Annotated in this window: 47 protein-coding genes and 1 pseudogene (2 of these 48 running past the window's edge); 28 read left to right on the top strand and 20 right to left on the bottom strand. The window is 44.3% G+C overall.

The window, feature by feature from the left end:
* Positions 1-1,085, bottom strand: the 5' end (the start) of a protein-coding gene (locus tag GFB47_RS00770) for a putative bifunctional diguanylate cyclase/phosphodiesterase (protein WP_153445764.1). 1,204 nt of this gene lie to the left of the window's left edge; 1,085 of the gene's 2,289 nt are visible here — the first part of the coding sequence; the start codon lies at positions 1,083-1,085; its stop codon lies off the left edge, out of view.
* 217 nt (positions 1,086-1,302) lie between these two features.
* On the opposite strand from GFB47_RS00770, the gene asnC reads away from it, so the two are divergent.
* Together asnC and GFB47_RS00760 are read left to right on the top strand one after the other, a co-directional pair.
* A complete protein-coding gene (gene asnC / locus GFB47_RS00765) occupies positions 1,303-1,767 on the top strand; it encodes a transcriptional regulator AsnC (protein WP_153445762.1) in 465 nt (154 codons plus the stop codon).
* Positions 1,768-1,900: 133 nt separating this feature from the next.
* Entirely contained in the window at positions 1,901-3,790 is a 1,890-nt protein-coding gene (locus GFB47_RS00760; protein ID WP_153445761.1) for a PhoX family protein, read from the top strand.
* 86 nt (positions 3,791-3,876) lie between these two features.
* On the opposite strand, the gene GFB47_RS00755 is transcribed toward GFB47_RS00760, so the two are convergent.
* Positions 3,877-5,439: a DUF3612 domain-containing protein gene (locus GFB47_RS00755; protein WP_153445759.1), complete on the bottom strand. Its 1,563-nt coding sequence runs from the start codon at positions 5,437-5,439 to the stop codon at positions 3,877-3,879.
* 199 nt (positions 5,440-5,638) lie between these two features.
* Between GFB47_RS00755 and GFB47_RS00750 the strand changes: the two genes are divergently transcribed.
* The 6 genes from GFB47_RS00750 to GFB47_RS00725 all read left to right on the top strand — a co-directional run bounded on the left by GFB47_RS00750 (position 5,639) and on the right by GFB47_RS00725 (position 15,018).
* A complete protein-coding gene (locus tag GFB47_RS00750) occupies positions 5,639-7,843 on the top strand; it encodes a malate synthase G (RefSeq protein ID WP_153445757.1) in 2,205 nt (734 codons plus the stop codon).
* Between the two features lie 129 nt (positions 7,844-7,972).
* Positions 7,973-9,589 (top strand): isocitrate lyase, encoded by a 1,617-nt coding sequence (locus tag GFB47_RS00745; protein WP_153445755.1) that lies wholly within the window; start codon positions 7,973-7,975, stop codon positions 9,587-9,589.
* 433 nt (positions 9,590-10,022) lie between these two features.
* Positions 10,023-11,915 (top strand): protein-disulfide reductase DsbD, encoded by a 1,893-nt coding sequence (locus GFB47_RS00740; RefSeq protein ID WP_153445753.1) that lies wholly within the window; start codon positions 10,023-10,025, stop codon positions 11,913-11,915.
* A 185-nt stretch (positions 11,916-12,100) separates the two neighbouring features.
* A complete protein-coding gene (locus GFB47_RS00735; RefSeq protein ID WP_153445751.1) occupies positions 12,101-12,736 on the top strand; it encodes a response regulator transcription factor in 636 nt (211 codons plus the stop codon).
* Positions 12,737-13,034: 298 nt separating this feature from the next.
* On the top strand, positions 13,035-13,301 hold the full coding sequence (locus GFB47_RS00730; RefSeq protein WP_153445749.1) for a DUF4212 domain-containing protein: 267 nt from the start codon (positions 13,035-13,037) through the stop codon (positions 13,299-13,301).
* A gap of 13 nt (positions 13,302-13,314) precedes the next feature.
* Positions 13,315-15,018, top strand: a complete 1,704-nt coding sequence (locus GFB47_RS00725; protein WP_153445748.1) for a sodium:solute symporter family protein — start codon at positions 13,315-13,317, stop codon at positions 15,016-15,018.
* Positions 15,019-15,231: 213 nt separating this feature from the next.
* On the opposite strand, the gene GFB47_RS00720 is transcribed toward GFB47_RS00725, so the two are convergent.
* The 3 genes and pseudogenes from GFB47_RS00720 to GFB47_RS00710 all read right to left on the bottom strand — a co-directional run bounded on the left by GFB47_RS00720 (position 15,232) and on the right by GFB47_RS00710 (position 19,872).
* On the bottom strand, positions 15,232-15,483 hold the full coding sequence (locus GFB47_RS00720; RefSeq protein ID WP_153445746.1) for a hypothetical protein: 252 nt from the start codon (positions 15,481-15,483) through the stop codon (positions 15,232-15,234).
* Positions 15,484-15,497: 14 nt separating this feature from the next.
* Positions 15,498-18,953 (bottom strand): hybrid sensor histidine kinase/response regulator, encoded by a 3,456-nt coding sequence (locus tag GFB47_RS00715; RefSeq protein ID WP_153445744.1) that lies wholly within the window; start codon positions 18,951-18,953, stop codon positions 15,498-15,500.
* A 114-nt stretch (positions 18,954-19,067) separates the two neighbouring features.
* A pseudogene (locus GFB47_RS00710) lies at positions 19,068-19,872 on the bottom strand (MFS transporter).
* 200 nt (positions 19,873-20,072) lie between these two features.
* On the opposite strand from GFB47_RS00710, the gene GFB47_RS00705 reads away from it, so the two are divergent.
* From GFB47_RS00705 to accC, 8 genes are all read left to right on the top strand, one after another.
* Complete coding sequence (locus GFB47_RS00705) at positions 20,073-21,257, top strand: efflux RND transporter periplasmic adaptor subunit (RefSeq protein ID WP_218619093.1); 1,185 nt, start codon at positions 20,073-20,075, stop codon at positions 21,255-21,257.
* 3 nt (positions 21,258-21,260) lie between these two features.
* On the top strand, positions 21,261-23,213 hold the full coding sequence (locus tag GFB47_RS00700) for a MacB family efflux pump subunit (RefSeq protein ID WP_153445740.1): 1,953 nt from the start codon (positions 21,261-21,263) through the stop codon (positions 23,211-23,213).
* A gap of 224 nt (positions 23,214-23,437) precedes the next feature.
* Positions 23,438-25,231 (top strand): DUF294 nucleotidyltransferase-like domain-containing protein, encoded by a 1,794-nt coding sequence (locus GFB47_RS00695; protein ID WP_153445739.1) that lies wholly within the window; start codon positions 23,438-23,440, stop codon positions 25,229-25,231.
* 9 nt (positions 25,232-25,240) lie between these two features.
* A complete protein-coding gene (locus GFB47_RS00690; protein ID WP_153445737.1) occupies positions 25,241-25,882 on the top strand; it encodes a 3'-5' exonuclease in 642 nt (213 codons plus the stop codon).
* 182 nt (positions 25,883-26,064) lie between these two features.
* Positions 26,065-28,011 (top strand): acetate--CoA ligase, encoded by a 1,947-nt coding sequence (gene acs / locus GFB47_RS00685; protein WP_153445735.1) that lies wholly within the window; start codon positions 26,065-26,067, stop codon positions 28,009-28,011.
* Between the two features lie 373 nt (positions 28,012-28,384).
* A complete protein-coding gene (gene aroQ, locus GFB47_RS00680) occupies positions 28,385-28,834 on the top strand; it encodes a type II 3-dehydroquinate dehydratase (protein WP_153448093.1) in 450 nt (149 codons plus the stop codon).
* A gap of 133 nt (positions 28,835-28,967) precedes the next feature.
* Positions 28,968-29,429: an acetyl-CoA carboxylase biotin carboxyl carrier protein gene (gene accB / locus GFB47_RS00675; RefSeq protein ID WP_153445734.1), complete on the top strand. Its 462-nt coding sequence runs from the start codon at positions 28,968-28,970 to the stop codon at positions 29,427-29,429.
* A 26-nt stretch (positions 29,430-29,455) separates the two neighbouring features.
* The gene (gene accC / locus GFB47_RS00670; protein WP_153445732.1) at positions 29,456-30,799 is read left to right on the top strand and encodes an acetyl-CoA carboxylase biotin carboxylase subunit; all 1,344 of its coding nucleotides are present in this window, start codon (positions 29,456-29,458) and stop codon (positions 30,797-30,799) included.
* Positions 30,800-30,812: 13 nt separating this feature from the next.
* Here accC and GFB47_RS00665 read toward each other — a convergent pair whose 3' ends face one another.
* Complete coding sequence (locus tag GFB47_RS00665; RefSeq protein WP_153445730.1) at positions 30,813-31,061, bottom strand: hypothetical protein; 249 nt, start codon at positions 31,059-31,061, stop codon at positions 30,813-30,815.
* Between GFB47_RS00665 and GFB47_RS00660 the strand changes: the two genes are divergently transcribed.
* The 5 genes from GFB47_RS00660 (at position 31,052) to fis (ending at position 35,645) form a co-directional block, all read left to right on the top strand.
* Positions 31,052-31,366 carry a YhdT family protein gene (locus GFB47_RS00660; RefSeq protein WP_153445728.1) on the top strand — a complete coding sequence of 105 codons (315 nt, stop codon included), beginning with the start codon at positions 31,052-31,054 and terminating at the stop codon, positions 31,364-31,366. The two genes, GFB47_RS00665 and GFB47_RS00660, sit on opposite strands and share 10 nt — an antisense overlap.
* The gene (gene panF / locus GFB47_RS00655; protein ID WP_153445727.1) at positions 31,359-32,840 is read left to right on the top strand and encodes a sodium/pantothenate symporter; all 1,482 of its coding nucleotides are present in this window, start codon (positions 31,359-31,361) and stop codon (positions 32,838-32,840) included. Before GFB47_RS00660 ends, panF begins: the two co-directional genes overlap by 8 nt.
* Positions 32,841-33,118: 278 nt before the next feature.
* On the top strand, positions 33,119-34,009 hold the full coding sequence (gene prmA / locus GFB47_RS00650) for a 50S ribosomal protein L11 methyltransferase (protein WP_153445725.1): 891 nt from the start codon (positions 33,119-33,121) through the stop codon (positions 34,007-34,009).
* 219 nt (positions 34,010-34,228) lie between these two features.
* Positions 34,229-35,197, top strand: coding sequence for a tRNA dihydrouridine synthase DusB (dusB, locus tag GFB47_RS00645; protein WP_153445723.1), 969 nt, complete (start codon positions 34,229-34,231; stop codon positions 35,195-35,197).
* A gap of 151 nt (positions 35,198-35,348) precedes the next feature.
* Positions 35,349-35,645: a DNA-binding transcriptional regulator Fis gene (gene fis, locus GFB47_RS00640; RefSeq protein ID WP_017026575.1), complete on the top strand. Its 297-nt coding sequence runs from the start codon at positions 35,349-35,351 to the stop codon at positions 35,643-35,645.
* 76 nt (positions 35,646-35,721) lie between these two features.
* Here the strand turns inward: fis and GFB47_RS00635 are convergent, their stop codons facing one another.
* The 3 genes from GFB47_RS00635 to malX all read right to left on the bottom strand — a co-directional run bounded on the left by GFB47_RS00635 (position 35,722) and on the right by malX (position 38,904).
* Entirely contained in the window at positions 35,722-35,904 is a 183-nt protein-coding gene (locus tag GFB47_RS00635; protein ID WP_153445721.1) for a hypothetical protein, read from the bottom strand.
* A 40-nt stretch (positions 35,905-35,944) separates the two neighbouring features.
* Entirely contained in the window at positions 35,945-37,117 is a 1,173-nt protein-coding gene (locus GFB47_RS00630) for a MalY/PatB family protein (RefSeq protein WP_153445719.1), read from the bottom strand.
* Positions 37,118-37,329: 212 nt separating this feature from the next.
* Positions 37,330-38,904 carry a maltose/glucose-specific PTS transporter subunit IIBC gene (gene malX, locus GFB47_RS00625; protein ID WP_153445717.1) on the bottom strand — a complete coding sequence of 525 codons (1,575 nt, stop codon included), beginning with the start codon at positions 38,902-38,904 and terminating at the stop codon, positions 37,330-37,332.
* Positions 38,905-39,185: 281 nt separating this feature from the next.
* On the opposite strand from malX, the gene malI reads away from it, so the two are divergent.
* The 4 genes from malI (at position 39,186) to purD (ending at position 44,050) form a co-directional block, all read left to right on the top strand.
* Positions 39,186-40,208 carry a Mal regulon transcriptional regulator MalI gene (gene malI, locus GFB47_RS00620; RefSeq protein WP_153445716.1) on the top strand — a complete coding sequence of 341 codons (1,023 nt, stop codon included), beginning with the start codon at positions 39,186-39,188 and terminating at the stop codon, positions 40,206-40,208.
* A gap of 68 nt (positions 40,209-40,276) precedes the next feature.
* Positions 40,277-40,459, top strand: a complete 183-nt coding sequence (locus GFB47_RS00615) for a hypothetical protein (protein WP_153445715.1) — start codon at positions 40,277-40,279, stop codon at positions 40,457-40,459.
* A gap of 277 nt (positions 40,460-40,736) precedes the next feature.
* Positions 40,737-42,329 carry a bifunctional phosphoribosylaminoimidazolecarboxamide formyltransferase/IMP cyclohydrolase gene (gene purH, locus GFB47_RS00610; protein ID WP_153445714.1) on the top strand — a complete coding sequence of 531 codons (1,593 nt, stop codon included), beginning with the start codon at positions 40,737-40,739 and terminating at the stop codon, positions 42,327-42,329.
* A 425-nt stretch (positions 42,330-42,754) separates the two neighbouring features.
* On the top strand, positions 42,755-44,050 hold the full coding sequence (gene purD / locus GFB47_RS00605) for a phosphoribosylamine--glycine ligase (RefSeq protein ID WP_153445712.1): 1,296 nt from the start codon (positions 42,755-42,757) through the stop codon (positions 44,048-44,050).
* A 201-nt stretch (positions 44,051-44,251) separates the two neighbouring features.
* Here the strand turns inward: purD and GFB47_RS00600 are convergent, their stop codons facing one another.
* The 3 genes from GFB47_RS00600 to GFB47_RS00590 form a co-directional block, all read right to left on the bottom strand.
* Entirely contained in the window at positions 44,252-44,971 is a 720-nt protein-coding gene (locus tag GFB47_RS00600) for a DUF1481 domain-containing protein (RefSeq protein ID WP_153445710.1), read from the bottom strand.
* 86 nt (positions 44,972-45,057) lie between these two features.
* Complete coding sequence (locus tag GFB47_RS00595) at positions 45,058-45,330, bottom strand: HU family DNA-binding protein (RefSeq protein ID WP_153445693.1); 273 nt, start codon at positions 45,328-45,330, stop codon at positions 45,058-45,060.
* A gap of 287 nt (positions 45,331-45,617) precedes the next feature.
* Positions 45,618-46,208 (bottom strand): YjaG family protein, encoded by a 591-nt coding sequence (locus GFB47_RS00590; RefSeq protein ID WP_153445678.1) that lies wholly within the window; start codon positions 46,206-46,208, stop codon positions 45,618-45,620.
* 92 nt (positions 46,209-46,300) lie between these two features.
* Here GFB47_RS00590 and GFB47_RS00585 point away from each other — a divergent pair, with 92 nt between their 5' ends.
* Together GFB47_RS00585 and GFB47_RS00580 are read left to right on the top strand one after the other, a co-directional pair.
* Positions 46,301-47,248, top strand: a complete 948-nt coding sequence (locus tag GFB47_RS00585) for a D-2-hydroxyacid dehydrogenase (protein ID WP_153445676.1) — start codon at positions 46,301-46,303, stop codon at positions 47,246-47,248.
* Complete coding sequence (locus tag GFB47_RS00580; RefSeq protein WP_153445675.1) at positions 47,248-47,850, top strand: uracil-DNA glycosylase family protein; 603 nt, start codon at positions 47,248-47,250, stop codon at positions 47,848-47,850. The genes GFB47_RS00585 and GFB47_RS00580 overlap by 1 nt, the downstream gene beginning before the upstream one ends.
* Here the strand turns inward: GFB47_RS00580 and GFB47_RS00575 are convergent.
* From GFB47_RS00575 to nudC, 6 genes are all read right to left on the bottom strand, one after another.
* Positions 47,837-49,006 (bottom strand): ABC transporter permease, encoded by a 1,170-nt coding sequence (locus tag GFB47_RS00575; RefSeq protein ID WP_153448092.1) that lies wholly within the window; start codon positions 49,004-49,006, stop codon positions 47,837-47,839. The two genes, GFB47_RS00580 and GFB47_RS00575, sit on opposite strands and share 14 nt — an antisense overlap.
* Positions 49,006-50,184, bottom strand: coding sequence for an ABC transporter permease (locus GFB47_RS00570; protein WP_153445673.1), 1,179 nt, complete (start codon positions 50,182-50,184; stop codon positions 49,006-49,008). The genes GFB47_RS00575 and GFB47_RS00570 overlap by 1 nt, the downstream gene beginning before the upstream one ends.
* Positions 50,185-50,198: 14 nt before the next feature.
* Positions 50,199-51,197 (bottom strand): HlyD family secretion protein, encoded by a 999-nt coding sequence (locus tag GFB47_RS00565; RefSeq protein WP_153445671.1) that lies wholly within the window; start codon positions 51,195-51,197, stop codon positions 50,199-50,201.
* On the bottom strand, positions 51,197-52,579 hold the full coding sequence (locus tag GFB47_RS00560) for a TolC family protein (protein ID WP_153445669.1): 1,383 nt from the start codon (positions 52,577-52,579) through the stop codon (positions 51,197-51,199). Before GFB47_RS00560 ends, GFB47_RS00565 begins: the two co-directional genes overlap by 1 nt.
* Positions 52,580-52,956: 377 nt before the next feature.
* A complete protein-coding gene (gene hemE, locus GFB47_RS00555; protein ID WP_153445667.1) occupies positions 52,957-54,024 on the bottom strand; it encodes a uroporphyrinogen decarboxylase in 1,068 nt (355 codons plus the stop codon).
* A gap of 271 nt (positions 54,025-54,295) precedes the next feature.
* Positions 54,296-55,069 carry an NAD(+) diphosphatase gene (gene nudC, locus GFB47_RS00550; RefSeq protein ID WP_153445665.1) on the bottom strand — a complete coding sequence of 258 codons (774 nt, stop codon included), beginning with the start codon at positions 55,067-55,069 and terminating at the stop codon, positions 54,296-54,298.
* A gap of 181 nt (positions 55,070-55,250) precedes the next feature.
* On the opposite strand from nudC, the gene rsd reads away from it, so the two are divergent.
* Entirely contained in the window at positions 55,251-55,739 is a 489-nt protein-coding gene (gene rsd / locus GFB47_RS00545) for a sigma D regulator (RefSeq protein WP_153445664.1), read from the top strand.
* 80 nt (positions 55,740-55,819) lie between these two features.
* Here the strand turns inward: rsd and GFB47_RS00540 are convergent, their stop codons facing one another.
* Positions 55,820-56,149: a DMT family transporter gene (locus tag GFB47_RS00540; RefSeq protein WP_153445662.1), complete on the bottom strand. Its 330-nt coding sequence runs from the start codon at positions 56,147-56,149 to the stop codon at positions 55,820-55,822.
* Positions 56,150-56,202: 53 nt separating this feature from the next.
* A protein-coding gene (rpoC, locus tag GFB47_RS00535) for a DNA-directed RNA polymerase subunit beta' (protein ID WP_153445660.1) crosses the window boundary here: on the bottom strand, positions 56,203-57,671 show its end. 2,731 nt of this gene lie beyond the right edge of the window; the window shows 1,469 of its 4,200 coding nt (coding positions 2,732-4,200); its start codon lies off the right edge, out of view; it ends in the stop codon at positions 56,203-56,205.

Here is a 57,671-nt window from a genome sequence, read left to right as displayed (position 1 = left end):
ATGGCATGCGAGCGAATTTTTCCTTTTACTTCTTGTAGCGCAATCAGCAACTCTTGTTCGAAGTGATTACGATTATACAATCCTGTTAATCCATCGTGATGAGCTTGATATTCTAATTTCTCAGCTAATAAGTGCGCATCTGAAATATCTTCACCTACGATTAATAATTGACCGGTCTCCAATACTTGGCGAATATTTTCACGGATCCAAATAATGCGCTTATCCGGCGTGACATATTTAACTTCTCGGCGCCAAACTAATGCCTTGCTATGTCGTGGTTGGGAGAGCATTTGACGCGGGGTAAATTCGTTTTTATCGGCATAATAAAGCTCAAGTTTCTGACCTAGCATGTCACTAATGTCATAATCGAGCAGTTGTTTGGTAAAGGCATTGACCGCTTGAATGCGGTTATGCTCATCAAGAGTGACCATCATTACCGGTTGCAGCTCGTAATAATTTCTTAATTTACTTTCATTTTCGATAAGGCGACGCTCGGTAGTATTACGCGCGGTCACATCTTGGGCTTCAAATAAGTATTGCGCTTTACCATCAAGTAAACTTGGTAGCCGTTTTAAAGTAATATCCAACACACAAGGTCCAATATTACTGTGCATAATCTCCGCTTCAAAACGCACTAAACCTTTATCTTGAACGGTAGAGAAAGCGCGTTCAACTTCTAAACGAGTCGCATCTGACCAACCACTATACATCCAAATCGGACGACTATGATCAAAAGTAGGTGCATAGATAAGCTCCAACAGCGTTTGGTTACTTGAAGCTAAAGCACCACTGGCATTCAATAACCCCATAAATTGGTGACTTTGGTCGTAAATAGTTTCCAATAGGTATTGATTTTGACGTGACAGAGCATCACTTAAACGAATTCGTTTTAAGTGCTTGAGTAAAAATAAAATAATACTGCCAAATATTAGGCTTAAAGTAATAAATACCAATATTTCACTTTCATAATCTTGTACAGTTAAAACATTATATTGAGACGCTATTGCCTCTTTCGCTTGACTCGCTAGAGAAAAAGGCAAGATAAACAAGATGATAAAGTAACGTAGCTTAGACAAAATCGACAAAGGTAATCAATCCAAAGTAGTGGTCATGTTAATATTATGACCAGAGCTGAAAGCATGAGTAATTTGAAAGTGTTTAATGCAGTAAAAAGGGACCAGATTACTACAACGGTCGACTATTTTAGATAAACAAATTAACACTTATGTCATTTTATTGATAAATTTTTAAGCGATACAATGAAGCCATCGATTACATGGCATTTAAGCCAAGGAGAACAGCGTGCAAAACCCCATTTCTAAATTAGATCAGCTTGATCGTGACATACTTAAAACCTTGATGGCCGATGCGCGCACTCCGTATGCAGAAATGGCCAAAATGTTTTCTGTTAGCCCTGCCACGGTGCATGTTCGAGTCGAAAAAATGCGCGCCGCCAATATTATCGAGCGCACTGAAGTGGTGATCAACGCCAAGAAGTTGGGTTATGACGTGTGTTGCTTTATTGGCATCAATCTAAATGCAGCACGTGACTATCATTCTGCTATCGCCAAACTCAACGCATTAGATGAAGTGGTTGAAGCCTATTACACCACTGGCGCTTATAATATTTTCGTCAAACTGATGTGTAAAAACATCGAAGAACTGCAATATGTGCTTATAGACAAGTTGCAAGCGATCGATGAAGTGCAATCGACCGAAACACTGATTTCACTGCAAAACCCAATTAATCGTAATGTGAACCCGTAAAGGAAAGAGAAATAACTTAAAGAAGAAAACCACGCACTTTAATTGCAACATTAACTTAAATAAATGATCACATTTCATTCACATTAATAATTTATCCTTTGGTCAAACTAAAAAAGACTAAGGAAAGCATATTATGAGCCATGTTGAGCAAGATGATTATTCAAACCATTTAGATTCAGCGCCATCCGATTTTTCTCAAATTGTAGAAAAAGGCTTAAATCGTCGTCGTTTTTTACAAGCAGCGACGGCAACCAGTTCAGTGGCTTTTTTTGCCGCCTCACCACTTGCCAATGCCATGGCGCGTCCTCCAAAAAACCAGTCTTTACTTGGGTTTGACGCCATTGCAACCTCAACACAAGATACTGTGGTAGTTCCTGCCGGATATAAAGCTGAATCTTTAATTGCATGGGGGGATCCAATTCACCCAAATGCCGCCCCTTTTTCTCAGCTAAATACCGCACTCGATCAAGAACTTCAATTTGGCGATAACAATGATGGCATGACATTTTTACCTTTAAGCCGCCAGCGCGCGGTGCTTGCCGTTAATAATGAAAGTACTAATTATGCTGATTTATTTGAAGATAAAGGTGCAACACTGACCGCAAGTAAAGTGCATCGCGCCCAAGCAGCTGTCGGAGTTACCATTGTCGAGCTGCAACGCAGTCATCGTGGTGATTGGCAAGTGAATGTTAATGGGCGCTTAAACCGTCGCATTACCGCCTACACTGAAATGGAACTGACAGGCCCCGCCGCGGGTGATGGCAATCTTAAAACCCACGCGGATCCAACCGGCACTCAAGTATTTGGCACTTTTAATAACTGTGCCAATGGTGCAACACCTTGGGGTACTTACCTCACTTGCGAAGAAAACTTCAACGGTTTTTTTGGCAGTCATAATAAAATAGAAGTACCAGAAAAGGATGCTCGCTATGGCATTAACTCTGGTGATGGTGGGTTCCGTTGGCACCAATTCGATGAGCGTTTTGATATTGAAAAGGAACCAAACGAGAATCATCGCCATGGTTGGGTGGTCGAAATTGACCCGATGAATCCTCATTCCAAACCGAAAAAGCGCACTGCACTTGGTCGCTTCAAGCACGAAAATGCGGCGTTAACCATTAATAAAAATGGCAAAGTCGTGGTGTACTTGGGGGATGATGAACGTGGCGAGCATTTATATAAATTTGTCTCCAAGAACAAATACAATCAACACAAGCCAGAAAAAAATCGCGATTTACTCGATGAAGGCACCTTATATGTCGCTAAGTTCTCCGCTCAAGATGCTGAAATGCATGGTAAAGGCGAATGGCTAGAACTGACCTTTGGCAAGAATGGATTAACCCCAGAAAATGGTTTTAATAACCAAGCAGAAGTATTAATTTTTGCTCGCCAAGCGGCAACACAAGTTGGAGCGACCACCATGGATCGTCCGGAATGGGTGGCGATAAATCCAAAATCTGACCAAGTTTTTTGTACCTTAACCAACAATAAATATCGCGGTGTGCGCGAAGGGCAAGAAGTCAACGGCGCTAATCCGCGTGAAAATAATATTTACGGACATATCATTCGCTGGGAACCGAAAAATGGTAACCATACCTCAGACGATTTTTTCTGGGATATTTATGTCATGGCCGGCAACCCAGAACAATACCCTAATACTGATTTACGTTCAGGTAGCAACAATATCAACAAAGATAATATGTTTAATAGCCCTGATGGCATCGGTTTTGATAATGCTGGCCGATTATGGATCCAAACGGATGGTGATTACTCTAACTCGGGTAATTTCGCCGGCATGGGAAACAACCAAATGCTGTGTGGTGATCCTCAAACAGGTGAAATTAAACGCTTCTTAACCGGACCTATCGGGTGCGAAATTACTGGCCTTACCTTTAGCCCAGATAACCGAACCTTGTTTGTTGGAGTACAGCATCCAAGCCAAAGCTTTTCGGCTATTAATGGCATACCTCGCTCGACGGTGATGAAAATTACCCGTGAAGATGGCGGTATAATAGGCGCATAATGTATGACTTAATGTCGGGTTCTCGCGATTAGTAATCGAAGCAGAACCTGACATTTATTACTGTAGAGCTTAATTAATGCCGAACTTTATTGTGCCGTTGGGATCCTAACTTCCGAGCCCCTATTTTCTGCTTTCTCGGTATAGCAGGTGGGTTGTCTTGGGCACATGCCTCCGCGCGAACAAATCACCCGCGCACCATTGTCGATACCACGTTCAATCCAATTAATATTGAGTATTCTGGCAACGGTTAATAAGTGTTGTTTAATCGCATTCGGGATCTCGGCTTGACCGCCGCGACGAACACATTCTTTTTGCAGCGCGGTGGCGATCTCAACCGCATTCTCACCTTGTACTTCTAGCGCCGGGTTTAAATCAATCCCACTACACAACACATGGTAATTACCCGCCATATCTTTCACTTTAACCGATTCACAGCAATAAATATGCGGCACCCCATCTTGATTGAGCACCGAAATTTGCGCCACAGGGGTATTGCCAGGAATGCCGATCATGCGAAATACCGCCCAATGCTGACACGGATCTTCCACCATACGCATATTGCCCCACGGTAGCGGAATGCCATTACCTCGGTACACCGCTTTGAGTTTGCCCGGATTGTACGCATCAAAATAATGCCAATGGGGATACGACGACACCGCAGTCATGCGCCGCATTACCACCGATTCCGACACCCCAATCAATTTGCTGACGCTGATCTCATAACCATGGCGATCAAGTAATTGACGAAATGGCACTTTAGGGCACAGCAAAGCACCAGCAAAAAACGAACATTCGAAATCACGCCAAGCTTGTAAAATATGTTGAGAATCTAAATTAAGCGAATCGCGCGCGGTTTGATCGTCGCGTTTTAAACTGGATAAATTACGATTATCAGAGGCGATAATATTTTTTTCACCATCGCTGTTATGCAGCACTTTATGCCCAATATGCACCGCCAGATCGTATTTCAGCTTTTCTGGCGTGGCTTTTAACGCTTTATTGATCCGCACCACACTCGGCGCTTCTGAATACGAACGCACAATATGTTTCGATTTGACTCCGGCTTTATCCACCACATCTTGCGACGGTTCATCAAACCATTTAATTTTCACCCCGACGTCTTTACAGATATCAAGCAGATCATCGACCGACAACGGCATTCTCTTTTGACCCACTTTTTCGGCTGCTTTTTCAAGATCGGGAAAATGATTTTGATGATGCTCTTGGTGAGCACGAATAAGTAAATGGGCAAATTGATGACCAGAAGTGCCAGTTTGAGACAGCATTTCGGGTATCGCAATTTGCAAAATATCATTGGAAAACAAAAAACTTGGCTCAAGCACCATGCCATTAATACCACCGCGAGAGCCTTTCTCTGGTTTCAACTCTTCTTCTTCACTGGCATCGTCTAAAAACCAGTGTAATGGCTTTTGAAATACCTGCGCGATCACATCCAACATCGCTTCACTCGGCACTCTTTTACCGCGTTCGATCATCGAAAGATAAGAAACAGAAGGGGCATCTTCAGCATCGACTTTGACACACCTTGCCGATAAATCTTCCAACGTTAAGCCGTTACGCTTCCTAAGATTGCGTACTTTGGTTCCCAAAAAATGAGACTGTCGATTGAGTGAGTTTTGCGCCTTCATCCGTGATCGCTCCCTTGTGAATTTTTTGTAAAATTTACACTGTGTAATTTTCTTTGTGAAATTTTAGTTAATTTAACGTTATTCTTTTAGTCACAGGATAGGAAAACATCATTTGATAGTCAGTTTTAAGACTACAGTCACGAAACGGACAACTTTCAAACTGATATCAAATTAAAAAACGCAATACGAGGGACTGATTATGAACTTAGCTCAAAACCTAGACACACAAACCGGTAACACCACCACGTCATCGATCGCACACAAGATCAATGCCGGCTTAGTTCAATTCGTCAATCAAGAAGTATTGCCGTTAACCGGACTTAACCAAGATAAATTTTGGCACGACTTCAGCCAATTGCTGACTGATTTAGCACCCAAAAACAATGCACTATTGGCCAAGCGTGAATCACTACAGCAGCAAATCGATCAATGGCATCAAGCCAATCCAAACAAATTGAATTCCGCTCAATACCAAGCGTTTTTGCGTGAAATTGGTTACTTGGTTGAGCAAGGCGATGATTTCCAAATCACCACCAGCAATGTCGATCAAGAAATTTCAAGCATGGCTGGACCGCAATTAGTGGTTCCAATTAAAAACGCACGTTTTGCCTTAAACGCGGCCAACGCTCGCTGGGGCAGTTTATACGATGCAGCTTATGGTTCTGATTTAATTCAACAATGTGATGGCCTAAAAGCAGGCAAAAAATACAACCCTGCTCGTGGTAAGCATGTGATTGCTTTGGCCAAAACGTTTTTAGATGACAACTTCCCATTAAAAGAAGGTTCACATCACGACGTTCAAAGCTATTCGGTCTATTTTCATCACCTTTTAGCCACATTCCCCGATGGCAGCCAATCGGGTTTGGCTCAACCATGTCAGTTCGTGGCATCGAGTAACCCAGATGTAGAACCAACATCAATCGTATTGAAAAACAATGGTTTGCATATTGAATTAATTATTAACCGTAAAGGCGCGATTGGTCAGCACGACATCGCCGGTTTAGATGATATTCAATTGGAATCGGCGCTTTCAACCATTATGGATTTTGAAGATTCTGTGGCTGCGGTTGATAGCCAAGACAAAATTGAAGCCTACCAAAATTGGTTTGGTTTGATCACCGGTAACCTCACCGCCACTATTGATAAAGGTAATCAAACGCAAATTCGCCGCCTTAATTGCGACCGTAGTTATACCCATAAAAATGGCGATGACTACAACTTACATGGTCGTTCACTATTGATGGTACGTAACGTCGGCCACTTGATGACCAGCGATTTAATGCAAGATCAACACGCACAAAATATGCCGGAAGGTTTGATTGATGCCGTGATCACCTCATTGATCGCCTCAATTGAAATCCATAACCCTCAAGCGTGTCGCGTAACCAACAGTCGCACTGGCAGCATCTACATTGTGAAACCAAAAATGCACGGCCCTGAAGAAGTGGCATTCAGCAATGAGATATTTGAACGTGTCGAGAACATGCTTGATTTAGCGCCGAACACCATCAAAATGGGGATTATGGATGAAGAACGTCGCACCACGGTTAACTTAAAAGAATGTATCCGCGCGGCGCAATCTCGGGTGGTCTTTATTAACACTGGTTTTCTTGACCGCACTGGTGATGAAATTCACACCAGCATGCAAGCCGGCGCATTTAAACCCAAAGGCGAGATCAAACATCAAGCTTGGATCGGTGCTTATGAAAATAACAACGTCGAAGTGGGTCTGGCTTGTGGTTTTGCCGGCAAAGCACAAATTGGTAAAGGCATGTGGGCAATGCCAGAAGAAATGAAAGCCATGATGGCGGACAAAATTGCTCACCCACAATCCGGAGCCAATACCGCTTGGGTACCGTCTCCGACAGCGGCAACCTTACATGCGATTCATTACCATCAAGTCAATGTTTTTGAACAACAAGAGAGCATTAGTCAACGTCCAGCAGCAAACATTGGGGATTTATTGCAGCTTGAATTATTAGCTGAAAATGAACTGACTCAAGCGCAAATTGAAGCCGAGTTAGATAACAATATTCAAGGTATTTTAGGCTATGTGGTTCGCTGGGTAGAAATGGGAATTGGTTGCTCAAAAGTGCCGGATATCAATAACGTCGAACTAATGGAAGACCGCGCCACATTGCGTATCTCTAGCCAACATATTGCCAACTGGTTATTGCACCGCATCTGTCGCCCAGAGCAAGTAATGGACAGCATGCACAAAATGGCGCAAGTGGTCGACACCCAAAATGCAGGCTCGGAAGGTTATCAACCTATGTTGCCACAAATTGAACAAAGCTTAGCGTTTCAAGCCGCAAGAGAGTTGATTTTCCAAGGCCGTAATCAACCAAGTGGCTACACCGAACCGCTGCTGCATCAATATCGAGGATGGGTAAAAAATCAATAACGAAACAAAATACAAAGAACAAAGAACAAAGAACAAAGAACAAAGAACAAAGAACAAAGAACAAAGAACAAAATAAAAAACTTTTAAATCCAATAACAACACTTACAGCCAAATAAGAAGGGATTCACTATGCCAAATACAACCTCTCAAAACAGCTACAAACAACAGCTTTCTGATGCTGCGACTATGATTGAAAAACAAGGCAGCACTTGGAGTGCCATCACCCCAGAATATGTGGCTCGTATGCGTCTGCAAAATCGCTTTAAAACCGGTTTAGATATTGCACGTTATACCGCAAAAATCATGCGCGAAGACATGGATGCTTATGATAAAGATTCGGCCAATTACACTCAGTCTTTAGGTTGCTGGCATGGTTTTATCGGCCAACAAAAAATGATTTCAATTAAGAAGCACTTTGAGACCACTCGCGGTCGTTACTTATACCTTTCTGGTTGGATGGTGGCAGCAATGCGCTCTGAGTTTGGTCCACTGCCAGACCAATCCATGCATGAGAAAACCACCGTACCTATGCTGATTGAAGAGCTGTACACCTTCTTAAAACAAGCCGATGCGCGTGAATTAAATCATCTATTTAAAGAGTTAGATGCCGCTAAAGACTCAGGCGATGACATCAAAATCCAAGCGGTACAAAAGCAAATCGACAACTTTGAAACTCATGTAGTGCCAATTATTGCCGATATCGATGCCGGTTTTGGTAACGAAGAAGCGACTTATTTACTGGCCAAGAAGATGATTGAAGCGGGCGCATGTTGTATTCAAATTGAGAACCAAGTGTCGGATGCTAAGCAATGTGGTCACCAAGACGGCAAAGTAACGGTGCCACATGAAGACTTCCTAGCGAAAATTAATGCGGTTCGTTACGCGTTCCTAGAAATGGGCGTTGAAGATGGGGTTATCGTGGCGCGTACCGATTCATTGGGCGCGGGGCTAACCCAAAAAATCCCAGTATCTCAAACGGCAGGCGATCTTTCAGACCAGTACAACGCCTACATTGATGGGGTAGAAATCACTTCTCTCGCTGAGCTTGAATCTGGTGATATGGTCTTAAAACAAGGTGATGCCGTGATCAAACCTACTCGCCTAGCCAATGGTTTAATTCGCTTCAAGCCGGATACGGGTGAAGACCGCGTGGTACTAGATTGTATTACTTCGCTACAAAACGGCGCCGATCTATTGTGGATTGAAACCGAGAAGCCGCATGTTGAACAAATTGCAGGCATGGTGAATCGTATTCGTGAGGTTATTCCCAATGCCAAACTGGTTTACAACAACAGTCCATCATTTAACTGGACGCTTAACTTCCGTCAGCAAGTATTTGATGTTTGGGCAGAGTCCGGCAAGGACGTATCAACCTACGACCGCGCGCAACTAATGAATCAAGTATACGATGGTTCGGAATTGGCACTAGAAGCGGATGCGAAAATCCAAAGCTTCCAACGTGATGCTGCAGCGCAAGCGGGTATTTTCCATCACTTGATCACACTGCCGACTTACCATACAGCGGCGCTTTCAACGGATAATTTGGCCAAAGACTACTTTGGTGAGCAAGGCATGTTGGCTTATGTGGCCGGTGTTCAGCGTAAAGAATTACGTCAAGGTTTGGCTTCGGTTAAACACCAAGATATGTCGGGTTCAAACATTGGTGATGATCACAAAGAGTACTTCTCAGGCGACCAAGCGCTGAAAGCCTCGGGTGAAAACAACACCATGAATCAGTTCTCGTAACCGTTTCAGATTCATCGACCTTAATCGGAGCTGCCGAGTTATGTGGCAGCTTTAATTAAGCGAGATAACCGCTCCCTTAATCAAAAGGCGACCTTTCTCTTATCTGCGATGTCATTCGTTAGCATAGAGAAGGAAGCCTTTTTTTCGTTTTGTCACACTTGTCATTCAACCCGCTTCGCCTCTTCTGATATACTTCTTGCCATATCAAAACTCACCACTGGCAACCAATTCGCTTAACTGTGGTCAGAGTCATTAACAATATTAATTGAGTCATAATATGAGCTCTCAATATTGAGCATAAAGAAAAGTGACAAAGAGCGCAGAGGCTCTTTTCTCAAGCGCCCATGGATGGAATAGCGTTTTTCGGCATGTTCAAGTTGATAGATTATCGAATGAAATAAAAACATCACTTTTAATGGAATAATTACCTTTTATGTTTTCTTTGCGCGCGGTTTCGCTATTTTTTACCAGCCTACTCACCTTATTGCTGAGCACGTCCAGCCTCGCCGCTAATTTTGATTCGGTCGATGCACCTTTAGCCGCCTTTTCTGCAGCGCCCGCGAATGATCATCGTTTTGTGCCGGTTGACCAAGCTTTCCCTTTTAATTTTATTCAACAAGGCAATAAGGTTAAGCTCGATTGGCAGATCAAAGATGGCTATTACTTATATAAAGAGCGTTTCTCGTTTAGCACTAAAGACGCAAAAATTGCCGATGCGATCATGCCTGAAGGTGAGTTTCACCATGATGAGTTTTTTGGTGATGTGCATGTATTTAAACAACCCGTTAGCGTTGAGATCCCACTACAACAAGTCGGTGATAAAGGTCAGCTGATCGTGCAATATCAAGGCTGTGCCACCACTGGATTTTGTTATCCACCCGAAACCCGCGTCATCCCGCTCGATGCACTGAATACTAATCAAACTACAAATAATCAGACTGCGAACGCTCATTCAGAGCAAACTCAAGCTTCAGCGACTCAAACATCATCAACTCCGGCAGTCGTAAATCAACCCGTAACGACTCAACCAGCAGCCAATCATTCTGAAGATGCCGGTATTGCGGCGCAATTATCACAACATTGGTGGACACCTTTCTTATTTTTAGCATTAGGCATAGGGCTGGCCTTTACCCCTTGCGTGCTGCCAATGTACCCAATTTTAACTGGCATTGTTTTAGGTGGCGGCAAACTTTCGGCTGGCAAAGCGTTTAAATTATCGTTTGTGTATGTGCAAGGTATGGCACTCACTTACATGCTGCTTGGCTTAGTGGTGGCCTCACTTGGGGTGCAGTTTCAAGCGGCGCTACAAGCTCCTGTGGTATTGATCGGGTTAAGTGTGTTATTTGTGCTGCTTGCTATGTCGATGTTTGGGGTTTACACCATTCAACTGCCTAGCCGGATGCAAACTTGGCTCAATGAACAAAGTAATAAACAACAAGGCGGCAACCTCATCGGGGTATTTGCGATGGGCATTATTTCTGGCTTAGTGTGCTCGCCTTGCACGACTGCACCACTGTCTGGCGCTCTGCTTTATGTGGCGCAAAGTGGCGATTTAATCACAGGTGCAATTGCCTTGTATGCGTTGGCGATTGGCATGGGGATCCCACTGATTTGTGTGGCGGTGTTTGGTAATAAACTATTGCCGAAAGCCGGTGAATGGATGAATAAAGTTAAGATGCTATTTGGCTTTATTTTACTGGCCGCGCCGATTTTCTTACTCGAACGCATTCTGCCAGTATTTTGGGTTGAATTGCTTTGGTCAGGATTGGGGTTAGTCGCGTTTGCTTGGCTATACCATATCCGTCAATTCATTAAAGCCGGCTCTTGGGCACAAAGCATCACCAGTATTATTGCGATGCTGGGTTTAATGCTTGCCTTTATTACTGGCTTACAAGCGTTTGGTTTTAATCCGCTGGGCAATACCGTAAGCCAACAACAAGATAAGGTGCAAGTCGAGTTTGTTCGCATTCATACCGTGGCAGATCTCGACCAACAATTGTTACTGGCAAAACAAGCGGGTAAACCGGTGATGTTTGATTATTACGCCGATTGGTGCGTGGCATGTAAAGAGTTTGAGAAATACACCTTTCATAACCCACAAGTGGCCGCCAAGCTGCAAAACATGGTGCTATTACAAGCCGATGTGACTAATGCTAATCCGCAAGATATTGCCTTAATGGAAAAAATGAAAGTGCTTGGCCTGCCGACGATTGAGTTTTGGGATGCGCAAGGCAAGCATGTGACTAGCGCGCGCATTACTGGGTTTATGGATGCGGCCAATTTTCTTAGCCACTTAACCAAGAATGGCTTAGCGCCTAACCATTAACTTTTACTTTCTAGCAACCCTAGCTCTAGCAACTCACAATTCTAGCAACTAGGCGGTGCAATTCTGTATTAAATATAGACAAAAGTCGGATATGCTTCAGGTTTTTGCACATAGCCAGTTGAGTGCAGCGATAAACACGCAGATAATGAATTTATTGTTAACAAACAGTAAATGGAATGTCTGTCATGGATTCGACATACAATATCGTCATCGCCGATGATCACCCGCTTTTTCGCAATGCACTATTTCAGTCAATTCACATGGCGATCAGTGGTGCTAACTTATTTGAAGCGGATTCACTCGACGCCTTGCTCACACTACTTAAAAAAGTCGATGAGCCCGATCTATTATTATTAGATTTAAAAATGCCCGGTTCGAATGGCATGTCGGGCCTGATCCAATTGCGATCGGAATACCCTGATATGCCGATTGTTGTCATTTCTGCCAGTGAAGAGTCGAGTGTAGTGAGCCAAGTAAAAAGCCACGGTGCTTTCGGCTTTATACCAAAGTCGAGTGATATGCGTGAGCTTAATCGCGCGCTTAATCAAGTGCTCAATGGCGACCCTTTCTTTCCTGAAGGCCTTATTCAAAATAACGAAGCGTGCAATAACTTAAGCCAAAAACTGGCGGCGCTTACTCCGCAGCAATATAAAGTGCTCGGGATGTTATCTGATGGACTGTTAAATAAACAAATTGCTTATGAGCTTAATGTCTCGGAAGCCACAATTAAAGCGCACATGACGGCTATCTTCCGCAAGCTCGATGTTAAAAACCGAACTCAAGCGGTGATCTTATTGCAACAACTTGAAACGCAGAATTAATTCCCCTCACACACAAAATTCTGCCTTTTCACACCTTAGACCTTAGCCTAATAGCATTAGACCTTAGCCTAGCTTCCTTTTCGAGCTAGGCTAAATTATTCCAACCCACTTCACAAAAATGCCCTCAACGTCTTATAGCTCACCTTTTATTGCCCGACTAAAGTTGAAAAGCCGCACTCCCCCAGCACTGCTATTGTTTTGTTGTAACTTTTTATTAACAAATTTCTTCACCCATATTTAATAAATTCGATCACTGCATCTGTAGTGAATCAATAAGCAAAACAAAAGGAGAGCGGCTATGGCGTTTGAATCAGACACACATGCCCAAGCTTACTGGAAAGAAAATCTAGGGATCATGGCGACACTACTGACGATTTGGTTTGTGGTGTCTTATTGTGCTGGCATTTTATTTGTCGATGCACTCAATACCATCCAATTTGCCGGTTTCAAATTAGGGTTCTGGTTTGCTCAGCAGGGGTCGATTTATACCTTTGTGGTGCTAATCTTCGTGTATGTAGCGCGTATGAATGCGTTAGATAAAAAATACAACGTTCAGGAAGACTAAGGGAGCATAAGATATGGAAATCCAAACGTGGACGTTTATTCTCGTCGGTATTACTTTTACTTTATATATCGGTATCGCCATTTGGGCTCGCGCCGGATCAACCAGTGAGTTTTATGTTGCAGGTGGTGGTGTCCACCCTGTCGCGAATGGTATGGCCACCGCAGCCGATTGGATGTCAGCAGCATCATTTATTTCAATGGCGGGTATTATCTCATTTGCCGGTTACGACGGTTCGGTTTACCTAATGGGTTGGACTGGCGGTTATGTACTGCTGGCATTATGTTTAGCCCCATACCTCCGAAAATTCGGCAAATTTACTGTGCCTGATTTCATTGGTGATCGTTACTACTCAAGTACCGCTCGCATGGTGGCTATCTTCTGTGCCATCTTCGTATCCTTTACGTATGTAGCAGGTCAAATGCGTGGTGTAGGCGTGGTATTCTCTCGTTTCTTAGAGGTGGATATTAACCTTGGTATCATCATTGGTATGGCAATTGTGTTCTTCTATGCGGTTCTTGGCGGCATGAAAGGCATTACCTATACCCAAGTTGCTCAATTCTGTGTACTTATTTTTGCGTTCCTGGTTCCAGCCGTTTTCACTTCCATTATGATGACAGGCAGCGTATTTCCACAAATAGGTATGGGTTCAACCATTTCAGGTTCCGATGTCTACTTGATGGATAAACTTGAAGGTTTAACTCAAGAACTCGGTTTTAATTCCTATATTGACGGCTCGAAAAGCACGGTTGATGTATTCTTTATTACTGCCGCTCTTATGGTGGGTACTGCTGGTTTACCACACGTTATTATTCGCTTCTTTACCGTTCCTCGCGTAAAAGATGCACGAATTTCAGCCGGTTGGGCGTTACTGTTTATTTCTCTACTTTACACCACAGCCCCTGCTGTTGCGTCATTTGCTCGTGTTAACCTGATTGAAACCATTAATGGCCCTGATCTTAAAGGTGTTACGGCAGAAAATGCTCCAAGCTGGTATCAGAACTGGGAAAGCACAGGGTTAGTGTCTTGGGAAGATAAAAACGGTGATGGCAAGATGTTCTACTCTGGCGATGAACGTAATGAGATGAACATTAACCGCGATATCATTGTATTAGCTTCTCCTGAACTGGCGAAACTGCCAAACTGGGTCGTAGCATTACTGGCTGCCGGTGGCTTAGCCGCTGCGCTATCAACCGCTGCAGGTTTATTATTGGTTATCTCAACCTCGATTTCACATGACTTGTTGAAGAAAGGCTTGAAACCCAATATGACCGATAAAGAGGAACTGATGTATGCGCGGATAGCCGCTGCGGTTGCTATTGTCGGAGCGGGTTACTTAGGTATTAACCCACCAGGCTTTGTGGCACAGGTGGTTGCCTTCGCGTTCGGACTTGCCGCCGCCTCCTTCTTCCCTGCCATCATCTTAGGTATTTTCTATAAGAAGATGAACAAGGAAGGCGCGATTGCCGGTATGGTTGTCGGTATTATCTTTACCGCTGCCTACATTATTTACTTTAAGTTTATTAACCCAGCCGCAAGCACGCCGGATAACTGGTTCTTCGGAATTAGTCCTGAAGGCATTGGTACGCTTGGTATGTGTTTGAACTTCGTAGTCTCGATTGTGGTGAATAAATTTACCGCAGAAGTACCAAAAGATGTACAAGACATGGTTGAGTCTATCCGTTTCCCGAAAGGAGCCGGTGAAGCACACGATCATTAATACAATATGATGCACTAAGCCTAATTCTTAAACATAGGCACTTAGAACATAGGCACTTAGAACATAGACACTTAAAACATAAGCTAAACGTAAGTTTTTAAGCATCAGCTCTTAAAGAAAATAGGTTGTTAGAGCATCAAATACAACAAAGCCCGAATCATCATGGTTCGGGCTTTTGCTATTTATTTATCTATTTATCGCATCGTAATGGAACTAGGCTTTTTGTACTTCCAAACCTAGCACTTTGGCAAGGTCTTCTAATTCTTTTAAGCTGTCTAAAAACAGAAACACATTGGCTTCATCCACCGCAAGGTAGAAACGATTATCGCCATCATAAGCGTTTTGAATCGTCAGTGCTTGCACTTTATCAACCTGACTACTAACCACTAAACCGCCCATTGCAAGGCGAACCATTCCTTGATAAATCTCGACTAAGACGCCTTGTTTGGTTTGAAACTCACCCATAATAAATACTCTTTTTATAATCGATTTAACACAGCTCGTAATTTTAATGGTTTGACAGGCTTAGTTAACAGCTGAAAACCCTGAGCTTGTATCGCCTGGCTCACTTCATCAGAGCGGTCGGCACTTATGATAACACCTTCAAAGCCATCTCCCAATTGGTTACGCAAATGCTGCAATATTTCTAACCCTGTACGACCATTATCAAGATGATAATCAGAGAATACCACCTCGGGATACCAGTCTTTCTTCATCGCTTGCAAGGTTTGCTGTAAGTTTAACGCCGTTTTGACCTCGCACCCCCAACGTTCCAGTAGCGCCTGCATCCCTAGCAATATCTCAGCTTCATTATCAATACATAAAACCTTAATATTGGCCAGTGGTGCATGTTGGATTATCGGGGCTGACATCACATCTTGTTCCTCTAACTCTGCAGCATCAAGAGTTACCGAAAATACCGTGCCTTTATTTGGCCAAGAGCGTAATTCTATTTTATGACCCAGCAAACGAGCAATACCTCGCGCAATGGCCAAGCCTAACCCTAAACCTTGGTCGGCGCGGTTTTGATCGACCCGAGTAAACTCTTCAAAAATATCACTTTGCTGCTCATAAGGAATGCCAATACCGTTATCCCAAACCTCAATTCTTATTTGGGCATTTTTTCCATCACGTTGAATGCGGCGCATTCCAAGTAAAACCTTGGCTTGGCTGGCTTCTTTTTGACTATAACGAAATGCATTGGTTAATAAGTTTTGCAAAATACGCCGCAGCAATTTGGGATCCGATTTCACCACTAATGTTGATGGAATACGATGAAACTCAACCTTATTTTGCTCAGATAACACACTAAATTCCGCATCAAGGTTATCTAACACTTCGCGCAATGCGAAAGCTTTTATTTCGGTCGGTACATTGCCAGATTCCAGCCTAGATATATCAAGCAAATCACCAATCAAATCTTCGGCGGCGCCCAATGCACTCTCAATATGGGCGGAGAATTTTCTGGTGTTATCTTCTTGCGCAGTTTCGGTTAATGATGAAGCAAACAACCTAGCGGCATTAAGCGGTTGCATTAAATCGTGGCTCACCGCGGCTAATAAGCGGCTTTTGGATTGCGATGCATGCTCGGCACTTTGATTAGCAGTAATTAATTGAGTATTTAAGCTTTCTAATGCCCGAGTACGCTCTTGCACTCGATCTTCTAACGTTTCATTCGCTTCTTTTAAGGCTTGCTCGGCGCGGCGAAACGCGGTGATATCAGAAAAACTCATCACAAACCCACCACCTGGCATAGGATTACCTTGCACTTCAATTACTTGACCATCTTCTCGAACTCTTGATGACGTGTGCTTAGTGCCGCGCTCTAAATGCTCAACCCGTCGACGAACATGTATTTCAGGATCGCCCGGCCCGCATAATCCTTGTTCAGCATTATGGCGGATCACATCGGCGATCGGTCGGCCCACTTGGATTAAGCCAGGAGGAAAATCAAACTGCTCAAGATAACGTTGATTCCAAGCCACCAAGCGCAATTGTTTATCCACCACCGCGATCCCTTGGCTAATATGCTCAATCGCACCTTGTAATAAACCGCGGCTAAAATCGTACAACTCGGAAGCTTCATCGACGATAGTGGCGACTTCTTCCAATTGCATATTGCGCCCTTGCAAGGCAGAAGTGAGCACTAATCGAGAGGATGACGCACCAAACACCCCCGCCAATACCCGCTCGGTATGGCGAATTAATTGCGCCGAAGCTTGCTGTTGCGGTTGCAGCGTTTGTTGTTGCTGCTTCCAAAATAATTGAAACGCGTGGCGGGCGCGTTTGCGTCCAACGAAGCGCGAAGCGAGCATTTCAAGTTCAGCCACACTGACGCGGCTTTGGTACAAGCTAACATCTTCACTTTCTGGCAATGGCGTTCCAACAAACGAAGCGGCTTGTAAGCGCTCACTTAAACTCGAACGCGTGAGCAAAGAGACCAATACATACGCCACACTATTGACGATAAGGCTTAATGCCATACCCCAATCTGACGCTTTCAAATCCAGATTTTGTAGCCATTGTGGCGGGCTTAATAACCATAATAAAAAGTTGGTTTTTTCACTGCCGGCCAGCATATTAGTTTGCAACATTAAGGTCGCAAGCCACACCAACATACCGAATAATAATCCGACGTATACCCCTTTGCGGTTGCCTTTACGCCAATACATTCCGCCCAATACCGCAGGAGCAAATTGCGCAATCGCTGCAAATGAAAGCAGGCCAATCACCGACAACGATGAGACTCGATCCAATACTTGATAAAAGCCCCACGCCCCCAGCAACAACAACGCAATCAGGCCGCGTCGCACATTCAATAACAGGCCTGATATTTGCTTCGGCTTGGCATTCGACAAACGCATACGGCGCAACAATAATGGCCAAACTAAGTCATTCGATACCATAATTGTGAGCGCAATGGTGGATACGATCACCATGCCGCTGGCCGCGGATGTTCCGCCTAAATACGCTAATAATGCAATGCTTTGGACATCGACTCCTAAAGGTAAATTAATCACATAGGCATCAGCGCTAGTACCAGGCAGAAAATATTGCCCCGCCCACGCCACCGGTAACACAAACAAGCCCATTAAAAATAAATAGATTGGAAAAACCCGGCGAGCGGTATGCAGATCTCGCGCCTGATCATTTTCAACGATAGTGGTATGAAATTGACGTGGTAAACAGATGATCGCCGCCATGGTCAGCAGCATGTGGATCGCAATGGTAGGAATATTGGGCGACTGATAATATTGCTTAGCCAGAGTTGGCAGTGAAATATCTGGCGAGTTGAAGATCAATACCACCACAAACACACCGACCAGCAAAAAAGCCACCAGCTTAACCAGAGACTCAAATGCCACCGCCATCATAATGCCGCGATGATGCTCAGTATTATCAATATGACGAGTACCAAATAAAATGGTAAAAACCGCCATCACCCCAACCACAAACCAAGACACTTGCAGGTCTTGATAACCCAGTATATCCATTAAATTAGGCGCAACTAAATCTAAGCCCATGGTGATGCCGCGTAATTGCAGTGCGATATAAGGCAGAATTCCGACCACTGCAATAAGAGTGACGGTAATGGCTAAGCCTTGAGATTTACCATATCGCGCGGCAATAAAGTCGGCAATCGAGGTAATATGCTCGCGTTTGGTAATTAAAATCAAACGAGCCAGAATGCGCCAACCTAGCGTGAATACCACAATCGGCGCGAGGTAAATGGGAAGGAATGACCACATATTGGCACTGGCTTGACCAACCGTGCCGTAAAAAGTCCAAGAGGTACAATAGACCGCAATCGATAGACTATAAATCCAAGGCCGCCAGTTAGATAGCCAGTTTTTTTGTCGATCGCCATACCAAGCGATCAAAAACAGCACCCCTAAATAGGCGAGCGATACCGGAATAACAATCCATCCTTGCATAGCAGTTCCCTTGTCTCTAATTGGTCTAAATCCCGCTATCCATGCGGATTATCGAATATATAAACTCGATATAATGAAGGTTAAATTGTGCAGTGTTACATCTGAAGCCTCAATCTATTTCACTGGAATTTGTGCAGCGGTTAGCGATTTTGGTTCATCCAATTTGATAAACAATGCGACCACTCCCATGGCGGCCATCACCCAGAAAATCCCGCCATCCCATAATTGGAAACCCCAACCACTGAATGCCGTCATTGCCGCGATCACACCACCTAATGGAATCGCATTATACAAGGCTTGTAGTGGCACCATTTGGTTATCATCCGCTTGTTGGATATAACGGATAGTGGCAAAGTGCGCCACCGCAAACGTCACGCCATGCAACAATTGGAACAAGATTAAAAAGCCGACCTCACTGCTAACCGCCAATCCACTCCAACGTACAATCACCCCGACAGACGACAGCAAAAACATCGCTCGCAGACTCCAATTGGCAAATAAACGCCCGCCAAAAGCAAACATCAGCACTTCCGACACGACCGAAAGACTCCACAGATAGCCGACTACCGCTTCAGAGATGCCTAATTGCTTCCAATAAATGGCGCTAAAACTGTAATACTCCGCGTGCGAACCTTGAATTAACGCAATCAGAAATAAGAACTAAATCACCGGCCATTGCTTTAACATCGCCCATAGCTTTGGCTGGCATAATATGCTCGACCTTATGCAAACGCGGAGTGATCACCAAGTTAGTAATGCAACGAGTGGCAAAACCAATGCCGATGAGTAACCCAATATCACTGGCAGACACTCCTTGATCAGCAAACCATAATGCCCAGAATGGCAAATACACGCCATAAGCAAAAAAGAAACCACCAAAGTATTGAGAAATCCAAGCAAAAGGAGACGGTTTAGACATAAAAAAGCAGACCTAAAACACAAAAGAAATATTATGCCTAGCAAGAACAATTAATGCACACCAGACAGATCAACAAAATGTTAACGAGTGCATGAAAATACTAAAATTTACGCTTTTTTACGCAATCAAACACTACATTTACATTGATTGTATTTATACTTAAAAATCATACAAAATTGGCGTCGCATTCATAAACGGATATCTCAGTGAAAAAAATCCCGAAAAAATACTGGTTGATTGGACTTATCGTGCTCGCAGGTTGCGGCAGCGCCTATTGGTACAGCAAAAAAAGCAGTGAACCGCTGCAAAACTACGCTACGGTCAAAGCCCATATAGGGGATATCGATCAAACCGTGTTAGCCAATGGCATGTTGCAAGCCTCTAAGCTCGTCAATATCGGTGCGCAGGTGTCAGGACAAATCAAAAACCTGGCCGTTAATTTAGGCGATGAAGTTCAACAAGGTGATTTAATCGCCCAAATTGACGATTTAACCCAACAGAACAACCTAAAAGAATCCCTCGCCTCTCTCAATAGTATTAACGCCCAAATTGAAGCTAAAAACGCACAAATTTACCAAGCACAGCTTGAATTCAATCGACAAAAAAGTATGCTCGCCGCCAGAGCAAGCGCCAAGTCCGATTATGATATTGCTCAAGCTACTCTGGCCGTTTATAAAGCCGAATCCAAACAACTCGAAGCGGAAAAACAACAAGCTAAAATTAAAGTCGATACTGGCAAAGTCGATCTTGGTTACACCACCATCAATGCCCCGATCAACGGTACTGTGGTGTATACCGCAGTTGAAACCGGTCAAACCGTCAACGCCAATCAAACCACTCCAACTATTATTGAACTGGCTCAACTCGATACCATGACCATTAAAGCTCAAATTTCAGAGGCCGACGTTATTGATGTCAAACCAGGGCAAGCGGTCTACTTCACTATTTTAGGTCGCCCCGATCAAAAGTATAGAGCCACATTACGAGATATAGAACCCGGCCCAACCTTAATGGATGGTAACGATAGCGACCTCACCATATCCGATAGTGATGCGATTTATTTCAATGGTTTATTTGATGTCAAAAACCCTAAGCGAGTATTACGGATTGGCATGACCGCGCAAGTTTCTATCGTATTAAATCAAGCCAAAGATACCTTATTAGTCCCATCACAAGTATTAAAGAAAGGACCAAAAGGCAAAGCCTACCAAGTGCCGGTTTTGGTCAATGGCAAAGTCGAACATCGTAGAGTCAAAGTTGGGTTAAACAATAAAGTTAATGCACAAATCTTATCCGGATTACACGAGGGAGATGACGTAGTAGTAGGCATTGCGACCAAAGGAGCCCCCTCTCCGTCCGATCGTAAATCTCGCGTAAGGTTATAAAGCATGACTAACGCGTTATTGCATATTTCCGACGTTTCTCGCTGCTTTGCCGCCGGAGATCAAGATCTTACCGTACTCAAAAATGTTGATTTAGAAATTCAACGCGGTGAAATGGTCGCGATTGTCGGAGCTTCAGGCTCGGGCAAGTCGACCTTAATGAACATTCTCGGCTGCTTGGATAAACCGTCGAAAGGGCAATACTTTATTGATGGGCAAGACACTTCTCAAATGGAGGCCGATGAACTTGCATCTTTGCGCCGCGAACATTTTGGTTTTATTTTTCAACGTTATCATTTATTAGGCGATCTCGATGCGATTGCCAACGTTGAAGTTCCGGCTATTTACGCTGGTAAAGATCGTCATTCTCGCCAACAACGCGCCAAAGATTTACTCATTCGTTTAGGATTAGGCACTCGACTGGATCATAAACCGAGCCAACTCAGTGGTGGTCAACAACAACGAGTCAGTGTTGCGCGCGCCTTAATGAATGGTGGCGATGTAATTTTAGCTGATGAACCTACGGGCGCATTAGACAGTCACAGCGGCAAAGAAATGATGCAATTGTTACAAGAACTTCATCACGATGGGCACACCATTATTTTGGTTACTCACGATATGGATGTCGCGCAATTTGCCGATCGTATTATTGAACTAAAAGATGGTGTGATCATTCAAGATTACATCAATAAACAACAACGACAGATAGAACAAAAGCAGTTAGAACCCAAAGTCGCTGCTAATAAAAATCGTTTTGTCACCATGCTTGATCGCATAAATGAAGCACTCAAAATGGCATTAATTGCGATGTCGAGCCACCGTTTACGTACCTTTTTAACCATGCTCGGGATTATTATTGGTATTGCTTCGGTGGTATCTGTGGTGGCATTAGGCTCCGGCACTCAACAACAAATTTTGCAAAATATTTCCTCGTTAGGTACCAACACTATTGATGTTCGACCCGGCAAAGGCTTTGGCGACAGACGATCTGGCCGAGTGCGCACCTTAACTGCATCCGATGCCAAAGCGCTAGAAAACTTACCTTTTATTGATAGTGTCACTCCAAGCGTGAGTACCTCGGTCACCATTCGTGCTGGAAATCAAGCCGTCACCGGCAATGTACAAGGAGTCGGCCCAGCCTATTTTAGAGTCTATGATTATCAACTCGATCAAGGGCAATTTTGGGATGAAGACAGCGTCAAAACACTGGCCCAAGAAGCAGTGATCGATAGTAATACCAGCCAAGAACTGTTTGATGGTACAGACCCAATTGGCAAAGTAATTTTCTTAGGTCGATTGCCAGTCCGCATCATTGGTGTGACTCAGCCGAAAGATCAAGCTTTTGGTCTTAGTGATACGTTAAATGTCTGGGTGCCCTACACCACCGTCTCTGGACGCATGTTAGGACAAACTTACTTAAGCAGCATCAGCATTCGACTCAATCAAGACGTCGCCAGTGATGCGGCGGAACAAAGTATTATTTCATTATTAGCACTTCGCCATGGAACGCAGGATTTTTTCACCATAAACACCGATACCATTCGACAAAATATAGAGAAAACCACCTCGACCATGACGTTATTGATTTCAGCTATTGCAGTGATCTCATTGATCGTCGGCGGCATTGGAGTGATGAATATCATGTTGGTATCCGTCACAGAGCGAACTCGGGAGATCGGGGTACGCATGGCGGTCGGTGCTCGGCAAAATGACATCTTGCGGCAGTTTTTAATTGAAGCCGTTTTGGTGTGTTTATGCGGTGGTGTACTCGGGATTGGCTTGGCTTATTTAATTGGTTTTGCTTTGCAGTCTAGTGGCGTGGGTTTCCAAATGATCTATTCGACCAACTCAATTATTGCCGCTTTCTTATGCTCAACGTTGATCGGAGTCTTATTCGGGTTCTTGCCAGCACAAAATGCAGCCAAGCTCGATCCAATTGATGCTTTAGCAAGGGATTAAAATAAGCTTATAGACCAAAGTCGTCTAGCCATAAACGGGCTTTTTCGCCACACTCAGCATAAACCGGCTTGCTAACTAAAATTTTATTCCTAGATAGAATACTCAAAGTAATTGGAGTTTCAGCAAGGCGGCAAGTAAATGAAGCCCCATGAGTTTAGTTCACCTAAACGATTGGGGTGAATGAACGCAGCCAACGAAGCTGTAGCTTCAATTAAGAAGAGTATATGCCCGATAAATTCAATATGACGCTGACCCCATTCGATCGCTTAACCCAGCGTGAGCAAACCCACTTGCGTCAAAATTTGGATGTGGCTTATTTCCGCGAATATGAAACGATTTTAGCGCCGAACCAACCTTGTGACACACTGCATATCGTCATCAAAGGAGCGGTAGAAGAAACCGACGCTCAAGGGAAAGAGGTATTTGCCCATTACACCCCTGATGATCTATTTGATGTTAGAGCGCAACTGGATGGCAAAACCAAACATCGTTATGTGGCATTAGAAGATACGCTGTGTTATTTATTACCTCACGCAGTCTTTCAGGAGTTTTATCAAAAAAATTCCGATTTTTCAGCTTATTTTGATAGCAACTTAGCCAAGCGCCAATCTTTGTTAGACAGTGCTCATCAGCAACAAAACCTAGCGGAATTTATTCTCACCAAAGTCGATAGTCAGATTTACCAAGCGCCATTGATCTTCCCACCTCACGCCTCTTTGCAACAGGTGACCCTAGAGATGCAGCAGCAAAATTGTGATGCGGCATTAATTGAGCTTGCCCCTGACGATTACGCCATTATTACTCGTACCGATTTATTACATGCCATTGCGCTTAAAGGGCATGCTTTAAGCTCCGAAGTTAGCCCCATTGCCACTTACCCTGTACATGATATTGAACAGGATGAATATCTGTTTGATGCGATGATCCGCATGACTCGCCACCGTTGTAAGCGTTTGATGGTCAAGTGCGGCAGCAAAGCAGTCGGCATGCTCGATCTCACTCAAGTGCTTTCTGCCTTTTCAACCCACTCACATGTATTAAGCTTGCGTATTGCCAACGCCACCAGCATTGAAGAGTTGGCATTGGCGGCGCATCAACAACGTGAACTGGTGAATAATTTACATAAAAACGGCATTCGCACTGTGTTTATGATGGAATTAATTTCCGCTCTTAATGAACATATTATTGAAAAAGCCTTTGAACTGATTGTGCCAAAACACCTACATGATCATTGTTGTTTGTTGGTATTAGGCTCCGAAGGTCGCGGCGAACAAATCCTGAAAACCGATCAAGACAATGCGTTAATTATTAAAGATGGCCTGCACTGGCACCAATTTGCGCCATTGATGGAAACCTTCAGCCAAACTTTGCAGCAACTAGGCTATCCATTGTGTAAGGGTAAAGTGATGGTCAGCAACCCTGATTGGGTTAAATCTCAATTGGAATGGAAGCAAAGTTTATCTTTATGGGCCGATCACAATACCGCACGTTCGGTCATGTCTTTGGCAATTATAGCGGACGCCTTAGCGGTTGCCGGCAATCGTCAGTTACTTACACCCATCAAGCACCACTTACAACACATCATGCAGCAACAACCGTTATTGTTAATGGAATTTGCCCGCCCCGCACTCGGCTTTGCGGTGCCTTTAACCTTGTTCGGTCAGGTCAAACAAAACAAACAAGGGCTCGATATAAAACAAGGAGGGATTTTCCCAATAGTGCATGGCATTCGTACCTTGGCACTCGAACATGGCATTACAGCCACCAACACCTTTGCACGCTTAACGCAACTGCAACAAAAAGGCGTTTTAGCTGAGCTGACCAAAGACAATTTATCCGAAGCCTTAAAACTATTTATTAAGTGGCGACTCACCCAACAACTGCAACTCAATCATCATCACAATATTTTAGACACCAAACAACTGAACCGTACCGAGCGAGACTTACTGCGCCACAGTTTGCATGCGGTTAAAAAATTCAAACAATGGCTCGGTTATCACTATCAGATCCGTGATTAAGGAGACGTCGTGAACGCATTACAACGGCTATATTGGCTCTATCGGCTGAAAGGATCTGAATACCAATATCTTTTCCGACCTCAACATCCCAGCAGCACAGCCTTAAAGGAATACATTTCGCTCGACTGTGAAACCACCAGTTTAAATCCGGATCAAGCAGAGTTGGTGACGATCGCCGCCACTAAGATCATCGACAACAAGATCATCACTAGCCAGCCGTTTCATATTCGCCTTAAAGCGCCGCAATCTCTCGATCAAGGTTCGATAAAGATCCATCATTTACGTCACCATGATCTAAATAATGGCTATGATGAAATTGATGGCATTAAAGCCCTACTCGCCTTTATCGGCAATCGTCCTTTGGTTGGCTATCATATTCGCTACGACAAGGCGATTTTAGACCGCGCGTGTAAAAAGCACTTAGGTTTTCCATTGCCCAATACATTAATCGAAGTCAGCCATTTATATCATCAACGTTTGGAGCGATTATTACCCAATGCCTATTTTGATTTAAGCTTAGATACCATTTGTCGCCACCTCGATTTGCCGTTGCAACAACGCCATGATGCATTGCAAGATACCATCACTGCGGCGCTGATTTATGTACGTCTGACTCACGGTTCTCAACCCAGCCCTTTTGTTGCTCATTAACAAAGTTCGTTAAATATCCGCCTGATCTCGATTTATTTAGTGTGATTCCCACCATAAAAAAACCAATAAATTCAATTTCTAATCCTAAAGTCTAATTGTCGAAAGGTGAGGATAAGCAGAAAGTTAACCCATAGAAAAAAGAAACCACTTAATAGCAGTCTGACTCATCCAAGGAGAGAACCATGAGTGAAGTACATATTCATCCGGTCAAAGACAATATCCAAAAGACCACTCACGCAGATAGCGACACTTACTTATCTATGTACCAAGAGTCAGTCAATGACCCACAAGGCTTTTGGGGCAAGCATGGCAAAATTCTAGATTGGATCGAACCCTTCACTCAAGTGAAAAGCACCTCATTCGAGCCGGGAAATGTTGGGATAAAATGGTTTGAAGATGGCAAACTCAATGTCTCGGCGAACTGTATTGATCGTCATTTAGCCGAACGCGGCGATGAAGTAGCCATTATTTGGGAAGGCGATGATCCCAATGATGATGAGCTGATCACCTTTAATCAACTGCATGACAAAGTGTGTCGTTTTTCCAATGTATTAAAAGCCCAAGGCGTAAAGAAAGGCGACGTAGTTTGTCTGTATATGCCAATGGTGCCAGAAGCGGCCGTCGCAATGCTGGCTTGTACGCGTATTGGCGCCATTCATACCGTGGTATTTGGTGGCTTCTCTCCTGAAGCGCTTTCGGGTCGTATTATTGACTCAAACTCTCAAGTGGTGATCACCGCCGATGAAGGCGTTCGTGGTGGCCGCGCGGTGCCACTTAAAGCCAACGTAGATGCGGCATTAAACAATCCTGATACTAATGTGCGTAGTGTGGTGGTATTTAAACGCACCGGTGGCGAAGTTGAATGGAATAGCGAGCGTGACGTTTGGTGGCATGAAGCAACCGAACAAGCCTCGCCAGTATGCGAACCTGAAGCGATGAACGCAGAAGATCCGCTATTTATTCTTTACACTTCAGGCTCAACGGGCAAACCCAAAGGGGTATTACACACCACTGGCGGCTATCTTGTGTATGCCACTATGACTTTTAAATATGTATTTGATTACCAAGAAGGCGAAGTGTTCTGGTGTACTGCCGATGTCGGTTGGATCACCGGTCATACTTACTTAGTCTACGGCCCACTAGCCAATGGTGCTAAAACCATTTTATTTGAAGGGGTGCCAAACTACCCACACACCAGTCGCATGAGCGAAGTGGTCGATAAGCATCAAGTGAATATTCTTTACACCGCTCCTACTGCCATTCGCGCTTTAATGGCAAAAGGCGATGAAGCGATTAAAGGCACCGATCGTTCAAGTTTACGTATTATGGGTTCGGTGGGTGAACCGATTAATCCAGAAGCGTGGGAGTGGTACTACAAAACCATTGGTGATGAGCGCTGCCCTATTGTCGATACTTGGTGGCAAACCGAAACCGGTGGGGTATTAATTTCACCACTACCAGGTGCCACCGATCTAAAACCAGGTTCAGCGACGCGACCATTCTTTGGCGTGCAACCGGCATTGGTGGATAACGAAGGCAATATTATTGAAGGTGCAGCCGAAGGTAACTTGGTGATCACCGATTCATGGCCGGGACAAATGCGTACCATTTATGGCGATCATGAGCGTTTTGAGCAAACTTACTTCTCGACCTTTAAAGGCATGTACACCACAGGTGATGGTGCTCGTCGTGATGAAGATGGTTATTATTGGATCACTGGCCGTGTCGATGATGTACTTAACGTCTCTGGTCACCGAATGGGGACCGCTGAAATTGAATCGGCATTAGTGGCGTTTGATAAAATTGCTGAAGCGGCAATAGTTGGTGTTCCCCACGACATTAAAGGCCAAGCCATATACGCTTATATCACCTTAAATGATGGCGAGTTCCCATCGGCTGAATTGCATAAGGAAGTCAAAGATTGGGTACGAAAAGAGATTGGTCCAATCGCCACGCCCGATGTATTGCACTGGACCGATTCATTACCAAAAACGCGTTCCGGTAAAATTATGCGTCGAATTCTGCGTAAAATTGCCACCGGCGACACCGGTAACTTAGGTGACACCTCGACTCTAGCCGACCCAAGTGTGGTGGATAAACTTATCGAAGAGCAAGCGAAATTGGTGTAATTCCCCTATTTCCATCGATTTGTTAATATCATTTAAATCGGACTACTTAACGGTAGTCTGATTTTTTTTGTCCAATCAAAGATCATTAATAATTTTGAACATTGGTCGATTATCCCGCTAAAACCCTCACATCATGACCTTAGGAAGCCGCTCAAAATCGCAAACAAATTACTCATAAACCAATCAACCTACGCGCAAAAAACAAACAAAATAAGTGATTAGACCAGTATTTTGCTGCGATTTGCTGTGATTTCGCTATAATCGGGCAAATTAATTGGTGCAGTCTCGGTTTTTTTTGCTATCTTAGTTAGCAATGTATCAATTTTATGACAAGATGCATTTTACATTCACTTTGATGGATATTAGCTTCATGATGGCAGCAAACTTGCGAGTTCTGGTCTTAAATGGCCCAAATCTAAATTTATTAGGCTTACGTGAACCCGCTCATTATGGTTCGCACACTTTAGCCGATATTGTTTCGGATCTAGAAACCCAAGCTCAAGAACTGAACATTGAACTGTCTCATCTGCAATCAAATCGTGAGTACGAATTGATTGAAGCGATCCATGCCGCGCATAGCACCATTGATTTTATTATTATCAATCCAGCAGCTTTCACTCATACCAGCGTGGCGCTACGTGATGCCCTACTTGGGGTCAACATCCCGTTTATCGAAGTGCACTTATCAAATGTGCACGCTCGAGAACCTTTCCGCCATCACTCTTACCTGTCCGATAAAGCGGTCGGGGTAATTTGTGGTTTAGGCGCTCAAGGTTATCAATTTGCATTATCGGCGGCTTATCAGGCACTGACACAGAAATAATCACATCCGGTATTGAGTACATAACTCACTATCGATGGCTATTAGTCTCAGTCCTATTGCGGTCAATATCATTACTTCGGTTGGTCATAACGCCAACTATAAACTGAACAATTAAACACATAGAGAATTTATTATGGACATTCGCAAAATCAAAAAGTTAATCGAGCTAGTTGAAGAATCTGGCATCGCGGAACTTGAAATCTCTGAAGGTGAAGAATCAGTACGAATCAATCGTTACAGCGCACAAGCCGCTCCTGCTGCGCCTGTTCAATATGCACAAGCGCCAGCACCGGTTGCAACGCCTGCCCCTGCGGCACCAGTTGCGGTTATCGCTGAAGCGCCTGTAGCGCCAGTTGAAACCGGTCATAAAGTACTCTCACCAATGGTCGGTACTTTCTACCGCTCACCAAGCCCTGAAGCTAAATCTTTCATCGAAATCGGCCAAACGGTAGAAGCGGGTCAAACCATCTGTATCGTTGAAGCAATGAAAATGATGAACCAAATTGAAGCCGACAAATCAGGAGTGATCAAAGCAATCCTAGCCGAAGATGGCCAAGCGATCGAATTTGATCAACCACTTGTTATTATTGAATAGTCGCATCGATTTAAGAGGCAAAATAAATGCTAGATAAATTAGTCATCGCGAACCGAGGTGAAATTGCCCTCCGTATTCTTCGCGCATGTAAAGAATTAGGCATCAAAACCGTTGCTATTCACTCAACCGCTGACCGTGATTTAAAACACGTATTGCTGGCAGATGAAACCATTTGTATTGGTCCAGCTCGCAGCACCGACAGTTACCTCAATGTTCCTCGCATCATTGCGGCGGCAGAAGTGACTGGCGCAGTAGCCATTCACCCAGGCTACGGTTTTCTCTCTGAAAACGCCGACTTTGCTGAGCAAGTTGAACAATCAGGTTTTGTTTTTGTTGGTCCTAAAGCGGAAACCATTCGCTTAATGGGCGACAAAGTATCAGCTATTACCGCAATGAAAAAAGCCGGCGTACCTTGTGTACCGGGTTCTGATGGTCCATTGGACGATGATGATGCTCGTAACCGTGCTTTTGCTAAACGCATTGGTTACCCAGTGATCATCAAAGCCTCTGGTGGCGGCGGTGGTCGTGGTATGCGCGTGGTTCATAAAGATTCTGATCTGGTTGAAGCCATTGCAATGACACGCTCTGAAGCAAAATCGTTCTTCAATAACGATATGGTTTACATGGAGAAATACCTTGAAAACCCACGTCACATTGAAGTTCAAGTATTAGCTGATGGTCAAGGTGGCGCAATCCACTTAGGTGAGCGCGATTGTTCTATGCAACGTCGTCACCAAAAAGTGGTGGAAGAAGCTCCAGCACCAGGTATTACTGAAGAAATGCGTAAATACATTGGTGAGCGCTGTACTCGTGCTTGTATCGAGATCAACTATCGTGGCGCAGGTACTTTTGAATTCCTATATGAAAACGGCGAGTTCTACTTTATTGAAATGAATACCCGTATTCAGGTTGAGCACCCAGTAACCGAAATGGTAACTGGTATTGATTTGATCAAAGAGCAATTGCGTATTGCTGCTGGCCAACCATTATCGTTTACTCAAGATGATATTAAGATCCGTGGCCATGCGATTGAATGTCGTATCAATGCTGAAGATCCGGTTCGCTTCCTACCTTGCCCAGGTAAAATCGACCACTTCCACCCACCTGGTGGCATGGGCGTTCGTTGGGAATCACATGTGTATGCTGGTTATACTGTACCGCCACATTACGATTCAATGATTGGTAAATTGATCACATTCGGTGAAAACCGTGACGTGGCGATTGCTCGTATGAAGAATGCCTTAGGCGAAACCATCATTGATGGCATCAAGACAAACATTCCTCTGCAATTTATCATCATGAACGATGAAAACTTCCAACATGGTGGTGCCAATATTCACTACCTTGAGAAGAAACTTGGAATGCAATAAATAGCGCTGAACTTTAGGCTTTAGTGGTTACAATTAAAGCCTCATAAGAAGCAAAAAAAAGCGAACTCTTTATCGGGTTCGCTTTTTTATTGGCTTCAATCTCACTAGGATCCTTGCTTGCGACAAGTTGTTGAAATGCTCCATCGGCACTTAGGGAAATTAAAGCTCGCCCTTTATTTGTCTTTCTCTTCATTGTTTGTAAAAATAGCCGCCTTTTCCACCCCTCACTTTTGTCATAAAGGTTCTCCAACCATGAAAACACTCTCGGCGCGTTATCAACAAGCGCATAAAGAAGCCAAATGGGCCGTCGGCTTAGCGTTGGCTTATTTTGTTTGGTGGTACCTTTCTGCTTACGGCTTGGCTCCAGCTGCCGATAATATTCAAGCAATGCCAACCCTCTATTTCGGCTTTCCATTATGGTTTTTAATGGCTTGCATCGTCGGCCCTATCGTATTCACTTTATTGTGCGCCGCCATGGTAAAATGGATCTATCAGGATATGTCATTAGAAATAGAGCCTGACCCACAAGCGCAAAGCTCGCCAGCACAAGAAGACCAGCATGAATAATCAAATTCTTATCCCATTAGTCATCTACTTATGCGCGGTATTTGCTTTGGCGTATTGGAGTGGACGCAACACCAATAAACAAGGTTTTTTAAACGAATACTTAATGGGTGGCCGTAGTATGGGAGGCTTTGTGCTTGCCATGACCCTTGCCGCCACTTATGCCAGCGCCAGCTCGTTTATCGGTGGTCCCGGTGCCGCGTATACCATGGGGTTAGGTTGGGTTTTGCTTGCCATGATCCAATTGCCTGCTAGCTGGTTAACGCTAGGCGTATTAGGCAAGAAGTTTGCGATTGAAGCTCGTAAACATAACGCCCTGACTTTGAATGATATGTTGTATGCCCGTTATCAAAACCGAGGAGTGGTGATCTTTGCCTCCTTGGCATTATTACTGGCCTTTTTTGGCACTATGGTAGTGCAGTTTGTTGGTGGTGCTCGCCTACTGCAAACCGTCACCGGATTATCTTACACTCATGGTTTAATGTTGTTTGCCATTACGGTTGGTTTGTACACCACCATTGGCGGTTTTCGCGCGGTGGTAATGACCGACACTTTGCAAGGCATCATGATGCTCATCGGCACCATTGCGCTACTGATTGGCATTGTTCACGCCGGCGGCAGTATCGGCGAAATTGTGACCAAAATGCATCATATCGATCCGGCTTTAGTCACCCCTTACGGACCCAATCATTTTTTAAGTCAGCCCTTTATGCTCAGTTTTTGGATCTTGGTCTGCTTTGGTGTGATTGGTCTGCCTCATGCTGCAGTACGCTGCATGGCCTACAAGGACAGCGCCTCACTGCATAAAGCCATGGTGGTAAGCACGATTATGGTTGCCTTGCTGATGTTTGGCATGCATCTGGCGGGCGCATTTGGCCGCGCCATCGTGCCGGATATTGCCAACCCAGATCAAATCATGCCGACCTTAATGATCACGGTATTACCACCAGTGGTGGCCGGAATTTTCTTAGCCGGTCCCATGGCGGCAATTATGTCGACGATTGATTCACAATTGATCCAAGCCTCGGCCACGTTATTAAAAGATTTGTACATCAACTACATCAATCCATCGATTGCCGAAGGGGAAGCCGCCGAAAAGACCCTACCGAAGCTATCGTTATGGGTCACCGGTATTTTCTCGGCCTTAGTGTTTGTGGCCGCATTAAATCCACCGGATATGATCATCTGGCTTAACTTATTGGCATTCGGCAGTTTACAGTCGGTATTTCTTTGGCCGTTAGTTTTAGGGCTTTACTGGAAAAATGCCTCGGCTACCGGAGCATTTGCTTCTATGCTGACAGGACTCGTCAGTTATATTGCAATGAGTACCTTAAAACCGGATATGGCAGGTGTACACGCCATCGTACCGAGCCTCGCCTTGGGGTTAATCGCCTTTATTATTGGCAGCAAACTCAAGCCAAATGATAAAAATAAAACGACTATTTCAGATAACCAACAGCCACATAAGCTATATTAGCCCGTATAATTGCTTCACGAGTACTAAATAACAGTAACTTAATAATTACAGCTCCATCATTCCGAAATGAAGAACGAGTTATCCGGAATCTCACTTTAAGTTGTATTACTATTTTAAAAGCGAGATCCCGTATCTTCTTCGCTTAGGCTCATGTACGGGATGACGATGTTTTCTATCGTCATACCGGAAACTAGGGACGAATTATCAGGAATGACGGGGCTTATGACCGTTAACACACCCATACAAAGGGTACCACTCAACCAACAAGTGAGTTCATCATGCCTTGGATCCAAATTAAACTTAATGCTACCAAAGCCAACGCAGAAGCGATTGGTGACATGTTAATGGAAGATACTGGCGCACTGTCGGTCACTTTCCTTGACGCTAAAGACACCCCTATTTTTGAGCCACTACCTGGTGAAACACGTTTATGGGGCGAGACTGATATCTTAGCGCTGTACGATGCAGAAATTGACACCCAGTTAGTTCTTAGCCAAATCAAAGCCAGCAATATGCTCGCGGCAGATTTTGCTCATAAAGTAGAACAGATTGAAGATAAAGACTGGGAACGTGAATGGATGGACAACTTCCACCCAATGCAATTTGGTGAGCGTTTATGGATTTGCCCAAGCTGGCGTGATGTACCCGATCCAACCGCTGTTAATGTGATGCTCGATCCGGGCTTGGCATTTGGTACTGGTACTCACCCTACTACTGCCGTCTGTTTAGAATGGCTAGACGGGCTCGACCTTAAAGGCAAAACCGTGATCGACTTTGGTTGTGGTTCTGGCATTTTAGCCATCGCAGCGATTAAACTCGGCGCAGCGAAAGTGATTGGTATTGATATCGATCCACAAGCGATTGTTGCCTCAATTGAAAATGCCAAACGCAATGATGTTGCCGACCAACTTGAACTGTTCCTACCGCAAGACCAACCAGAAGGCTTAATTGCTGATGTAGTGGTAGCAAATATCCTTGCAGGGCCATTACGCGAGCTTTCAGGTGTTATCTCAAGCTTAGTCAAACCAAGTGGTTTCTTGGCCATGTCTGGCATCTTAGATTCACAAGCCGAAGACGTTGCGACCTATTACGCCGAGCAATTCAATTTAGACCCAATTATCTCGCAACAAGAGTGGTGCCGCGTCTCAGGACAAAAAAAGCCTGATTAATTACACAGCGCAAAAGAATTAAAATTCAAATTCGGGGCTAATCGACTGAAAAATAGGCAATTTGCGAAAATATTTGCCAAATGCTCAAATATTAGTCTTTTCACGCCCCGAAAAAATGCGTAAAATGCGCGCCCTTGCTAATAGAACTATATTCGATGTAATTGGCGCTAGAGCATCCACCAGAAGCCCTAGTAAAGAGCAAAGAATAGAGGTGTTGTTTTGAAGATCGGACACTATCAATTACCGAACAACTTAATCGTGGCACCGATGGCTGGTGTAACCGATAGACCGTTTCGTGAATTGTGTCTTCGGTATGGGGCAGGAATGGCCGTCAGTGAAATGATGTCCTCTAACCCCAAAGTTTGGAACACCACCAAATCGCTTCAACGCATGGTACATGAAGGCGAATCGGGCATTCGCAGTGTACAAATTGCAGGAGCCGACCCACAACTAATGGCACAGGCTGCGCAAATTAGTGTTGAAAACGGTGCGCAAATCATCGACATCAACATGGGTTGCCCAGCCAAAAAAGTAAATAAGAAACTCGCAGGCTCCGCGTTACTGCAATACCCAGAGATAATTGAACAAATTCTCACTGCGGTAGTTAAAGCAGTTGATGTCCCCGTGACACTTAAAACGCGCACAGGATGGGACACAGACAATAAGAACTGTGTTGATGTTGCGAAAATGGCCGAACAATGTGGCATACAAGCACTGGCACTCCATGGGAGAACCAAAGCCTGCATGTACAAAGGTGACGCAGAATACGACAGCATTAGAGCGGTCAAACGCGCTATTTCTATCCCTGTTATTGCTAACGGTGATATTGATAGCCCAGAAAAAGCCAAATATGTGCTGGATTACACTGGTGCCGACGCTCTAATGATAGGCAGACCGGCCCAAGGTAAGCCGTGGATTTTTAATCAAATCCAACATTTTTTAACCACGGGAGAACACTTGCCACCGCTTCCAACAGAAGAAGTGCAAGCGATTCTTATTGGTCACGTTCAAGCCCTCCATGAATTTTATGGTGAGTTTCTAGGCCCTCGCATTGCTCGTAAGCATGTGGGTTGGTATCTAAAAGAACATGACCTAGCGGGTGACTTCCGCCGTGCTTTCAATGCCATCGAGGATGCCGATCAGCAACTTGATGTGCTGAGAAATTATTTTTATACCAAGAGTATTTAAACTCTTGCAGCTAGGCGACAAGTGAACGAAGCCCTATGAACATAGCTCGTCTATGTGATTAGGGTGAGTGAATGCCATCAACAACGCTGCAGCTTCAAATACGACGGGTATACGTTGCATTATAACTATCAAAAAAGAGCTAAGACTAATTATGTTCGAACAAAACCTGACTTCAGAACCACTAACAGTTACGACTGTTACATCACAAGACCAAATCACACAGAAACCACTACGTGACTCTGTAAAAGCGTCTTTAAAAAACTATCTTGCGCAATTAAACGGCCAAGACGTGACTGAATTATACGAATTAGTACTAGCAGAAGTTGAGCAACCAATGCTTGATATGGTTATGCAATACACTCGCGGTAACCAAACTCGCGCTGCAAACATGATGGGTATCAACCGCGGTACACTGCGCAAGAAACTTAAGAAATATGGCATGAACTAAGCATTACGCTTAATGAAACCCTAAAAAACCGCATTCATTGGATGCGGTTTTTTTGTCGATGAATATCAATCAAGCTTCACTTTCCCTTCAGCGCCCTTCTCAATAATTCTTGTTGTGCGGCATGTTTTTCAGCTTTAGCTTCACCATCGGTGGTTAACGCCTTTAACTCAGCATCCGGTAGCGTGGTTAAGTAACTAAAATCTTGTTGCTCTGACACGCTATTCAATTTTGCTTTGAGCTTATCCATCCAAGCCATCATATTTTCCTTTACCGCTAGTTTATTGATTACTAATTAACTACTAATAGATTAACTGCTTAATCGCACCTATTAAGGCATTGATTCCAGTTTCGACTTTGCTAAGCGGGCAACCGACATTTAAGCGAATATAACCTTCGCCTTCTTTGCCATAGGTATCGCCACGCATAATGGCAACTTTATAATCCTCGATCAAAATTCGTTGCAGTTCATCCATATCAATATTGAGTGGATTCAAGTCGAGCCACGCCAAATAGGTGCCTTGGGGGACTTGATAATTCAACTGTGGCACTTCAGATTTTAAACGCTCTGCCACATAAGTTAAGTTGCTATGCAGATAGGTTTTGAGTGCGTCCAGCCATTCATCGCCTTGCTGGTAAGCAGAGATATGGGCAATCACTCCTAAAATAGACGGTGATGACAAACCATGCGCCGCTTTTAGTTGAGTAAGGTACGCTTCTCGATTATCCGCATCAGGAATAAACGCATACGCCCCCGTTAAAGCTGGGATATTAAACGATTTAGAACCGGAACTGACCAAGGCCCATTGTGAATCAAGCGCGACTTCAGACCAGGGAATGTAGCGCTCAAATGCCATGTCCATGTGGATGTCATCGGAGATCACTTTAACTTTATGGCGCTGGCAAATATCCGCTATTCGTTTAAGTTCTTTTTTAGTCCACACTCGTCCAGTCGGATTTTGCGGGCTGCATAATAATAATATTTTACATTGTGGTAATGCTACTTGAGCTTCAAACTGCGGCCAATCAATCTCATAGCTGCCATTTACTTTAAGCAATGGACTGGTCAGCATTTGCCGATAGTTAGCCGACAGCATATTGTTAAAGGCATCGTAAGCCGGAGTGTGCACTAACACACCGTCACCCGGTTGACTCCATTGTTGGATAAGTTGCGAAATAATGTAGATCACCGAAGGACCATACACCAAAGCCTCATTGTCTAATTTCGCTTGATAACGCTTCGCAAACCATCCTGTTACTGCCGATTTAAACTCAGCATGATTCCAACGACTGTAGCCGAGTACACCATGTTCCATTCTGGTTTTGACGGCTTGCAACACACAAGGCGCAGTTTCAAAATCCATATCAGAGATAGTAAAAGGCAATAAATCGGCATGACCAAAACGGTCTTCAACATAATCCCATTGAGTGCAAAAAGTGCCGTGGCGATCCACCACTTTGGAAAAATCAAACATACTTACCTCTGAACAAAAAAATCAAAAAGTTAAAACGGTCACTAATAACCATACCAATTAACACCGAGCAATTTGAACATGCCAAAAAGACGCTGTCCCATCCATGACCTTTTACACTTTTCTCTATGCTCAATATTGATCGCTTATAATGTTACTTCTGTAGGAATAGTAAGTCAGAGCTAAAGTATGATTCTAGCTCTGACTTTAGCGGCTTATCCTTTCATCAAAGATTGCATTTCGTTTTTCACCATATGCACTTGCGGACCAATCACCACTTGTAGGTTATTTTCATCAAGCTTCACTACACCCAATGCGCCATTGGCTTTAAGAACGGCATCATTGACTAGGCTCATATCTTCAACCGACATCCGTAGGCGAGTAATACAGTTATCAAGTGATGTGATATTGGCAGTACCACCAAGAGCGGCCAAAATAATGTCGCCTTTATAGCTTAAGGTTTTATCGCCAGACTCTACCACAAACGCCAACTCTTCATTGGTTTCTGCTTCACGACCAGGAGTTTTCAAGTTGAAGCGGGTAATGGCAAAGCGGAACACGCCGTAGTACATCGCAAACCAAACTGCGGCCACTAACGGAACTAAGTACCATTCTGTTTTGGTGCCTTGCAGCACGCCGAAGATCAAGAAGTCGATAATGTTACCGTCGGTATTACCTATAGTGACGCCAAGTAAACCCATCACCATAAAGCCTAAACCGGTCATGATAGCGTGGACAAAGAACAACACTGGAGACACAAACAAGAATAAGAATTCTAGTGGCTCGGTGATACCACCGACAATACACGCCACCACACCTGACAGTAGCAATGCTTTTACTTTGCCGCGATTTTCAGGGCGAGCACAATGGTACATTGCCAATGCCGCGCCAGGCAGCCCCCCTAAGAAGGTTGGCATTTTACCTTGCGATAAGAAAGCGGTGGCTTGTGGATCAAAATGGGTCACCGTTGGGCAAGATAATTGGGCGTAGAAAATATTCAATGCGCCGTTCACTTCATTACCACACACTTGGAAAGTACCGCCCGCTTCGGTAAAGCGAATCAGTGCTACCAGTATATGGTGCAAGCCAAATGGCAATAGTAAGCGCTCACCAGTACCAAATAAGAACGGACCAAATGGACCAGAATGAGAGATGACCGACCCGATACCATTAATCCCCATCGCAAAATATGGCCATACGATAGGAACAATAAGACCAACAATACCTAATACTAAAGCGGTGATGATAGGAACAAAACGCGCGCCGCCAAAGAAAGCCAACGCATCTGGCATCTTATAAGTGTAAAAACGGGCATGCAGTTTCGCCACGATAATACCGACGATCACTGCGCCTAAAATACCAGTATCAATTGATTGAGTACCAATTACCGAACTGACGCTGTAAGCTTTTTCTAATGTTGGATTGCCTAGTACGCCCGCGACCGTTAAGTAGAAGTTGACCGACAAGTTCATGGCAGCAAAACCCACAAAACCGGCAAATGCGGCTACGCCTTTCTCTTCACGCGCAAGACCTAGCGGAATCGCAACCGCAAACATCACTGGCAAGTAAACAAATGCGACTAGACCAATTTTGGTCATCCACATAAAGATTAATTGCAGAACAAAGTTATCAAGGAAAGGCAGGCTCTCTTTTACCGCTGCGCTCGACAAAGAACTGCCGATCCCAAGTAAAATACCCGAGAACGCCAATAGCGCGACCGGCAGCATAAAGGTTTTCCCAAGACTCTGGAAAAACTCCCAAATTGTGGTTTTTTTCTGTGCTTTAGACATGGTTTGTCACCCCTGACAATATTTCAAAAAATAGTTGATAAAACGTTTTATCAAATTAAGCATAAAAAATGCCGATTCGAATCTGATGTTCAATATCAGCACTGCTGTGTGGCTTTAAATCTGTATCTCATTACTATGTGGCGCAGGATAAAACGTTTTATCTATTTTTTTTTCCGCTTTGATCACGGAACTCTGGCTTAAAAACAATCATCATTTGGTTTTGTGATCGAGCTAAAAGAATCGACCTTTTCAGACCAATATTAAAGAATCATTACCCAAGCATGGACATAAAAAAAGCCAAAATAACTGATGTTGCTAAATACGCTGGCGTTTCTGTCTCCACCGTCTCTTTGGTATTAAGCGGTAAAGGCAGAATTTCTGACACGACAATCACCAAGGTCAATCATGCGATTGAAGCGCTCAATTATGTGCGCAACACCGCTGCGGCGAATTTACGTTCTCACCAATCCAATTTAATCGGCTTAGTAGTGCGAGACATCACCGATCCGTTTTATATGGGGATCACCTCTGGCATTAGCGACCAACTCGAACGTCAAGGTTACATGTTGTTTTTAGCTCAATCGGGTAATAGCAAAGAGAAACAATTGCAGTGCATTCAATCGATGATCCAACAAGGTGTCGCGGGTATTATTTTATCTCCGGTTCGCGAAGCAATTAACGCCAGTTTGGATTTGATCCACCAAGCCAATATTCCAGTGATCAGCATTGCGCGCTCCGAAACCGGCGCAGATATTGATTATGTCGGCCCAGATAACACTCTGGCGGCAAAAATGGCGACCGAGCATTTGATCGCCCAAGGTCACCGTCATATTGCGTATGTGGGTGGTGGTGGCGAATCCCTGACTCGCGCCGAACGCATTGGCGGTTATTGCTCGACTTTGATGCAATACGGCTTACCCTTTAAAAATGATTGGATCGTAGAATGCAGCTTAAGCCAAGCATCGGCGGTTGAGGTTACCCATCAATTGCTCAACAAACACCCTAAAATTACCGCTATTTTATGCCATCGCCCAGCCACTGCGATTGGGGCTTTATATGGAGCGCAATTGGCAGGTAAAAGCATAGGACAAGATAACTACATTGGCCAACAAGTGGCTTTATTAGGCTTTGATAATGCACCAGAAACCGAACTCACCCGCCCAGCATTAAGTATGATCCACACCCCAACAGAGGAAATTGGCTATCAAACTGCTAAATTAATGGCTCGAAAACTTACGACACCGCTCGCACCAAGACAAAGTATTCACATAAAACCGTCATTACTGCTAAGAGGCTCCGCTTAACCGCCTTAACAGCAAGTGCATTTAGCGCTATTCTGACTGAATTTCCCTGATAATAAGGATCAGTATTAATGCGCATTAAATTTATATCTTTGTTTTTTATCGTATTGGCATTAGGCGCTTGCTCAAGCAAACAAGAGCAGCAACAAGTCAAAAATGAGACCAAACAAACTGCCACCGACATTGGTCACAACACCCGTGATGCCGCCAAAAGCACAGGGCATTTCTTCCGTGATTTATTCAAAGGTGATTAATCAAGCCAGCTTCAACACTATTGTTATTGCTTAAGTTTAACCATAAAAATAAAAAGCCAAACGATTGCGCGAGCTTTTTGATCAGAAGTTCGTTAGAATGTGCGCCATCAAATCTTGGATTGATATAGCCAACGTTCGCAGTCAAAGGTTGCGAAAAGGTATTTACCAAAGTGGTCCATTTGACGGTGATCGAGCTAGATTCCATTGCAGTCACAAGCATCACTTTGGCAAATATCTTTCTTTGTTTTAAATTCATGATTTAAGGAATATGGAAGCCATGCAAAACGCTCGCCCAATTCGTCGCGCTCTAATCAGCGTTTCTGATAAAACTGGTATTGTTGAATTCGCTCAATCGCTGGTTCAACGTGATGTCGAAATCCTATCCACAGGTGGCACGTTCAAACTATTGCAAGATAGTGGTATCACCGCAACTGAAGTGTCTGATTACACAGGTTTCCCTGAAATGATGGATGGCCGTGTAAAAACCCTACACCCGAAAGTTCACGGTGGTGTATTGGGTCGTCGCGGTACTGACGAAGCCATTATGGAAACCCACGGCATCAAACCGATTGATATCGTAGTGGTGAACCTTTACCCATTTGCTGAAACCGTTGCTAAACAAGGTTGCATGCTAGCGGATGCGGTAGAGAATATCGATATCGGCGGACCCACTATGGTGCGTTCTGCGGCTAAAAACCATAAAGATGTGACTATTGTGGTTAACGCGCACGATTACTCTCGCGTGATCAGTGAAATGGACGCTCACGACAATTCGCTTACTTTAGAAACTCGTTTCGATTTGGCCATTGCCGCGTTTGAGCACACTGCTGCTTACGATGGCATGATCGCGAACTACTTCGGCACTATGGTTCCTTCTTACGGAGACAATAAAGAAGGCGACGACGAAAGCAAATTCCCTCGCACGTTTAATCAACAGTTCGAGAAAAAACAAGATATGCGTTATGGCGAAAACAGCCACCAAGCCGCCGCTTTCTATGTAGAAAAAGCCGCTCAAGAAGCCTCTGTTTCAACTGCACGTCAAATCCAAGGTAAAGCTCTGTCTTACAACAACATCGCTGATACCGATTCTGCGCTTGAGTGTGTGAAAGAATTCAATGAACCTGCTTGTGTGATTGTTAAGCATGCCAACCCTTGTGGTGTGGCGCTAGGTAAGGACATTTTAGAAGCTTACAACCGTGCTTACCAAACTGATCCAACCTCGGCATTTGGCGGCATTATTGCTTTCAACCAAGAACTTGATGCCGCAACGGCTCAAGCGATTGTGGAGCGTCAGTTCGTTGAAGTGATCATTGCGCCAAGCGTTTCTGCTGAAGCGATTAAAATTGTTGAAGCGAAGAAAAACGTTCGTCTACTTGAATGTGGCCAATGGAACAGCAAAACCACTGAATTCGACATCAAACGAGTCAATGGTGGCTTGCTAGTTCAAGACCGTGACCAAGGTATGGTTGGACTTGACGACTTAAAAGTGATGTCGAAACGTCAACCTAGCGCCGAAGAATTAAAAGATGCACTATTTTGCTGGAAAGTGGCGAAGTACGTGAAATCAAACGCGATTGTATACGCGAAAGGTGATATGACTATCGGTGTCGGCGCAGGCCAAATGAGCCGCGTTTATTCCGCTAAAATCGCCGGCATTAAAGCCGCCGATGAAGGTTTAGTGGTTGAAGGTTGTGTGATGGCATCGGATGCGTTCTTCCCATTCCGTGATGGTATCGATGCGGCAGCCGAAGCCGGCATTAAATGCGTGATCCAACCGGGTGGCTCGATGCGTGACCAAGAGATTGTGGATGCAGCCGATGAGCATGGCATGGCGATGATCTTTACTGGGATGCGTCATTTCCGTCACTAATTTAACTCTGCATATTGGGTGCTGTGGCGTTGTTAACGGCTTTCGCTCACCTCGGTCACAGAGCGAGCTATGCTCCCGAGAATGAGCTCAATTGTTGCCTAGCCACAACATCAACTATTTTGAGTAAACTGGATTTTATAATTGGGGGGTAACGGCGTTGACTGCCCTCGCTTACCCTAATCACATAGCGAGCTATGCTCATAGGGATAAGCTCGATTGTCGCCTTGTTAGCACTCCCAATTATTTTGAAAAAAGACTCAATACTATTTTATAAAGTTAGGGTAACAAATACCCTTTAATGATTTTTCATTTTAGAGCAAGCCCTACATTCTAGTTCAAGGAAAGTGCGCGGAGTTTATAAGTATAAATGAGCACACTTGACACAGAAATAGGATGTAGGGCGCAGCTATCAAAGGAAAAAATAAATGAATGTTTTAATTATTGGTGCCGGCGGTCGTGAACATGCGCTAGGCTGGAAAGCGGCACAAAATCCTGACGTAGACAAAGTGTTTATTGCACCGGGTAATGCAGGCACTGCACTTGAGCCAAAATTAGAAAACGTCAACATTGACGTGGAAGACATTGAAGGTTTGGTCGAGTTTGCCCAAAACAACAGCATTGAACTGACCATTGTTGGCCCAGAAGCGCCATTGGTAATTGGTGTGGTGGATGCATTCCGCGCGGCTAAATTACCGATCTTTGGCCCAACCAAAGACGCGGCGCAATTAGAAGGCTCTAAAGCATTCACTAAGGACTTCTTAGCCCGTCATAAGATCCCAACCGGTGATTATGCTAACTTTACTGAAATCGAGCCTGCACTAGCTTATGTGCGCGAAAAAGGCGCTCCGATTGTGGTTAAAGCCGATGGTTTAGCCGCAGGTAAAGGCGTGATTGTTGCCATGACCCTGCAAGAAGCCGAAGATGCCATTCAAGATATGTTGGCTGGCAATGCCTTTGGTGAAGCCGGTAGCCGGGTGGTAATCGAAGAGTTCTTAGATGGCGAAGAAGCGAGCTTTATCGTGATGGTCGATGGTTCAAGCGTACTGCCAATGGCCACCAGCCAAGATCACAAACGAGTTGGCGATAAAGATACCGGTCCAAACACTGGCGGCATGGGGGCTTATTCGCCTGCTCCCGTCGTGACACCTGAAATCCACCAGCGAGTACTGGAAGAAGTGATTTATCCGACCGTTCGCGGCATGGATGCAGAAGGTTACCCTTACACTGGTTTTCTATACGCTGGCCTAATGATCATGGCCGACGGCACACCAAAAGTGATTGAATACAACTGCCGCTTTGGCGATCCAGAAACCCAACCTATCATGATGCGCATGCAATCCGATTTGGTTGAGTTGTGCTTAATGGCGATTGATGAAAAATTGGATCAAGCTGAGTCTCATTGGGATCCACGCGCTTCAATCGGTATTGTATTGGCAGCTGGCGGTTACCCTGCCGATTACGCCAAAGGTGATGTGATTAACTTGCCAACAGCTGACGCGGTCGAAGGAGAGAAAATCTTCCATGCTGGCACCAGCAATAATGAGGCGGGTGAAGTGGTCACCAATGGTGGACGCGTATTGTGTGCCACCGCATTAGGCAACACGGTACTAGAAGCGCAGCAGCGAGCTTATGAGCTAACCAAAACCGTAAGTTGGAATGGTATGTTCCATCGTAACGATATCGGTTACCGCGCAATTGCACGCGAACAGAACGATCAATAGAAACAATCAATAAGAACGTTCAATAAGATCTCTCTTAGAAACGCAAAAGGCGCTGACTTTTGAACTGACCCCCGATAGTTGGACAACCAACATTGGGGGTTATTTATGTCTAAATACATCAGAGAATTGAAACTCTGTTTAGCCCCAGTTTCAGACCAATACTCTTCTACCCATATTATTAAAAACCGGATCGAATCAGCATTAATTCATATTCAAATGCGGTCTTTGAATGCACGCATGATCATCATCGGCCAGTGAAATAAGCTTATTTACGGTAATGGAACTGTGCTTGACGTTCGATTCACCAATAAATGCCGCGTAACTGCTCATGCCATTCATGCGGTCTTTCACCGCTAACGGTAAATCCGAGTGTTGAAAATCAACATTGGTGTATTGTCTACCATCACACGACTCAAAGGTTTGCCCATTCCATACCCCTTGGATCAATTGCTGGTCATCGGAATGCAGCTCTTCAACTTGTGATGCCACATGTTTAGCATCGTTCACATAAGCATCGATACTTTTTTGATTTAACGGTAAGACTTGGTCGCCCACTCGGTAGCGTTGGTAAATCGCCTCACCTTTTTCACTAAAGCGGATATGCACGAGATAACGCTGCAAAGTGTGATCATCTTGCGTGGCCTGTCCTTCACGCACAATCTCGCTAATGGTGCCATCTTGCCATTTATAGCTCGATTTATACCAAGCGTCATTGGTGAGTTCGATATAATCAGAAGCTGATTGAGGTTCGGTCGCTGAATGCGTTAACCAATAGTAAGATTTTGTGGTGCCATTCACTTCACCCGCCGACCAATTAAATGGTTCAACCGAACGAGCAAATTTACCACTAAATAAACCACTACTAGATGAGCACCCTGAGAGGGTAATTAAGATTAAAGCAGGAAGAATAATACGCTTCATATAAAAATACGCCGAGTTGAGAACTCAGCGTATTATATACTTAAACAACCGCAAGATGCGAATGGCAATAGCTTGTGGTATTGAGATTACTTAACTGAATCTTTTAATGCTTTACCGGCTGTGAATGCTGGTACGTTTGCCGCTGAAATTTGAATTTCTGCACCCGTTTTAGGGTTACGGCCAACACGCGCAGCACGGTGATTAATTTTGAAAGTACCAAAACCAATTAGTTGCACTTGGTCACCATCTTTAAGTGCGTCCGTTACACCACCAAGAGTCGCTTCAAGCGCCGCTTTTGCTTGAGCTTTAGATAAGTCTGCTTTTTCAGCGATTGCATCAATTAATTGCGTCTTGTTCATTCTAGGTTTCCCTTCTTATTTATATTAGAAATCTAAGGCCACTTTAAGCATAAATGCCCCGTGTGGCAAAGGTTTGTGAGGGTTCTTTTGTTCTTATGTTGCTTTTTTCGCCGGAATTTGAGCATTGACTCACAATTTGTCTTTTTTCCTTTCGTTATTCAGATAAAAAGGCTAAAGAGTGGCTATTTCGCTTTGTCATAAGCAGTTGAATTTGCATTCATATAAATAATAGGTTTGGCAATAAGTGCAACATGTTATTGCACTTATTTTGGATAAGGAGCGCAGGGTTAATCGAGTGCGATTCCAATATTACTGATCCCTTCTTCACGTAATTCAATCCGCAGCTCTTTGATCATTTCAACGTCGCGCTTATCGGCTTCGCGAATTGGGCGGAACAATGCCCACTGAATATCCCACTCCTGACAAACCGCTTCATTTTCTTTTTGATTGTCATTATTGATAGGCTCAGCACCTTGTGCTTGCTCTAATTGTGCTACGGTTTTCACCGATACTTGGCTGAGCTCGATCATGTCATCAAACATATCTTCACGATCAAGCAAAGCATGCAATAAGGTCGATAAGCCAATACAAGCATCAATCGCAGGATAAACCGCGTAGAACTCAAACTCTTCCGAACTTGGGATTAATTCTTCTAGCTTTTCTAGTTGGCGTTCAAAGTTCACTTTGGCGGTTTTGACGGTCAGGATTTCCCATACGCTATCTAATATTTCACGATATTTACGCGCATCGGCAAACTCTGTATTGTTACAAAACAAGGCATAGTTCGGGTACATACGCTCACACAAGCAAGCCATAAAAGTGATTTGCTGCCATGGTACGAATTTTTCTAGACGAATTTGTAATGGATTCTGTAGCATAAGTACTCGAATAATGATTCAAAAAAAGACAGCTGAAGTTTACTGTAAAACGGTTCGGTTTACTAAATAAAACAAGGAGCAGCGAGAATTCAATGAATAGTCCTACTCAAACAACAAGCTCATCGCCTCATCACCTGTATATTGCTTCAAAACAAGCCGACATTTATCACACCTTTTTCCAGCAACAGTACTTACCTAATGTCGTTTTGACCGATGATAAAAGCCAAGCCACCATCGTTTTAGGTGATCCTCCTCAAATGGCGGCCCAACTTGAGCTCTTTCCTAATCTTATATGGTTACAAGCAACTTATGCCGGTGTCGATACACTGGTTCAAGAGTCGGTGCGTAAAGACTACCAACTGACCAATGTGAAAGGGATTTTCGGTCAACTGATCAGCGAATATGTTTTAGGCTACAGTTTGAGCTATCTACGCCATTTCGGTTGTTATCAACAACAACAGCAAATCAAACAGTGGCAGCCTCATCCTTATAACACGGTAAAAGGCAAGACCATGGTGATCTTGGGGACGGGCTCTATCGGCAATCAACTTGCGCGTGCGGTATCGGCATTAGGATTTATAGCGGTGGGGGTTAATCGCAGCGGTCAAGCGCCAGACAATAATGCCTTTCATCATATTTACTCTATCGCACAATTAGACCGAGCTTTCGCTCAAGCCGATGTGGTCGTCAATGCACTTCCTAACACCCCACAAACCGATAAATTATTATCGCATTCTGCTTTTCAGCATTGTCATGGGGCGTTATTTTTTAATATTGGCCGTGGTCATACTTTGGATGAGCCTGCGTTATTGGCAGCATTAGACTGTGGGCAAATTAGTCATGCGTTTTTAGATGTGTTTCGAGAAGAGCCGCTAAGCCAAGATTCGCCACTTTGGTTGCACCCAAACATAACAATCACGCCACACATTGCGGCCAACAGTTTTCCGGAGCAAGTGTGGGATATTTTCACTGAGAATTATCATCTATTTGATCAGCAGCAAGCATTAAAAAATGTGATTGATTTTGAGCTAGGGTATTAATGACCACTAACATTGAGTTTGAGACCCTATTAACCGATATCCAACAGTGCCGAATATGTGAGTCGGCACTCGAACACGGTTGTCGCCCTGTGGTGCAAGCGCATCCTGAAGCAAAACTGCTTATTATTGGTCAAGCTCCTGGCATAAAAGTTCACCAGTCAGGTGTGCCTTTTGATGATGCCAGTGGTGAGCGGTTGCGTATGTGGCTAAATATCGACAGCGACACATTTTATGACCCTAAAAAAGTGGCGATTATGCCGATGGGCTTTTGCTACCCAGGTAAAGGAAAAAGTGGCGATTTAGCGCCGAGAAAGGAATGTGCACCACAATGGCATGACGCTTTACTGGCTCAGCTGCCGAATATTGAAATGACATTATTGATTGGTCAATACGCGCAAAATTATTATTTAACTCAATCGGAATTAGGCAGTAAACCAAAAACCTTAACCGATACTGTTAAAGCTTGGCGACAATGGGCACCAACGTATCTTCCGATCCCTCATCCATCACCACGAAACAATATTTGGCTTAAGAAAAACCCTTGGTTTGAGCAAGATATCATTCCTTATATCCAAGCCTTAATCAAAGCTAAGATCTTTTAGCTACGGAAATATCACCTTTACTTTTTCGCGCCATCATCCATAACGCTAATCCACCATAGCCAAAGGCTTGCAGCCATAATAACCCCCAATACGGCAGTACTTGAGTAAAACTGGCACCCATTTGATTTAGGCGCAAAAAACCATTGATAGCAGGAGTCGATGGCGCTAATTGAGCTAAGTATTTTAACACCAACGGCAACTCTGTGGTTGGCCAAATAAAACCGGCACAGAATACCAGAGGTAAAGAGCTCAATACCACAATTAAGGTGGCCAGTTCGCGCCTTGGGATCAGCTCACCCATCACCATACCCAACCCGATCACGGCGGCTAAAAATGGCATCAGCATCGCCAATATATTACCGATTGAGGCTAAGCGGCTGATGCCATAAAACTCAAAACTGAAACCAAAGTAATACAGCGCCAGTGGAATATAAGTGAGCAGTAAAATCATTAAGCGCGCCGACCAGCGATCAAGCGCGCGGCTACGCTGCCAATAACCATTAATACCAGCGCGGCATGATTCATTTTGCTCACCACCGACTAACCCAGCGGCAATTAATAGTGTTTGATGCAAGATCAAGACAAACACCGCTGGCACCACATAATTGACGTAACCATTGGTGGGGTTAAACACCGGTTGCATTGAAAGTTTGACTGGGGCGTATTGCTCCGATGCCAGCACTAAGTTATCACCCGACATCACCATGCGTGACACTTTGGCCTTGGCCGATAAGGTTCCTCCTGCAGTGGCTAGCCCTTCGACCACAGTGCCATAAATCAAAAAGTAAGCCGCGTCTCCGGCGTAGGCTAAGGTTGGGCTTTTTCCTAATAATAAATCACGGGCAAAGTTTTTTGGGATCATTAATATCCCGTGTACCTCTCCTTGATTGAACAGTGATTGTGCGTCCTTTAGGCTATAAGCATGTTGAACAATTTTCACTTGCGGAGTGGCATCCACCATACGCTCAAGCTCTCGACTGGTGGCGCTATTGTCTAAATTGACCACCACAATCTGTTGTTCACGCGGTAACTGCTGGCTATAAGGTAGAGGATATAAAAAAGAATACATCACCACCCCGCCAAAGACAGTCAGTAGTAACGCTGGGTTGGTAAAAATAGCTCGACATTCATAGCGAAACACTTGCCACCAGCTGATCATACGTTCGCCTCTTTTATGGCTTTATCATTAACTTGTAGTTGCTTACGCGCAATACGCTTGGCGCATAATAACGCCAGTAACAACACCAGCAGATAACTCAACAGCGCCAAAAATTGATCGCTGGCTTGCATCAATCCGACCCCATTATTAACTTGCTTAACTTGCAGTTCGATATAATGACTGACGGGTAATAATGCGCGCCAAAATTGAGCTAATGCTGGCATATCGGAAGCAGGAAAGGTGATCCCCATAAAGGCAAAGGCGGGCGCAGTAAATGCCGCCACAAAACTCATGGAGCGAGTGGCATCTTGCGTCACCATATAAAACAATGCGCCAACACTTTGACAGGCAATCACCATTAATAACTGCGCCGCCATTAAGATCCCCCACGAGCCATGCATTGGCCAACCAAGCCACACATACAATCCCCATAAGAACGCCATACCTTGCAACCAATAGATCGCGGTATAAGGAAGCAGTTTAGTCAGTAATTTATGGGCAGGACATTGACCTAACCAAGTCGCAAGGCCGTGTTTTTTTTGCTCGACAGCAATGGTTAAAATGGTGGTGGCGACCATGATGATCTGCCAAATGGCGGGGATGGCTGCCGACACTAAGAACTGACCATAGTGGCTATTGCTGTTAAATAATGGTGTAATTTGACTGCGTATCGGCACCGCTTTGGCTAATGCTTGAGTCGGAGTGGTACTGCCCTTACTTAGCGATGCCATCACTTCAACGCCTGCATTATAGGTGCCTTGTGCTTGTTGCATCGCCGCGTTGATAAGCTTACCCGTTAAGATAAATTGGCTATTATAAAATGCGGTTACCGTCGGGGACTCACCTAATAACGTCTGCTTATAAGCGTCTTTCGGGATCACCACCAGCGCGTAAATATCGACATTTTTTAATGCTTCGCTGCCTTGTTGAACTGAGGTGTATTGCTGGGTCACCGCCAAGGTTGGGCTAGCATCATAATAGCGAATCAAGCCACGTGAGATCTGACTATGATCGTTATCCACTACCCCAATGGGCAAGTTATGAGCGGTACCACTGGAAAACACCAACCACATGCAAGCAAACATCATCAATGGCAACCACAGCAACATCGCTTGTAACCAAGGTTGATGGCGGATTGTTTTTAGCTCATATAAAAAAGCGTTGCCCATATTCATACTGATGCTGACAATTATTGTGCATCTGGGTCAAGTAGCACACTCATACCCACTCTCAGATCTTTGATTGGTTTGACTGGACGTGCCTCAATTTCAAAAGTACGCATATCAAAGCCTTGATTGGCATCGGTGGTGCGCCAAGTGGCAAAGTCACCCATCACAGACACATGCGAGACTTTAAATTGATAACCTTGTGTGCCAAGTGCTGGGATTGTGACTGTAAATTCCGCCCCTTGTTTAAAATCTTTTAGTTTATCTTCACGCACATGGAACACCGCCCACGCATCCTTCATATCGACAATAGTGACCACAGGGAAGCCTTGCGGAGCTAACTCGCCGGAGTGCAATAAAATGTCGGTCACCTCTCCGTTATGCCAGCTCTCAATTTTAGTGTCGGCAACATAGGCTTCCACTTCTGCCACGGCGCCTGCGGCCATGCGCTCTTGTTCTTTGGCGGCGCGTTTGGTTTCCACTCGCGCCCCTTCTTGCGCCATTTGATACATTTGATTCGCCGCACGTTCGGTATAACGCGCCGCTTGCCATTGGGTTAAGGTTTCGTCGCGTTTTTGCTCGGCAACTACCCCGTCTTGATACAAATTATTGACGCGTTGATAGGTTTTCCCCATCAAGTTCGCTGCTGCTTTGGCTTTATTCCATTGATCTTTCGCGGCGGATATTTCTTGGCTACGTGCGCCTTTTTCGGCCTGAGCTGATATCGCTCCGGCGGCGGCTCGTCCGGCTTTGGCTTGCTCAAGCTTTGCTTCTATCTCTGGGCTTAAAATGGTGAAAATCATCTGGCCCGACTGCACTTGGTCGCCTTTTTTCACCAACACTTGATCGACACGCCCCGGCACTTTAGACGAAATAAGATATTGTTGCGCCTCAATCTGACCTTGAAATCGCTCTTGTTTCGGTTGGTAGGCTTGCCAAAAGGTGAGCGCTATCCACACCACAATAACCAAGACTAAGACGGCCATCACTTTTGATTTGGTTGAACTTAGGAAGCTATTCATTATTGCGCCTCTAATCCTTTATATTGTTGATACTGATTAAAACTGTCCATTTCACCACTCACCGCCAGTAAGCGAGAGAGCGACAGCACATATTGATAAGCCGCCGCAGAACGTTGGGTTTTAATGCTATTGAGATACATTTCCGCATCGACCACATCAAGCGATGTCGACAGTCCTTGGCTAAACGCCTTCTTTTGCAAACGGATGTTCTCTTGCGCCATTGACACGCTAGAAGCCAACCCGTTGTATTCTTCTAATGATTGATTGGCTTCGCGATAGGTTTTTTCCACCAGCAACGATAAATCCTGCTTGGCTTGTGCGCGCAAGTACCCAACTTGTTTTTTAGCCATGTGAGCGGCGCTGACTTTGTCGGAACGACCAGAGGTATCAACTAAAGGAATACTCACCCCCACACCCACCAACCAATCGGGCGAAGCATTGCCCACTAAAGTATCGTCGCTATACAGCTTATAATTACCGTACACATACACTTCTGGGTAGTATTTGCCTTTTTCGACATCGGCAAGACCATCGGCTTGTTTTTCTTTGGCATCAAGAATGCTTAAACCCGGATATTCACTCAGCGTTTTATCAAGAAACGCCTGCATTGGAGGCAAGCTTTGATTGGTAAATAGCTTAGTGGAAGGCTGAGCCAACGCATTGGCTTTTAATAAATGGGTTAACGCCATTTGGGCGATCTCAACATCGCGTTGAGCCTTTTTAGTTTCAACTTTCGCTTTGTCGTACGCCACTTCTGCTTGTAGCCGTTGCACTCTGGCAATTTGCCCTTGTTGTTCCATTTTTTTGGCGTGATCGAAATGTTGTTGCAAGCCTTTTTCGACTTCTTTGCGAGTGGCCAGTACTTGCTGTGCCAATACCACACCAAAATAGTATTTTGATAGGTCCTCAAACTTAGCTTGCTGCTTCATCTGCAACATGTACTTAGCTTCGTCTTTTTGTCCTGCTGCAATATCTTGCGCCGCCGAAATACGACCACCGGTAAAGATAGGCCAAATCGCACGGATCGAACTGGTGAAGACATCTTTATCCATCAAAGTTGAAGTCAGCATGCCATCAAACGCTTTAGTTAATGCGCTCGAACCAAGCGAGGTGCTGTCGGCCAGATCGGAAGGCGAAACATCAACATCATCATCCAAACGGGTGTAATTAGCGCTTAAGGTTATGCTCGGCAGATTCATCGCACCACTGGCATCTTGCTTATATTGTGCTTGCTCAACACTGGCTCGTTCTGCTGCCAAGCTATCATTGTTGGTCAACACTGCTTTCCAAGCTTGATAAAATGACACATCTTCAGCCTGTGCATGCGGCGCGACCAATAGCAGAATAGATAAAATAGAAGTATAAAAAGGTGATTTGTTCACTTGTCATCCACTCTCATGTTTCGATTAATGTCCATATCGTTGTCAGTACAAGCCAATGAAACTTGAGCTTAAAATTCAATTCATCCACAGAGTGAATATCAAAGGTTCATTCTATGCCAATAACATAAAAGCGCAACTCATCCGATCTGATAATATATCTTCTAACTACTTGCTAACCAATATTGCTGATTACGAAAAGGCGTTTAAACCATCCATGGGCACTTAAAAAAGAACATCCATGTTCTTTAATACTTTTCTCCACAGCAATATGGATAGCAATATATCCCGCTGTAATAGCGTGCTTTTTATACCGCACAAAAAAGCGCAGCTCAATGGCTACGCTTTGCGGTTATTCAATCAAGCTTTAAGTAAGGCGATTACTTATGATACGGCTTAGATAACTCATGCACGGCATCGACAAACACACCGGCATTTTCAGGCGGTACATCAAGATGGATACCATGACCTAAGTTAAACACGTGGCCCGTACCCGCATCACCAAAGCCGGCTAAAATAGACGCCACTTCTTGACGAATACGCTCTGGTTGCGCATATAAAATAGAAGGATCCATATTACCTTGCAGTGCCACTTTATCACCTACGCGCTCGACTGCATCGGCAATATTAATGGTCCAATCAAGACCAATGGCATCACAACCTGTGGCGGCGATTTTCTCAAGCCACATACCGCCATTTTTGGTAAATAGCGTCACGGGTACACGGCGTCCATCGTTTTCACGGATCAAACCATCGACGATTTTGTGCATATATTGCAACGAGAATTCTTGGTAATCACGCGGCGTTAATACCCCACCCCATGTATCAAACACCATCACCGATTGCGCGCCAGCTTTGATTTGAGCATTAAGATACTCGACTACGCTATCGGCTAATTTATCTAATAAAGCATGCAAGATACTTGGATCGGCATACATCATTTTCTTAATCTTAGTGAAAGCTTTTGAACTGCCGCCTTCAACCATGTAGGTAGCAAGTGTCCACGGGCTGCCAGAAAAACCAATCAGTGGCACTTCACCTTGCAGATCTTTACGAATTTGACGCACTGCATTCATCACGTATTGCAGTTCGCCTTCAGGATCTGGCAAGCCAATTTTATCGACATCGGCTTTACAGGTAATTGGGCGTTCAAATTTTGGCCCCTCACCCGCTTCAAAGTACAAGCCTAAACCCATTGCATCAGGAATGGTTAGGATGTCTGAAAATAAAATAGCGGCATCTAATGGAAAACGTTTCAATGGCTGTAATGTCACTTCAGACGCTAATTCAGCGTTTTTGCACAGTGACATAAAATCACCCGCGACCCCACGAGTCTGACGATATTCTGGTAAATAACGACCCGCTTGGCGCATCATCCATACTGGGGTGTGATCGACAGGCTCTTTCATTAAAGCTCTTAAATAGCGATCATTTTTTAATTCAGTCATTTCTTCTTTCCCTAAATTGAAAGGCAATATTCTACCATTACCTAGCGCACATTTTGCTATTGGTTTGCAATAGAGATCATATTCTGCAACATTAAATGCAGGCTCTGTTTGCTTACGCCGGTTTAATTGTTAATAATTTGTTGATTAGCAATTCACCTTGCTAATGGAAAATCATAACTAGCTCGATCCTATGATGATCAGCACCATAACGACATCTTACTTATCCCTCCGGCGCCCCCGGAGGTTTTTTTTGTCTTTTATTCTTCTAGCGCTATTTCTGTTCCGTTATATCACACTCTAAAACATGTTCAATCAAGGCGCGAGCAATCGTTCCTTTGGGCGCAATTGGCGGTAGGGATTGCTTATCAAACCAATCCGCTGCTGCCAGTTCTGTTTTATCGACTTTAATTTCGCCGCTAGCATGATCGGCTAAAAATGCCATCATCATACTCGATGGAAACGCCCATGGCTGGCTGCCAAAATAACGAATATTCTTTACTTCGATGCCAGTTTCTTCTTTGATCTCACGCGCCACACATTGCTCTAAGGTTTCACCAACCTCAACAAATCCGGCAATCACAGTGTACATGCCTCCTTTGTGTCGCGCATGGTTCGCCAGTAGGATCTGATTGTCTTTTTGGATGGCGACAATAATCGATGGGAAAATACGTGGATAATGTAAGGTGCGGCAATCGCTGCACTGCATTGCAATTTGATTATGATTAAGATGGTTTCGGCCACCACAATAAGAGCAAAACCGCTGACTGGCATACATATGGCCAAACTGTACTGCACGACTAGCAATAAGAAATAACGCTTCAGGTTGCGGCAGGAGTTCTCGTAATGGCGTCATTTCCAATACCGCATCAAGCTCGCTGGCGTTGACCCAATAGCATGGCTTATTGAGATAAGTACCAATAGAAATCGCCTGTTCTAACGGAATCGCTAACTCTTCAGCAGTACAATATGGCAAATTTTGAGTCGGAAAATGTATTTCGCTACCATCAACGATACACCAGTAGACTTTTTGATATTTATTTAACATCCGCTTCTCTCATTGCTTGAAGTTACCCCATTTTACTGGCAATCTAATTTGATACCAGTGGTTATCCGAGGTATTGGACAATCACTTACAACATTATGGTATACACTATAAAAAAGGATTCTCTACCGTGTAGAGACGCTATTCACCTTGATATCGTGATAGCAATAATGAGGATATCGCCATGCTAAATAAATTAAAACAAACTCAAGCCCAGTTTGGTGGCTCTAGTGACGTTATCGATCATTGGCTTGAAACACGACAGGTTTTGATTGTTGAATATTGTAAGCTTGCGGCGTTAAAACCCAATTCCAATAAAACGGCCCTGACTAAGCTACCTTCTCCTGACGAACTACAAACCTTCTGCCAACAAGTGGTGGATTACATTTCTGAAGGGCACTTTAAAATTTACGATATGGTGATGGCTAAATGGCACTCCACTGGTTTTTCACCAACCGAAGAAATCGATCGTACTTATTTTGATATTGTTAAAACCACAGAGCCACTGCTTAACTACACCGATAAATATGCCGATGTATCTGCTGAAGATGAGCTCGAAGATTTTGATCTGGACTTATCGGTTATTGGCGAAGTAATGGAAGAGCGGTTTGGCTTAGAAGATCAATTGATCCAAATGATTGCTGAAAGCTTAGAGATCCCGCCAGGGGCATAAGCAAACCTTCATTTCACTGCTGATATAATATGACAGCTATCATTTATCGCCAGCCACATGGTTGGCGATAAATAACGGGTTTATTTTTGTGGGATCTCCGCAACCATTGGCTTACTGCTGCGACTTTTCTGTGCCAAGATCACGCCGCCAATAATTAACCCCATTCCAATATAATGAAATAATGTCAGTTTCTCATGCAAAATAAAACTGGCTAAAATGGCGGTTACCGCGGGCATTAAATTCATAAATATCGCCGCTTTGTCTACCCCTAAATGCTCAATGCCCATCATCCAACACCAAGGTGCCACAATCGAGGCAAGCAAGCCTGCATATAACACTAACGGGATGGTTTGGTGATTAAAATGGGTCGGCGCAATAACAGGATTTATCACAGATAAACAAAAAGGCACCCGAAGGTGCCTTTAATACGCTGTCATTCAATAATGAAAATACTCGTTAGATTTTACTCTTCAGAGAATCCTGCATTAAGAAGTGCTGCTAGATTGTCAGTAGCTTGCTCAGCAGAAGGACCTTGTTCTTGGCCTGCGAGTTCTTTCTGACGCTCTTGATGGTAAGCATAACCTGTACCCGCTGGGATCAGACGACCTACAATTACGTTCTCTTTCAAGCCACGTAGCTCATCACGCTTACCAGAAACCGCAGCTTCAGTAAGTACGCGCGTCGTTTCTTGGAACGATGCTGCCGAGATGAACGACTCAGTTGCTAGAGACGCTTTAGTAATACCGAGTAAGTCACGTTCAAAACGTACAAGCTCTTTACCTTCCGCTTCTAATTTACGGTTAGCAATGGTTACTTGTGCGAATTCAACTTGCTCGCCTGCAAGGAATTCAGAATCACCAGAATGGGTGATTGTACACTTACGTAGCATTTGACGAACGATAGTCTCAATGTGCTTATCGTTAATCTTAACGCCTTGTAAGCGGTAAACTTCTTGAACTTCGTTAGCAATGTACTGAGTTACAGCGTGAATACCACGTAAACGTAGGATGTCATGCGGAGTCTCAGGACCATCAGAGATAACGTCACCACGTTCTACTTTTTCACCTTCAAATACGTTCAGCTGACGATGTTTATGAATCATTTCTTCATAAACGTCACCGCCTTCGCGAGTGATCAATAGACGACGCTTACCTTTGGTTTCTTTACCAAACGACACAGTACCTGTGTGCTCAGCAAGGATCGCAGGCTCTTTTGGTTTACGTGCTTCAAACAAGTCAGCTACGCGAGGAAGACCACCGGTGATATCTTTGTTTCCGCTCGATTTTTGAGGGATACGAGATAATGTGTCACCAATGCCAACTTCAGCGCCATCTTCGATGTTTACGATAGCTTTACCCGGTAAGAAGTAGTTCGCTGGCATATCAGTACCAGGGATCATCACATCGTTACCTTGTGCATCAACCAGTTTAATGGCTGGACGCATATCTTTACCCGCTGTTGAACGCTGTGCTGGGTCTACTACTTCACTTGAAGATAGGCCAGTTAGGTCATCAGTTTGGCGAGAAATGGTTACACCATCAATCATGTCAACAAATTGGATACGACCTGCCACTTCAGTGATGATTGGCATGGTGTGCGCTTCCCAGTTAGCAACGATGTCGCCCACTGTTACCGCTTCGTTATCGCCTTTGCTTAGCATAGAACCGTAAGGAAGTTTGTGCTTCTCTTTAGTACGGCCAAACTCATCAATAATCGTCATCTCAGATGCACGAGAAGTGATAACCAGTTTCTTATCTTTATTGATAACAAACTTAGCATTGTGAAGTTTCACAGTACCGGTTGTTTTCGCTTGAATGCTGTTTTCTGCTGCTGCCGTTGATGCTGCACCACCGATGTGGAACGTACGCATGGTTAGCTGTGTACCAGGTTCACCGATAGACTGAGCAGCGATAACGCCGACTGCTTCACCTT

It is taken from the genome of Vibrio algicola, assembly GCF_009601765.2.
In the GTDB taxonomy this organism is placed as follows: domain Bacteria; phylum Pseudomonadota; class Gammaproteobacteria; order Enterobacterales; family Vibrionaceae; genus Vibrio; species Vibrio algicola.
This window is presented reverse-complemented; position numbering and strand designations above follow the sequence as displayed.

Coding starts and splice junctions, on each gene's coding strand:
- GFB47_RS00715 (WP_153445744.1), bottom strand. CDS start 18,953: ATGCAAGGATGGATTGTTATTCCGGTATCGCTCGCCTATTTAGGGGTG.
- GFB47_RS00695 (WP_153445739.1), top strand. CDS start 23,438: ATGCCCGATAAATTCAATATGACGCTGACCCCATTCGATCGCTTAACC.
- malI (WP_153445716.1), top strand. CDS start 39,186: ATGGACATAAAAAAAGCCAAAATAACTGATGTTGCTAAATACGCTGGC.
- GFB47_RS00565 (WP_153445671.1), bottom strand. CDS start 51,197: ATGAATAGCTTCCTAAGTTCAACCAAATCAAAAGTGATGGCCGTCTTA.
- GFB47_RS00720 (WP_153445746.1), bottom strand. CDS start 15,483: ATGGGTGAGTTTCAAACCAAACAAGGCGTCTTAGTCGAGATTTATCAA.
- prmA (WP_153445725.1), top strand. CDS start 33,119: ATGCCTTGGATCCAAATTAAACTTAATGCTACCAAAGCCAACGCAGAA.
- fis (WP_017026575.1), top strand. CDS start 35,349: ATGTTCGAACAAAACCTGACTTCAGAACCACTAACAGTTACGACTGTT.
- GFB47_RS00725 (WP_153445748.1), top strand. CDS start 13,315: ATGGAAATCCAAACGTGGACGTTTATTCTCGTCGGTATTACTTTTACT.
- purH (WP_153445714.1), top strand. CDS start 40,737: ATGCAAAACGCTCGCCCAATTCGTCGCGCTCTAATCAGCGTTTCTGAT.
- rsd (WP_153445664.1), top strand. CDS start 55,251: ATGCTAAATAAATTAAAACAAACTCAAGCCCAGTTTGGTGGCTCTAGT.
- GFB47_RS00745 (WP_153445755.1), top strand. CDS start 7,973: ATGCCAAATACAACCTCTCAAAACAGCTACAAACAACAGCTTTCTGAT.
- aroQ (WP_153448093.1), top strand. CDS start 28,385: ATGGCAGCAAACTTGCGAGTTCTGGTCTTAAATGGCCCAAATCTAAAT.
- nudC (WP_153445665.1), bottom strand. CDS start 55,069: ATGTTAAATAAATATCAAAAAGTCTACTGGTGTATCGTTGATGGTAGC.
- accC (WP_153445732.1), top strand. CDS start 29,456: ATGCTAGATAAATTAGTCATCGCGAACCGAGGTGAAATTGCCCTCCGT.
- GFB47_RS00600 (WP_153445710.1), bottom strand. CDS start 44,971: ATGAAGCGTATTATTCTTCCTGCTTTAATCTTAATTACCCTCTCAGGG.
- GFB47_RS00635 (WP_153445721.1), bottom strand. CDS start 35,904: ATGATGGCTTGGATGGATAAGCTCAAAGCAAAATTGAATAGCGTGTCA.
- malX (WP_153445717.1), bottom strand. CDS start 38,904: ATGTCTAAAGCACAGAAAAAAACCACAATTTGGGAGTTTTTCCAGAGT.
- GFB47_RS00615 (WP_153445715.1), top strand. CDS start 40,277: ATGCGCATTAAATTTATATCTTTGTTTTTTATCGTATTGGCATTAGGC.
- GFB47_RS00630 (WP_153445719.1), bottom strand. CDS start 37,117: ATGTTTGATTTTTCCAAAGTGGTGGATCGCCACGGCACTTTTTGCACT.
- GFB47_RS00585 (WP_153445676.1), top strand. CDS start 46,301: ATGAATAGTCCTACTCAAACAACAAGCTCATCGCCTCATCACCTGTAT.
- hemE (WP_153445667.1), bottom strand. CDS start 54,024: ATGACTGAATTAAAAAATGATCGCTATTTAAGAGCTTTAATGAAAGAG.
- GFB47_RS00730 (WP_153445749.1), top strand. CDS start 13,035: ATGGCGTTTGAATCAGACACACATGCCCAAGCTTACTGGAAAGAAAAT.
- GFB47_RS00570 (WP_153445673.1), bottom strand. CDS start 50,184: ATGAATATGGGCAACGCTTTTTTATATGAGCTAAAAACAATCCGCCAT.
- GFB47_RS00740 (WP_153445753.1), top strand. CDS start 10,023: ATGTTTTCTTTGCGCGCGGTTTCGCTATTTTTTACCAGCCTACTCACC.
- panF (WP_153445727.1), top strand. CDS start 31,359: ATGAATAATCAAATTCTTATCCCATTAGTCATCTACTTATGCGCGGTA.
- GFB47_RS00700 (WP_153445740.1), top strand. CDS start 21,261: ATGACTAACGCGTTATTGCATATTTCCGACGTTTCTCGCTGCTTTGCC.
- accB (WP_153445734.1), top strand. CDS start 28,968: ATGGACATTCGCAAAATCAAAAAGTTAATCGAGCTAGTTGAAGAATCT.
- GFB47_RS00750 (WP_153445757.1), top strand. CDS start 5,639: ATGAACTTAGCTCAAAACCTAGACACACAAACCGGTAACACCACCACG.
- GFB47_RS00760 (WP_153445761.1), top strand. CDS start 1,901: ATGAGCCATGTTGAGCAAGATGATTATTCAAACCATTTAGATTCAGCG.
- GFB47_RS00580 (WP_153445675.1), top strand. CDS start 47,248: ATGACCACTAACATTGAGTTTGAGACCCTATTAACCGATATCCAACAG.
- acs (WP_153445735.1), top strand. CDS start 26,065: ATGAGTGAAGTACATATTCATCCGGTCAAAGACAATATCCAAAAGACC.
- GFB47_RS00660 (WP_153445728.1), top strand. CDS start 31,052: ATGAAAACACTCTCGGCGCGTTATCAACAAGCGCATAAAGAAGCCAAA.
- GFB47_RS00735 (WP_153445751.1), top strand. CDS start 12,101: ATGGATTCGACATACAATATCGTCATCGCCGATGATCACCCGCTTTTT.
- GFB47_RS00595 (WP_153445693.1), bottom strand. CDS start 45,330: ATGAACAAGACGCAATTAATTGATGCAATCGCTGAAAAAGCAGACTTA.
- purD (WP_153445712.1), top strand. CDS start 42,755: ATGAATGTTTTAATTATTGGTGCCGGCGGTCGTGAACATGCGCTAGGC.
- GFB47_RS00590 (WP_153445678.1), bottom strand. CDS start 46,208: ATGCTACAGAATCCATTACAAATTCGTCTAGAAAAATTCGTACCATGG.
- GFB47_RS00755 (WP_153445759.1), bottom strand. CDS start 5,439: ATGAAGGCGCAAAACTCACTCAATCGACAGTCTCATTTTTTGGGAACC.